General features: G+C 70.5%; 56 protein-coding genes and 2 pseudogenes (1 of these 58 only partly in view). 36 read left to right on the top strand and 22 right to left on the bottom strand.

Annotated elements, in window-relative coordinates; genetic code table 11:
• Positions 1–71, bottom strand: the start of a protein-coding gene (locus tag AQJ67_RS42780; RefSeq protein ID WP_062725344.1) for an MFS transporter. 1,357 nt of this gene lie to the left of the window's left edge; 71 of the gene's 1,428 nt are visible here — the first part of the coding sequence; its start codon is at positions 69–71; its stop codon lies off the left edge, out of view.
• 292 nt (positions 72–363) lie between these two features.
• Between AQJ67_RS42780 and AQJ67_RS42775 the strand changes: the two genes are divergently transcribed.
• On the top strand, positions 364–1,290 hold the full coding sequence (locus AQJ67_RS42775) for a DUF3027 domain-containing protein (protein ID WP_062725342.1): 927 nt from the start codon (positions 364–366) through the stop codon (positions 1,288–1,290).
• 59 nt (positions 1,291–1,349) lie between these two features.
• Here the strand turns inward: AQJ67_RS42775 and AQJ67_RS42770 are convergent, their stop codons facing one another.
• From AQJ67_RS42770 to AQJ67_RS42760, 5 genes and pseudogenes are all read right to left on the bottom strand, one after another.
• On the bottom strand, positions 1,350–1,922 hold the full coding sequence (locus AQJ67_RS42770; RefSeq protein WP_062725339.1) for a Uma2 family endonuclease: 573 nt from the start codon (positions 1,920–1,922) through the stop codon (positions 1,350–1,352).
• Between the two features lie 173 nt (positions 1,923–2,095).
• Positions 2,096–2,281 (bottom strand): annotated as a pseudogene (locus AQJ67_RS46415) (Uma2 family endonuclease); the annotation flags it as partial.
• Positions 2,282–2,332: 51 nt separating this feature from the next.
• Positions 2,333–2,455 carry a hypothetical protein gene (locus AQJ67_RS50320; RefSeq protein ID WP_279616926.1) on the bottom strand — a complete coding sequence of 41 codons (123 nt, stop codon included), beginning with the start codon at positions 2,453–2,455 and terminating at the stop codon, positions 2,333–2,335.
• 48 nt (positions 2,456–2,503) lie between these two features.
• A complete protein-coding gene (locus AQJ67_RS42765) occupies positions 2,504–3,352 on the bottom strand; it encodes a helix-turn-helix domain-containing protein (protein WP_062725337.1) in 849 nt (282 codons plus the stop codon).
• A 212-nt stretch (positions 3,353–3,564) separates the two neighbouring features.
• Complete coding sequence (locus AQJ67_RS42760; RefSeq protein WP_062725335.1) at positions 3,565–4,038, bottom strand: ATP-binding protein; 474 nt, start codon at positions 4,036–4,038, stop codon at positions 3,565–3,567.
• A 155-nt stretch (positions 4,039–4,193) separates the two neighbouring features.
• On the opposite strand from AQJ67_RS42760, the gene AQJ67_RS42755 reads away from it, so the two are divergent.
• The 6 genes from AQJ67_RS42755 (at position 4,194) to AQJ67_RS42730 (ending at position 12,034) form a co-directional block, all read left to right on the top strand.
• A complete protein-coding gene (locus AQJ67_RS42755; RefSeq protein WP_062725333.1) occupies positions 4,194–5,069 on the top strand; it encodes a helix-turn-helix domain-containing protein in 876 nt (291 codons plus the stop codon).
• Entirely contained in the window at positions 5,066–5,275 is a 210-nt protein-coding gene (locus tag AQJ67_RS42750) for a DUF397 domain-containing protein (protein WP_062725330.1), read from the top strand. The genes AQJ67_RS42755 and AQJ67_RS42750 overlap by 4 nt, the downstream gene beginning before the upstream one ends.
• 116 nt (positions 5,276–5,391) lie before the next feature.
• Complete coding sequence (locus tag AQJ67_RS42745) at positions 5,392–6,630, top strand: PP2C family protein-serine/threonine phosphatase (RefSeq protein WP_062725328.1); 1,239 nt, start codon at positions 5,392–5,394, stop codon at positions 6,628–6,630.
• 104 nt (positions 6,631–6,734) lie between these two features.
• Positions 6,735–9,923 carry a sacsin N-terminal ATP-binding-like domain-containing protein gene (locus AQJ67_RS42740; RefSeq protein ID WP_062725326.1) on the top strand — a complete coding sequence of 1,063 codons (3,189 nt, stop codon included), beginning with the start codon at positions 6,735–6,737 and terminating at the stop codon, positions 9,921–9,923.
• A gap of 185 nt (positions 9,924–10,108) precedes the next feature.
• Positions 10,109–10,888, top strand: coding sequence for a hypothetical protein (locus AQJ67_RS42735; RefSeq protein ID WP_062725324.1), 780 nt, complete (start codon positions 10,109–10,111; stop codon positions 10,886–10,888).
• A 234-nt stretch (positions 10,889–11,122) separates the two neighbouring features.
• On the top strand, positions 11,123–12,034 hold the full coding sequence (locus AQJ67_RS42730) for a hypothetical protein (protein WP_062725321.1): 912 nt from the start codon (positions 11,123–11,125) through the stop codon (positions 12,032–12,034).
• 27 nt (positions 12,035–12,061) lie between these two features.
• Here AQJ67_RS42730 and AQJ67_RS42725 read toward each other — a convergent pair whose 3' ends face one another.
• Complete coding sequence (locus AQJ67_RS42725; protein ID WP_062725319.1) at positions 12,062–14,458, bottom strand: HAD-IC family P-type ATPase; 2,397 nt, start codon at positions 14,456–14,458, stop codon at positions 12,062–12,064.
• Positions 14,459–14,613: 155 nt separating this feature from the next.
• Complete coding sequence (locus tag AQJ67_RS42720) at positions 14,614–14,916, bottom strand: DUF2530 domain-containing protein (protein ID WP_062725317.1); 303 nt, start codon at positions 14,914–14,916, stop codon at positions 14,614–14,616.
• 148 nt (positions 14,917–15,064) lie between these two features.
• On the opposite strand from AQJ67_RS42720, the gene AQJ67_RS42715 reads away from it, so the two are divergent.
• Positions 15,065–16,465, top strand: coding sequence for an NCS2 family permease (locus AQJ67_RS42715; protein ID WP_062725315.1), 1,401 nt, complete (start codon positions 15,065–15,067; stop codon positions 16,463–16,465).
• Between the two features lie 10 nt (positions 16,466–16,475).
• Here the strand turns inward: AQJ67_RS42715 and AQJ67_RS42710 are convergent, their stop codons facing one another.
• Positions 16,476–16,658, bottom strand: coding sequence for a ribbon-helix-helix protein, CopG family (locus AQJ67_RS42710; protein ID WP_030048376.1), 183 nt, complete (start codon positions 16,656–16,658; stop codon positions 16,476–16,478).
• A gap of 164 nt (positions 16,659–16,822) precedes the next feature.
• Between AQJ67_RS42710 and AQJ67_RS42705 the strand changes: the two genes are divergently transcribed.
• Entirely contained in the window at positions 16,823–17,260 is a 438-nt protein-coding gene (locus AQJ67_RS42705) for a MarR family winged helix-turn-helix transcriptional regulator (protein ID WP_062725313.1), read from the top strand.
• Between the two features lie 24 nt (positions 17,261–17,284).
• Complete coding sequence (locus AQJ67_RS42700) at positions 17,285–18,646, top strand: MFS transporter (RefSeq protein WP_107123139.1); 1,362 nt, start codon at positions 17,285–17,287, stop codon at positions 18,644–18,646.
• Here the strand turns inward: AQJ67_RS42700 and AQJ67_RS42695 are convergent, their stop codons facing one another.
• Together AQJ67_RS42695 and AQJ67_RS42690 are read right to left on the bottom strand one after the other, a co-directional pair.
• Positions 18,647–19,234, bottom strand: coding sequence for a Uma2 family endonuclease (locus tag AQJ67_RS42695; protein ID WP_062725309.1), 588 nt, complete (start codon positions 19,232–19,234; stop codon positions 18,647–18,649).
• Positions 19,235–19,343: 109 nt separating this feature from the next.
• Positions 19,344–19,862: a GNAT family N-acetyltransferase gene (locus AQJ67_RS42690; protein ID WP_062725306.1), complete on the bottom strand. Its 519-nt coding sequence runs from the start codon at positions 19,860–19,862 to the stop codon at positions 19,344–19,346.
• A gap of 25 nt (positions 19,863–19,887) precedes the next feature.
• On the opposite strand from AQJ67_RS42690, the gene thpR reads away from it, so the two are divergent.
• Positions 19,888–20,460 carry an RNA 2',3'-cyclic phosphodiesterase gene (gene thpR / locus AQJ67_RS42685; protein WP_062725305.1) on the top strand — a complete coding sequence of 191 codons (573 nt, stop codon included), beginning with the start codon at positions 19,888–19,890 and terminating at the stop codon, positions 20,458–20,460.
• Positions 20,461–20,779: 319 nt separating this feature from the next.
• Here the strand turns inward: thpR and AQJ67_RS42680 are convergent, their stop codons facing one another.
• Complete coding sequence (locus tag AQJ67_RS42680; RefSeq protein ID WP_062725303.1) at positions 20,780–21,772, bottom strand: aldo/keto reductase; 993 nt, start codon at positions 21,770–21,772, stop codon at positions 20,780–20,782.
• 147 nt (positions 21,773–21,919) lie between these two features.
• Here AQJ67_RS42680 and AQJ67_RS42675 point away from each other — a divergent pair, with 147 nt between their 5' ends.
• Positions 21,920–22,846, top strand: coding sequence for a nuclear transport factor 2 family protein (locus tag AQJ67_RS42675; RefSeq protein ID WP_062725300.1), 927 nt, complete (start codon positions 21,920–21,922; stop codon positions 22,844–22,846).
• 95 nt (positions 22,847–22,941) lie between these two features.
• On the opposite strand, the gene AQJ67_RS42670 is transcribed toward AQJ67_RS42675, so the two are convergent.
• Together AQJ67_RS42670 and AQJ67_RS42665 are read right to left on the bottom strand one after the other, a co-directional pair.
• Positions 22,942–23,592, bottom strand: a complete 651-nt coding sequence (locus AQJ67_RS42670; RefSeq protein ID WP_062725298.1) for a maltokinase N-terminal cap-like domain-containing protein — start codon at positions 23,590–23,592, stop codon at positions 22,942–22,944.
• Between the two features lie 42 nt (positions 23,593–23,634).
• Complete coding sequence (locus AQJ67_RS42665; RefSeq protein WP_062725296.1) at positions 23,635–24,315, bottom strand: SGNH/GDSL hydrolase family protein; 681 nt, start codon at positions 24,313–24,315, stop codon at positions 23,635–23,637.
• Between the two features lie 201 nt (positions 24,316–24,516).
• On the opposite strand from AQJ67_RS42665, the gene AQJ67_RS42660 reads away from it, so the two are divergent.
• The 5 genes and pseudogenes from AQJ67_RS42660 to AQJ67_RS42640 all read left to right on the top strand — a co-directional run bounded on the left by AQJ67_RS42660 (position 24,517) and on the right by AQJ67_RS42640 (position 29,373).
• The gene (locus AQJ67_RS42660) at positions 24,517–25,506 is read left to right on the top strand and encodes a hypothetical protein (RefSeq protein ID WP_062725294.1); all 990 of its coding nucleotides are present in this window, start codon (positions 24,517–24,519) and stop codon (positions 25,504–25,506) included.
• A 164-nt stretch (positions 25,507–25,670) separates the two neighbouring features.
• Entirely contained in the window at positions 25,671–26,297 is a 627-nt protein-coding gene (locus tag AQJ67_RS42655) for a hypothetical protein (protein ID WP_062725292.1), read from the top strand.
• The gene (locus AQJ67_RS42650) at positions 26,294–26,845 is read left to right on the top strand and encodes a hypothetical protein (protein ID WP_062725290.1); all 552 of its coding nucleotides are present in this window, start codon (positions 26,294–26,296) and stop codon (positions 26,843–26,845) included. Before AQJ67_RS42655 ends, AQJ67_RS42650 begins: the two co-directional genes overlap by 4 nt.
• A 16-nt stretch (positions 26,846–26,861) precedes the next feature.
• Positions 26,862–27,558, top strand: a pseudogene (locus AQJ67_RS42645) (ABC transporter permease); the annotation flags it as partial.
• Positions 27,559–27,819: 261 nt separating this feature from the next.
• A complete protein-coding gene (locus tag AQJ67_RS42640) occupies positions 27,820–29,373 on the top strand; it encodes a cellulase family glycosylhydrolase (RefSeq protein WP_062725288.1) in 1,554 nt (517 codons plus the stop codon).
• A 97-nt stretch (positions 29,374–29,470) separates the two neighbouring features.
• On the opposite strand, the gene AQJ67_RS42635 is transcribed toward AQJ67_RS42640, so the two are convergent.
• From AQJ67_RS42635 to AQJ67_RS46405, 4 genes are all read right to left on the bottom strand, one after another.
• On the bottom strand, positions 29,471–29,920 hold the full coding sequence (locus AQJ67_RS42635) for a glutaredoxin domain-containing protein (RefSeq protein ID WP_062725286.1): 450 nt from the start codon (positions 29,918–29,920) through the stop codon (positions 29,471–29,473).
• A gap of 58 nt (positions 29,921–29,978) precedes the next feature.
• Positions 29,979–30,449 (bottom strand): hypothetical protein, encoded by a 471-nt coding sequence (locus tag AQJ67_RS42630; RefSeq protein ID WP_062725284.1) that lies wholly within the window; start codon positions 30,447–30,449, stop codon positions 29,979–29,981.
• A gap of 102 nt (positions 30,450–30,551) precedes the next feature.
• Positions 30,552–30,785: a DUF397 domain-containing protein gene (locus tag AQJ67_RS42625; protein ID WP_062725281.1), complete on the bottom strand. Its 234-nt coding sequence runs from the start codon at positions 30,783–30,785 to the stop codon at positions 30,552–30,554.
• The gene (locus tag AQJ67_RS46405) at positions 30,769–31,050 is read right to left on the bottom strand and encodes a hypothetical protein (RefSeq protein ID WP_244190795.1); all 282 of its coding nucleotides are present in this window, start codon (positions 31,048–31,050) and stop codon (positions 30,769–30,771) included. The genes AQJ67_RS42625 and AQJ67_RS46405 overlap by 17 nt, the downstream gene beginning before the upstream one ends.
• Positions 31,051–31,279: 229 nt before the next feature.
• Between AQJ67_RS46405 and AQJ67_RS42620 the strand changes: the two genes are divergently transcribed.
• From AQJ67_RS42620 to AQJ67_RS42605, 4 genes are read left to right on the top strand one after another with little or no spacing between them, the layout of a single operon-like run.
• The gene (locus tag AQJ67_RS42620) at positions 31,280–31,537 is read left to right on the top strand and encodes a hypothetical protein (protein WP_062725279.1); all 258 of its coding nucleotides are present in this window, start codon (positions 31,280–31,282) and stop codon (positions 31,535–31,537) included.
• Positions 31,512–32,045 (top strand): DUF6879 family protein, encoded by a 534-nt coding sequence (locus tag AQJ67_RS42615; RefSeq protein WP_062725276.1) that lies wholly within the window; start codon positions 31,512–31,514, stop codon positions 32,043–32,045. Before AQJ67_RS42620 ends, AQJ67_RS42615 begins: the two co-directional genes overlap by 26 nt.
• Positions 32,046–32,067: 22 nt before the next feature.
• Positions 32,068–32,919: a helix-turn-helix domain-containing protein gene (locus tag AQJ67_RS42610; RefSeq protein WP_062725274.1), complete on the top strand. Its 852-nt coding sequence runs from the start codon at positions 32,068–32,070 to the stop codon at positions 32,917–32,919.
• Positions 32,920–32,969: 50 nt separating this feature from the next.
• Positions 32,970–33,587: a DUF5753 domain-containing protein gene (locus tag AQJ67_RS42605; protein ID WP_244190794.1), complete on the top strand. Its 618-nt coding sequence runs from the start codon at positions 32,970–32,972 to the stop codon at positions 33,585–33,587.
• On the opposite strand, the gene AQJ67_RS46400 is transcribed toward AQJ67_RS42605, so the two are convergent.
• On the bottom strand, positions 33,564–33,866 hold the full coding sequence (locus AQJ67_RS46400) for a hypothetical protein (RefSeq protein ID WP_079056535.1): 303 nt from the start codon (positions 33,864–33,866) through the stop codon (positions 33,564–33,566). The genes AQJ67_RS42605 and AQJ67_RS46400 overlap by 24 nt on opposite strands.
• Positions 33,847–34,272 carry an ATP-binding protein gene (locus AQJ67_RS42600; RefSeq protein ID WP_062725269.1) on the bottom strand — a complete coding sequence of 142 codons (426 nt, stop codon included), beginning with the start codon at positions 34,270–34,272 and terminating at the stop codon, positions 33,847–33,849. The genes AQJ67_RS46400 and AQJ67_RS42600 overlap by 20 nt, the downstream gene beginning before the upstream one ends.
• Positions 34,273–34,461: 189 nt before the next feature.
• Here AQJ67_RS42600 and AQJ67_RS42595 point away from each other — a divergent pair, with 189 nt between their 5' ends.
• The 3 genes from AQJ67_RS42595 to AQJ67_RS42585 all read left to right on the top strand — a co-directional run bounded on the left by AQJ67_RS42595 (position 34,462) and on the right by AQJ67_RS42585 (position 36,761).
• Positions 34,462–35,331 (top strand): helix-turn-helix domain-containing protein, encoded by an 870-nt coding sequence (locus tag AQJ67_RS42595; protein ID WP_062725267.1) that lies wholly within the window; start codon positions 34,462–34,464, stop codon positions 35,329–35,331.
• Entirely contained in the window at positions 35,250–35,507 is a 258-nt protein-coding gene (locus AQJ67_RS42590; protein WP_341846200.1) for a DUF397 domain-containing protein, read from the top strand. Before AQJ67_RS42595 ends, AQJ67_RS42590 begins: the two co-directional genes overlap by 82 nt.
• 147 nt (positions 35,508–35,654) lie before the next feature.
• On the top strand, positions 35,655–36,761 hold the full coding sequence (locus AQJ67_RS42585) for a serine hydrolase domain-containing protein (RefSeq protein ID WP_062725262.1): 1,107 nt from the start codon (positions 35,655–35,657) through the stop codon (positions 36,759–36,761).
• Between the two features lie 60 nt (positions 36,762–36,821).
• Here AQJ67_RS42585 and serC read toward each other — a convergent pair whose 3' ends face one another.
• Positions 36,822–37,940: a phosphoserine transaminase gene (gene serC / locus AQJ67_RS42580; protein ID WP_062725260.1), complete on the bottom strand. Its 1,119-nt coding sequence runs from the start codon at positions 37,938–37,940 to the stop codon at positions 36,822–36,824.
• A gap of 180 nt (positions 37,941–38,120) precedes the next feature.
• Between serC and AQJ67_RS42575 the strand changes: the two genes are divergently transcribed.
• From AQJ67_RS42575 to AQJ67_RS42560, 4 genes are all read left to right on the top strand, one after another.
• The gene (locus tag AQJ67_RS42575; protein WP_062725258.1) at positions 38,121–41,039 is read left to right on the top strand and encodes an FAD-binding and (Fe-S)-binding domain-containing protein; all 2,919 of its coding nucleotides are present in this window, start codon (positions 38,121–38,123) and stop codon (positions 41,037–41,039) included.
• Positions 41,040–41,159: 120 nt separating this feature from the next.
• A complete protein-coding gene (locus AQJ67_RS42570; protein ID WP_062725256.1) occupies positions 41,160–41,732 on the top strand; it encodes a hypothetical protein in 573 nt (190 codons plus the stop codon).
• Between the two features lie 98 nt (positions 41,733–41,830).
• Complete coding sequence (locus AQJ67_RS42565) at positions 41,831–42,964, top strand: lipid II:glycine glycyltransferase FemX (RefSeq protein WP_062725254.1); 1,134 nt, start codon at positions 41,831–41,833, stop codon at positions 42,962–42,964.
• Between the two features lie 183 nt (positions 42,965–43,147).
• Positions 43,148–44,095, top strand: a complete 948-nt coding sequence (locus AQJ67_RS42560; protein WP_062725252.1) for an EamA family transporter — start codon at positions 43,148–43,150, stop codon at positions 44,093–44,095.
• Positions 44,096–44,157: 62 nt separating this feature from the next.
• Here AQJ67_RS42560 and AQJ67_RS42555 read toward each other — a convergent pair whose 3' ends face one another.
• Entirely contained in the window at positions 44,158–44,928 is a 771-nt protein-coding gene (locus tag AQJ67_RS42555) for a hypothetical protein (RefSeq protein ID WP_244190793.1), read from the bottom strand.
• Positions 44,929–45,321: 393 nt separating this feature from the next.
• Between AQJ67_RS42555 and AQJ67_RS42550 the strand changes: the two genes are divergently transcribed.
• From AQJ67_RS42550 to AQJ67_RS42515, 8 genes are read left to right on the top strand one after another with little or no spacing between them, the layout of a single operon-like run.
• Positions 45,322–46,116, top strand: coding sequence for a TIGR03084 family metal-binding protein (locus AQJ67_RS42550; protein WP_062725250.1), 795 nt, complete (start codon positions 45,322–45,324; stop codon positions 46,114–46,116).
• Positions 46,113–47,858, top strand: a complete 1,746-nt coding sequence (locus tag AQJ67_RS42545; protein ID WP_079056534.1) for an acyclic terpene utilization AtuA family protein — start codon at positions 46,113–46,115, stop codon at positions 47,856–47,858. The genes AQJ67_RS42550 and AQJ67_RS42545 overlap by 4 nt, the downstream gene beginning before the upstream one ends.
• Positions 47,855–49,453 (top strand): acyl-CoA carboxylase subunit beta, encoded by a 1,599-nt coding sequence (locus tag AQJ67_RS42540; protein ID WP_062725248.1) that lies wholly within the window; start codon positions 47,855–47,857, stop codon positions 49,451–49,453. Before AQJ67_RS42545 ends, AQJ67_RS42540 begins: the two co-directional genes overlap by 4 nt.
• Positions 49,454–49,463: 10 nt before the next feature.
• Positions 49,464–51,308 (top strand): acetyl/propionyl/methylcrotonyl-CoA carboxylase subunit alpha, encoded by a 1,845-nt coding sequence (locus AQJ67_RS42535; RefSeq protein ID WP_062725247.1) that lies wholly within the window; start codon positions 49,464–49,466, stop codon positions 51,306–51,308.
• 55 nt (positions 51,309–51,363) lie between these two features.
• Positions 51,364–52,503: an acyl-CoA dehydrogenase family protein gene (locus tag AQJ67_RS42530; RefSeq protein ID WP_062725246.1), complete on the top strand. Its 1,140-nt coding sequence runs from the start codon at positions 51,364–51,366 to the stop codon at positions 52,501–52,503.
• A gap of 37 nt (positions 52,504–52,540) precedes the next feature.
• The gene (locus tag AQJ67_RS42525) at positions 52,541–54,118 is read left to right on the top strand and encodes a 4-coumarate--CoA ligase family protein (protein ID WP_062725244.1); all 1,578 of its coding nucleotides are present in this window, start codon (positions 52,541–52,543) and stop codon (positions 54,116–54,118) included.
• The gene (locus tag AQJ67_RS42520) at positions 54,115–54,849 is read left to right on the top strand and encodes an enoyl-CoA hydratase family protein (protein ID WP_062725242.1); all 735 of its coding nucleotides are present in this window, start codon (positions 54,115–54,117) and stop codon (positions 54,847–54,849) included. The genes AQJ67_RS42525 and AQJ67_RS42520 overlap by 4 nt, the downstream gene beginning before the upstream one ends.
• Entirely contained in the window at positions 54,837–55,460 is a 624-nt protein-coding gene (locus tag AQJ67_RS42515) for a TetR/AcrR family transcriptional regulator (protein ID WP_062725239.1), read from the top strand. Before AQJ67_RS42520 ends, AQJ67_RS42515 begins: the two co-directional genes overlap by 13 nt.
• Positions 55,461–55,464 lie beyond the last annotated feature (4 nt).

The following is a 55,464-nucleotide window of genomic DNA, read 5'->3' as shown; positions in this document are numbered from 1 at the left end:
CCACCTCGACTGCGGCGGCCCTTGGCCCCACCGATACCGGTGGCTCCTTCGGGCCGCCTTGCGGTTGCCACGACGCAATAGTGCCCCGAAGTGGGGGTGGGTAGTGCGGTTACGGCGCGTATGGAGGGCAAGGTCCCGCATCCGCGGAGGGCGCCGCGCGGCGGTGAATGGGCCGTCGGTGTAGGCCCAGCGCCCGGGAGCAGGTAGCGTGCGTATCTCAGCCATCCCGCACAATGGATGACGTAGGTGCGCCCGAGCGCGATTCGGGTGCGGACGTCGACGCGGCCCACAGGTCCGCTCCGTCTGCTCCATCGCCTCACGGCAACCGCACCCGAGAGACGGCGTAGGAGAGAAGCGATACCTGTGAGCGCAGCGACAACGCGAAGCCGCACCCCCGACCGTCTGTGCGCCGAGGCGGTCGACCTCGCCCGCGGTGCCGCCGAGGAGGCCGCCGCGCCAGGCGTGGTGGGTGAGCACGCGGGGCTGCTGTCCGAGGGCGACCGCGTCGTCACGCACTACTTCGAGTGCAAGGAACTCGGCTACCGCGGCTGGCGCTGGGCGGTGACGGTGGCGCGGGCGTCCCGCGCCAAGGTCGTCACGCTGGACGAGGTGGTCCTGCTCCCCGGCCCCGACGCCCTCCTCGCCCCCGAGTGGGTGCCCTGGAGCGAGCGGCTGCGCCCCGGCGACATGGGCCCCGGAGACCTGCTCCCCACGGATGCCGAGGACCTCCGCCTGGAGCCCGGTTTCTCCGGCGAGGACGAGCCGTTGCCGGACTCGGCCGTCTCGCACGAGATGGCGGAGCTGGTGGAGGCGGAGGACGCGGAGGTCACGGCCGGCGTCCCGGCCAACCTCGTCGTCGCGCCCTCCCGCGGCTCGATCGCCTCCGTCGCGGAGGAACTGGGCATGCGCCGCGCCCGCGTCCTGTCCCGCTACGGCCTCCACGTCGCCGCGGACCGCTGGGAGGAGGCGTACGGCGCCAAGACCCCCATGGCCCAGGCCGCCCCCGCCTCCTGCGTCACCTGCGGCTTCCTGGCCCCCATCGGCGGCTCCCTCGGCCAGGCCTTCGGCGTCTGCGCGAACGAGTTCTCCCCGGCCGACGGCCGCGTGGTGTCCCTGACCTACGGCTGCGGAGGCCACTCCGAGGCCGCGGTCATGCCGAAGCCCCCGCGGCCGGCTCCGCCGGTGATCGACGAGACCCGGGTGGACCCGTTCCCGCTGCGTCCCGCTGCGGATTCGGGGTCGGTGTCGGTGGGAGTGGACGGGGACCTCGGGGAGCTGGGCCACTCGTAGGGGGCTCGACCGACGAGAAGCGCCAGAGCGACGGCTTCTCTCCCCCGGCCGGGGTCAGGTCAGGGCACGAGGTTCTTGAGGTCGATGTCGGCCGGGAAGGGGACGGCGGCCCTCAGCCGGCCACGGTGAATTCCGGTGGCCACGTATGCGCTGGTCATGGTGTCGAGTTCGTAGGTGTGGACGGTGGGTGCGCCGGCCTCGTCCTCGACACGCCAGAAATGGGGGATTCCTGCCTGCGCGTACTTGAACGGCTTCAGGGACCGGTCGCGGTCCGCCGACTCCTCCGAGACCACCTCGATGACCAGGGCGACGTCGGCGGGCGCGTACCAGGTGCGGTCGGGGTCGTAGGCGGCGGTGGTGACCAGGATGTCGGGTTCCGGACGGCTCTTCTTGTCGAGCCGGACGGTCATCTCGCGCTCGGTCTCGAATCCGGCCGGGGCCGCTTCCTCCAAGGCGACGGTCAGCCTCTGCACGATCCGGGAGTGCCAGGACCGCTGGGGCGACATCATGAAGATCAGGGCTCCGTCGATGAGTTCGGTGTGCCGCGGTGCTTGCGGGAGGTGGTCGAGGTCGTCCGCTTCCCAGCCGCTCGGCCTGGGCGGGATCATCCAGTCGGGGAGTTCGGCAGTCATGGCTTCCTCCAGGTGCTTCACGGGCGCGGCGGTCAGGGGCCCTGATCCCGGATCACGGACATGGCCCGAACACCTGGCGTCAGCGTAGTTGACGGTGGTTCCGCGAGCGGCGCCTGTTGCGGTCCCCTCGGGGCCGCGTGGATGCCGGTGAGGACGGTGCTGGTTCCCCATCCTCAGCTCTGGCCCTTGGCCTCGGCCTCGGCCGAATAGCGAGGCAGGTTCTCCGTCGAGATCGTCGAGATCGTCGAGTCGCCGATAGCGATGTCCTCTCCGTACACGAAGTCCTTACGGGTCGCGTAGCGCGGGCCGTCGGGGGTGGAGTGGATGTCGGTGAGGACGGCGCCGGTGGCTGTGCGGGGGAAGGGTCCGGGTGGCCTCTTCGGCTCCGAGGGCGTACTCCCATTTCCAGCTCACTCGCGAACTGCCTTCATCGACTCGTCGAGAACGGCGCACAGCTCGCGAAGGGCTTCCCCTGCGATGGCCGGATCCTCGTGCTCCAGGTTGTTCTTCGCCTGGGCGTAGCGAGCGGACATTGCCCCGGCCAGCGTAGCCGGGCGGGTGAGGAACGGGACGGAACGGGCTCAGGAGGTTGTGGCAAGGGAAGCGCGGCAGTCACGGCAGAGTCCTGGGGTGGGTGAGCGGAAGGCGCGTTCGCAGCCTTCGCAGGTCTGCCAGGGGTGGTGGACGGGCGGTGGCGGTGCTGGTGCCCGGAACGGGGGTGGGGGTGGTAGCTGGGTGGTGAGGCGGTGGGCCAGCAGGGCTGCCGGGCGGCACAAGGGCTCGGTTGGCAGGTCCGTGGTGAGGGCTTGGCGTACGGCTGTGGGGGTGACGTCCCGTTCCAGCCAGGCGGCGACGCCGGGGGCCAGGTGGGCCGTGTCGCTGGCGGAGAGGAGCAGGCGGGGGTCGTGGCGGCGGAGGTCTGCGAGGAGGTCTGTGGCCGTCTGGAGGAGGGCGGGGGCGGGGTAGGCGGGCTTCGGGACGGCGGGGAGGGGCTTGCGGGGTGTGCGCTTCCTCGGGGGTGGCGGCCTGTGCTCGGCCTCGCGGCGATGACCCGGCTGGTTGCAGGAGATCGTGCGGGTGACGATGCGGCCGGTGGGGGTGCGTTGACGCTCGCGGCGCAGGTAGCCGTGGGTTTCAAGTTCGCGCAGGGCGGCGGCGATACGGGTCGTGCCCTCGGGGAAGCGGGCGGCGAGGGTCTTGATGTCGACGCGGGCCCCTGCCGGGAGGGACTGGATGTAGACGCCCAGGCCGATCGCGAGGCCCGAGAGGGAAGGGTGCTGGGCCAGGTGGTTGCCGACCACCGTGAAGCGGGTGGTGTGGCGGGTGTGGTCGTGGACCAGGCCACCCGCGTGGGCCTGACCGTGAGGGTGGTTTTTGCCCGCGATTCGGGACTGGGGGCGTGTGGGGGCGCTAGGGTTTTGAGTGTCCATCGGGAAGGTCGGCTTCCTAGGTGGTCAGGCCCTCGCAATGGGATGCCAGTCCCTGCGAGGGCCGTCGTATGTCTGGGGCATATCTGCGGTGGTGCTGCGGCGAGCGTAAGCCCGGCAACCTGTCCCGAATCCAGCCGAGTTGGTGATGTTCACCCGAGTGGGTGAGTTTGCGCTGCGTGCGGGAGGGAGGGGGTGGGTTTGGTCGGGTTCTTTCACCCTCGTGTTTCTTTGAGGGGACCGCTCGACCCACCGCAGCACGGATTTCTGGCGATCGGTGGAAGGGCGATTTCGGCCCACACGGTCTTGCGCGGCGCCGGGCCCTCGGAGAGTCCCCACCGGTCCGCGAACGCCTCCACCAGCAGCAGCCCACGGCCCGACTCGGCCTCGGGGGTCACGTGTTGGGGGTGCGGGAAGCGGTCACCGCACGTGTCCGTGACCTCGATACGGAGGGTGTCGCCGACGACGTAGAGCAGCAGGAGGAAGTCCCGGCCGGGGACGCGGGCGTGGGTGACGGCGTTGGCTGCCAGTTCGGCGACCACGTTTGCCGCCGGGTCCAAGGGCAGGCCCCAGCTGCGGAGTTGTTCGGTGGTGAGGAGGCGGGCGAGGCGGGCGCCGCGTGGGGTTGAGGACAGTTGCTGGCTGAAGTTGCGGACGCGGGTGACGAGTTCGGGGGATTTCTGGTTCACGTCACTCAGCGTGGTGGTGCGTGCTTACTGTGAACAGTGACTCTCCGGGTGCGTCGAGTGACTGTCCGGAGCTTGTCCGGTCGTGTCCAGGCTGTCGGGACCGGCTCGCGGGTAGGGCGCTGCTGCATCGCGGTGGCACGGACGGAGGGGTGCGGATGTCGGTCGAGGTGGACACGGGTCGGCTCAAGACGGAGGCGGACGAGCCGGGTTGGGAGGTGGATCCCGACGACGAGTGGGGTGTGGCGGTGATCGCGACCGTGGGGCGGCAGTTGAAGCTGCGGCGGGAGGCGGTGGGGATGCGGGCCGCCGACTTCGCGCAGGCGGTCGGGTACGGGGAGGACCTGGTCTACAAGGTCGAGGGTGGGAAGCGGATTCCCCGGGAGGAGTACCTGGACAAGGCGGATGAGGTGTTGGGGGCCGGGGGGTTGATCTCGGCGACGTGGGAGGACGTGAAGAGGGTTCGGTACCCGAAGAAGGTGCGGGCGTTGGGGGAGATGGAGGCCAAGGCGGTCGAGATGCAGCTCTACGACCCCTTGAACATCCACGGCCTTCTGCAGACGCCGGAGTACGCGCGCGGGCTGCTCCTCATGCGGCGCCCCGCGTACACCGAGGACGAGGTGGAGCGGTTCATCTCGGCGCGCGTGGCGCGTAAGGCCGTGTTCGAGCGGGATCCGGCGCCTGAACTCTCCTTTGTCCTGGAGGAGTGGACGCTTCGGCGTCCCCTCGGGGGGAGGGCGGCGCTGCGGGGCCAGCTCGAACATTTGCTGGCGGCAGGGCAGTTGCGGAACGTCGAGCTTCAGGTGATGCCGATGGATCGCGAGGAGCACGCTGGACTGGCCGGTGGTATCGAGGTACTGAAGTTCGAGGACGGCTCTGCCGTTGGGCGTTCACCAGCCGTGGCCAACGGCCGCCCGGTGACCGATCCCAAGCAGCTCCGTATCCTGGAACTGCGGTATGGCATCATCCGGGCGCAGGCGCTCACACCACGTGAGTCGACGGCCTTCATCGAACAACTGCTGGGGGAAACATGATCCGCAACGCCTCGGCCGGGCGCGCCTCCGAGCTGCTGTGGTTCAAGAGCAGCTACAGCAGCAGCAGCGAGGGTGACTCCTGCGTCGAGATCGCGGCAGCGCCCCGCACCGTCCACGTCCGTGACTCCAAGTACCGCGACTCCAGCCCCCGCCTCGCCCTCGCGCCGCAGGCCTGGTCCGCTTTCGTCACGTACGCCGCCAGGTGACCGATCACGTCGGCACCGGGCCCGGAGCCGCGGGCCGGTGAGCCCGTACGCCGGGTTGCTCGTAGATTGGTAGTGGACGGCAGTCGTGCTCGCCGGCTGCAGAGGGCGCACACACCATGGCAGCGGACATCAGCTTCACGGCCTTCTTCGAAGCCACGCCCAGCCCACTCCTCGTGATGGACAGGGGCCTGGTGATCCGCTACGCCAACCCGGCATACCTGCAGGCCACCCGGCGGACCAGGGAAGAGCTGATCGGGAAGTACTTCTTCGACGCCCTGCCGGAAAACCCCAGCACCCCCGGCGACGCGGAACGCACCCTCAAGGAGTCACTGCAACGGGTCCTGGACACGGGGGCCCCGGACACCCTGGTGCTGCAGCGGTACGACATCCCCGACTCCGACCAGCCGAGCGGCTTCGACGAGCGGTGGTGGTCCGACATCCACACCCCGATCCCCGGGCCGGACGGCACGGTGGCATGGATCGTCCAGCGGTCCGAGGACGTCACCGCATTCGTCCGCTCACGCTGGGCGAGCCAGCTCACCGAAGAGCTCACCGACCGGGAAAAGGGCATGGCGGCCGAGCTCTACGGGCGGGCCCGCGAACTGCAACGGCTCAACCAGGAACTGCGCCAGGCCCACGCCCGGGAACGCCAGGTGGCCGTCGCCCTGCAGGAAGCCATGCTCCAGGCCCCCGACCTGCACCAGCACTACGACAACATCGCCGTGCGGTACCTGCCCGCGGCCACCTCGCTCAACGTGTGCGGCGACTGGTACGACGTCGTCGACCTGCCCCCCGACCGCTACGCCGCGGCGGTCGGAGACGTCGTCGGCCACGGCCTCCAGGCGGCGGCCGTCATGGGCATGCTCCGCAGCGCCCTGAGCGCGGCCATTCGCGCCATCCCCAGCCCCGCCCAGGCCCTGGAGGTCCTCGGCCTCTACGCCCGCTCCATCGAAGGCGCGACAGCCGCGACCGCGGTCAAGGTACTCATCGACACCCGCAGCAGGCTGATCGTCTACAGCAACGCGGGCCACCTGCCGCCCGTCCTGGTTCACCCCAGCGGGGCCTGCGAGCTGCTGGACCAGGCCACGGATCCGCCTCTCGGCGCCCGCCCCTACCACGTCCCCCGCCCCCAGGCCGGCCTGCCCTACACGCCCGGCGACACCCTCGTCCTGTACACCGACGGTCTCATCGAACGCCACGACGAGGACATCGACGCCAGCCTGGCCCGCCTGCTCTCAGCCCTGTCCCGGGACAGCACCCTCGCGCCCGGCCAGCTCGCTGACGACTTGCTGGCCCGCCTCAGCGTCGCCAGCGGGGCCCGTGACGACATAGCCCTGGTCGTCATCCGCCTGTGACGGACCGCGCCCACCTCCGGGCGCCGCGTACCCGCGACGGTCGGCATGCCCGTGTCGCTTCAGCAAGCGGTACCTTCAACATCACGCCGATGAGGAGAGTCAACGTGAGCAAGTTCGTGCGGCCCGCGGCCGAAGGCGCCGACCCCTTCGGTACGGCCCGGCTGCGGCGCGGAGTCCTGGACGCCTGGGCCACCAGTCCCGCCCGTTTCCGGGAGGACGCCAACGCCGAGGAGGACCTCGTCCTCGGCGGGTACCGGGACCGGCTCGTCGTCGAGCTCGCTCAGAACGCCGCCGACGCCGCGGCGCGGGCCGGGGTGGCCGGGCGGCTGCGGCTCACCCTCCGTGAGGGTGTTCTCGTCGCCGCCAACACGGGTGCTCCGCTGGACGCGGGCGGCGTCGAGTCACTGTCCACCCTGCGGGCCTCGGCCAAGCGGGACACGGTTTCCACCGCTTCCACGGCTAACACCGCTTCCACGGCTAACACCGCTTCGACTGCTTCCGTGGGGCGCTTCGGTGTCGGGTTCGCCGCCGTCGTCTCCGTCACCGACGAGCCCGCCGTCGTCGGGCGGCACGGCGGAGTGCGGTGGTCCCTCGCCGAGGCCCGGGAGCTGGCCCGGGAGACCGCGCGGCACAGCCCGGGGCTGGGTGACGAGATCCGGCGTCGGGACGGGCAGGTGCCGGTCCTGCGGCTGCCGTTCGCCGCCGAGGGCACCGCCCCCGATCCGTACGACACCGCCGTCATCCTCCCGCTGCGCGACACCGCGGCCGCGGATCTCGCCGAGCGGCTGCTGCACGCCGTCGACGACGCCCTGCTCCTCGCCCTGCCCGGGCTTGAGGAGGTCGTGATCGAGGTGAACGACGACGCCCCGCGCACGCTGCGCCGCCGGACCGACGGCCCCTTCACGGTCGTGGAGGACTCCCGCGACGGCGTCGAGAGCGTCACCCACTGGCGTACGTCCGCCGCCGACGGCCCGCTCACCCCCGAGCTGCTCGCCGACCGGCCGGTGGAGGAGCGGCTGCGCCCGCACTGGTCGCTCACCTGGGCCGTGCCCGTCAACGCCGCCGACAGCGCGCCCGCCCGGCCCCGCACCGCCCCCGTCGTCCACGCGCCCACGCCCAGCGACGAGCCCCTCGGCGTCCCCGCCCTCCTCATCGCCTCGTTCCCCCTGGACACCACCCGCCGCCACGCCGCCCCCGGCCCGCTCACCGACTTCCTGGTGCAGCGGGCGGCGGACGCGTACGCCGAACTGCTCGGGGACTGGCGTCCGGTGGGCGAGGGCATCATCGGCCTCGTGCCCGGGCCGCTGGGGAAGGGGGAGCTGGACGGGGCCCTGCGGCAGGCGATCCTGGAGCGGCTGCCCCGGACTTCCTTCCTGCCGCCCGCCGTCGAGCCGCGTGAACACGACTCCGACGACCTGCCCGAGTCCCTCCGCCCTCGTGACGCCGAGGTCGTCGAGGGCGCCGGTGCCGACACCGTGCGGGTGCTGGCCGAGGTGCTGCCGACGCTGCTGCCCGCCGGGCTGGAACGGCGCGTGGAGCTAAGGACGTTGGGGGTCGCCCGGGTCCCGCTCACCGACGCCGTCGACCGGCTGGCCGGGCTGGAGAAGGAGCCGGGCTGGTGGCGGCGGCTCTACGACAGCCTCGCCGGGGTCGACCCGGACCGCCTGTCCGGGCTGCCGGTGCCGTTGGCCGACGGGCGGACCACCATCGGGCCGCGGCAGATCCTGCTCCCCACCTCCGACGGCGCCCCCGTCGACCCCGAGATCCTCACCCGTCTCGGCCTCAAGGTCGCCCACCCGGACGCCGCGCATCCGCTCCTGGAGAAGCTCGGCGCCCTGCCGGCCACGCCCCGCGCGGTCCTCACCACACCCCAGGTGCGGGCCGCCGTCGCCGCCTCCCTGGACGACGACGGTGGCGTCAGCTGGGAGGAGGACGTGCCGGACGCCGACGAGCTGGCCGACACCGTGCTCGCGCTCGTGCGGGACGCGGGCCTGGAGCCCGGTGACGAGCCGTGGCTGGGCGCGCTCGCGCTGCCCGACGAGGAGGGGGAGCTCGCGCCGGCCGGTGAGCTGGTGCTGCCCGGCAGTCCCTTCGCGCAGGTCATGCGGGAGGACGAACTCGCCACCGTGGACGCCGAACTGGCCGACAAGTGGGGCGAGCAGCCGCTCGCCGCCTGCGGGGTCCTCGCCAACTTCGCGCTCGTCCGGGCCGCCGACGTCGTCCTCGACCCGGATGAACTGGAGCCCCGCGAAGGGGACTTCGCCGAGCCCGACGACGCCGGCCTGCTGGACGCGGTCGACGTCTGGTGCGAGGACATCCTCGACCGCTTCCCGGACACGCCCGTACCGCCCGTCGCCACCGAGCTCATCGCCGTACGCGATCTGGACCTGGTCGACGACGACAAGTGGCCGCAGGCCCTCGCCCTGCTCGCCCAGCCGCCCCTGCGGGACGCGCTGACCCAGCAGGTGCGGATCCTGCTGCCCGACGGCACGCACGAGGTCGTACGGCCGTACACGGCCTGGTGGCTGCGCGGCAACCCGGTGCTGGACGGCCGCCGCCCGGCCGGACTCCTCGCCTCCGGCGGTGACCCGCTCCTGCGCGGCCTGTACGAAGAGGCCGACGCCACCGGCTTCGACGACGAACAGGTGCTGCGGGCCCTCGGCGTGCGCACCTCCGTCGCCGCGCTGCTCGACGAGCCGGGCGGCGCCGCCGAGCTCCTTGACCGCCTCGCCGACCCCGACCGCCCCGTCACCTCCGCTCAACTGCACGCTCTGTACGGTGCCTTGGCCGACCTGGACCCCGACCAGGTGACCCTGCCGGACGAGCTGCGGGCCGTCGTCGACGGGCGGGTCGAGGTCGTGGACGCGGCCGACGCGGTGGTCGTCGACTCGCCGGACCTGCTGCCCTTCACCGAGGGCGTGCCGCTGCTGCCGGTCCGGCCGGCGCGGGCCGCCGAGCTGGCCGAGCTGTTCCAGGTCCGGCGGCTGAGCGAGTCCGTCACCGGCGAGGTGACCAGCGAGGGCACCGAGCACGACGTACCGGAGTCGGTGCGGGTCCTGCTCGGCGCGCGGACCCCGGAGTCGTACGTCGAGCACGAGGAACTCGTCGTCGACGGCGTGGAGATCGACTGGCGCCTCACCCACGACGGCGCCCTGCACGCCGCCACCCTGGAGGGCGTCGCCGCGGGTCTCGCGTGGGCGGCGGGCCAGTGGCCCCGGCGGTTCGAGGTGGCGGCCCTGCTGGAGGACCCGTCACGGACGGGGGAGCTGGCTCGGGACCGGTGGTTCGACTGAGGCGGCCGCTTCGCCGGATCTTGAAATTTCCCGCACAAATTTCTCACGAGCCGTACAACCATTCGTATGTCTCGCGAATCTGATCACGTGGGTCAACAGACCCTCTGATCACTTGGGTCCCGTTCCGCCCCACGAGCCACAGGCGCGGCGGGCGGCGGGACCCTCTCCACGTGGGGAACACATACATGCGCATGCGTGCCACCCTCGGCGTCGTGACCGGCGCCCTGGCCCTTTCCGCTCTTGCCGTGCCGGCCGCGCAGGCCGACGAGGTCGAGGGCGACACGACGATCTCGAACGTCGTGGTGAACGGTGGCAAGGCGGCGGTCGTCGGCTCGACCGCGAAGAAGACCATCACCGTGTCCTTCACCGTCAAGGACAGCTCGGGCGTCGACTGGGCCCAGGCGATCCTGTACCACGGTGCGAACATCGACAGCTCCGACTCCGGCGCCGTCGCCAACAGCAGCGACGGCCGCGCCAGCTGCACGCGGGTCAGCGCCACGACGTCGAACTGCAAGTCCAGCTTCGACCTCCGCCCCGGCTACAACCTGATCAACAGCGTGGCCGGCGGCTGGAAGGTCTGGGCCATCGCGGCGGGCAAGGACGCCGACTACGTCCAGAAGGACAACGCCAAGAGCTTCAACGTGCAGCGCCTGTCGAAGCTCACGGTCAACGCCTCCCCGGAGCCCGTGAAGAAGGGCAAGACCATCACGGTCACCGGCAAGCTGACCCGCGCCAACTGGGACCGCGGCACGTACAACGGCTACTCGACCCAGCCGGTGAAGCTCCAGTTCCGCAAGAAGAGCAGCAGCACCTACACCACGGTCAAGACCATCAAGACGTCCACGACGGGCGACCTGAAGACCACGGTCAAGGCCACCCAGGACGGCTACTTCCGCTACTCCTTCGCGGGCACCTCGACCACCCCGGCGGTCAGCGCCGCGGGTGACTTCGTCGACGTGAAGTAGTCCCCGGAGCGGTAAGGCCGTAAGACGGGCCGGGCTCGCGTCACGAACTCCCTGTGACACAAGGGAGTTCGTGACGAAGCTCACGAAGATTCCGACCGCGCCGCACAACCGGCGACGCCCGGCGCCTATCTGATCACATGGACCAACAGGTCCCACGATCACCCGGGCCCCGATGTGACCAGCAGTGCAGGGAACGACGACCAGCGGGGCCCCCTTTCCGTAGCAGGGGAACGCATGCGCATCAGAGCCACCGTGGCCGCCGTCTCCGGCGCCCTGGCCCTCTCCGCCCTCGCTGTGCCGGCCGCCCAGGCCGACGACACCGCCGCCTCCTACCGCGCGGACGTCGCGAAGGTCCGCCAGGCCGCGCTCGCCGCGTCCGACAGGGCCCCGGCCGCCGAGGGCAAGCCGTACGCCCTGAACGTCTCCTTCTCCAACTTCAAGATCGCCAAGGCGGTCAAGGTCGGCACGACCAACCACGTCTCCACCACGGTGACGTACACGCTGACCCACGGCGAGGACGTCAAGATCACCGCCGCGGACTTCATCACCGACCCCGTCATCTACCGGGGTTCCGCCACCGCGCCGGACAACATGCTCTACGGCAACAAGCCGGCCAAGTGCACCGCGACCTCCGCGACCACCGCCAACTGCAAGGGCACCATCGACGTCTACCCGGGTGACCACGAGCTGGTCAACACGGACGCCGGGACGTGGCGGGCGGCCGCCGAGGCCACCGCCTTCAACGGCCAGAATCCGGGCGGCGAGACCTTCGACATCACCAAGGTCGGCTACAAGAGCCAGAGCGGCCTCGGCACCACGCTGATGCAGCGCTCATCCAAGCTGACGGTCAACGCCGCGCCGGAGCCGGTGAAGAAGGGCAAGACCATCACGGTCACCGGCAAGCTCTCCCGCGCCAACTGGGACCGCGGCACGTACAACGGCTATGTCGGGCAGCCGGTGAAGCTCCAGTTCCGCAAGAAGAACAGCAACACCTACACGACGGTCAAGACCATCAAGACCGACGCCACGGGCAACCTCAAGACCACGGTCAAGGCCACCCAGGACGGCTACTTCCGCTACACCTTCGCGGGCACGACGACGACCCCGGCGGCCACGGCTGCGGGCGACTTCGTCGACGTGCAGTAACTGCTGCAGTAACTGCTGCCGTAACTGCTACGCCGGGAAGCGGCGGTCGACCCACCTCCAGGTGAACTCCAGGGCGGCCGCCGCCACCCCCGCGATCCCCACCGCGATCCACGGCATCGTCACCCCGACGAGCCGCAGCGCGAAGAACTCCTGCAGCCACGGCACCACCAGCACCAGCAGGAACCCGAACCCCATCGCGGCCACCAGGGCGATCCGCCACCAGGTGTAGGGGCGGGCGATGATGGCCAGCACCCACATCGAGATCAGGAAGAGCGTCAGCGTGGCGACGCTGGTCTCCGCGTCCAACGAGCCTTCCCCGGTGTAGTGGTGACGGGCAATCAGATACGTCGTGAACGTCGCCACCGAGGCCACCACCCCGCCCGGGATCGCGTACCGCATGACCCGCCGCACGAAGTGGGGTTTCGCGCGCTCCCTGTTGGGCGCGAGGGCCAGGAAGAAGGCCGGGACGCCGATCGTGAGGGTGGAGAGCAGGGTCAGATGGCGCGGCAGGAAGGGGTACTCCACCTGCGTGCACACCACCATCAGCGCCAGCAGCACCGAGTAGACGGTCTTGACGAGGAACAGCGTCGCGACCCGCGTGATGTTGCCGATCACCCGCCGCCCCTCCGCGACCACCGACGGCAGCGTCGCGAAGCTGTTGTTCAGCAGCACGATCTGGGCGACGGCCCGGGTCGCCTCCGACCCCGAGCCCATCGCCACGCCGATGTCGGCGTTCTTCAGGGCGAGGACGTCGTTCACGCCGTCGCCGGTCATGGCGACGGTGTGCCCGTGGGACTGGAGCGCGCCGACCATGTCCCGCTTCTGCTGCGGGGTGACCCGCCCGAACACCGTGCCGTCGTCGAGGGCCGTCGCCATCCCGTCCCTGTCCTGCGGGATCCGGCGCGCGTCGACCGTCGTCCCGGTCAGCCCGAGCTTGGTCGCGACCGCGCCCACGGACACCGCGTTGTCCCCGGAGATCACCTTGGCGCGGACGTTCTGCTCGGCGAAGTAGCGCAGGGTGTCGGCGGCGTCGGGCCGCAGCCGCTGTTCCAGTACGACGAGGGCGGCGGGCTTGGCGCCGTCCGCCACGTCGGGATCGTCGAGGTCGCGGCCGGCGCGGGCGAGCAGCAGGACGCGCAGTCCCTGTTCGTTCAGCCGATCGGTTTCGGCCAGTGCCGGGTCGTCGGCGGGCAGGAGTACGTCGGGGGCGCCCAGCAGCCAGGTGCCGGCCTCGCCGTTGCCCTCGCTGAAGGTGGCGCCGCTGTACTTGCGGGCGGAGGAAAAGGGCAGGGACTCGGTGCAGCGCCAGTCCTCGGCGTCGGGGTAGGCGTCGATGACGGCCTGGAGGGAGGCGTTCGGGCGGGGGTCGGACTCGCCGAGGGCGCCCAGCACCTTGCGTATGTAGTCCTCGTCGTTGCCGCTCAGGGGCCGCAGCTCGGTGACGTCCATGCCGCCCTCGGTGAGGGTGCCGGTCTTGTCGAGGCAGACGGTGTCGACGCGGGCGAGGCCCTCGATGGCGGGGAGTTCCTGGACCAGGCACTGCTGGCGGCCGAGCCGGATGACGCCGATGGCGAAGGCGACGGAGGTGAGGAGCACGAGCCCCTCGGGGACCATGGGCACGATGCCGCCGACGGTCCGGGCGATCGAGTCGTCGAGCTCGTTGTCCTTGACGACGAGCTGGGTGATGATCAGGCCCGTCGCGGCCGGGATCATCATCCACGTCACGTACTTGAGGATCGTGGAGATGCCGGAGCGCAGCTCGGAGTGGACGAGTGTGAAGCGGGAGGCCTCCTCGGCGAGCTGGGCGGCGTAGGCCTCGCGGCCGACCTTGGTGGCCTGGAAGGCACCGCCCCCGGCGACGACGAAACTGCCGGACAGCACCTGGTCCCCGGGCCGCTTGACGACCGGGTCGGCCTCCCCGGTGAGCAGCGACTCGTCGATCTCCAGCCCGTCGGCCTCGACGCACACCCCGTCCACGACGGCCTTGTCCCCCGGCCCGATCTCTATCAGGTCGTCCAGCACGATCTCGGACGTGCTGACCTCGGCGGCGACCCCGTCGCGCCGCACCGTGGGCCGGGCCTCGCCGATCACCGCGAGCGAGTCGAGGGTCTTCTTCGCCCGCCACTCCTGGATGATCCCGATGCCGGTGTTGGCGAGGATCACGAACCCGAACAGGCTGTCCTGGATCGGCGCGACGAACAGCATGATCACCCAGAGCACGCCGATGATCGCGTTGAACCGGGTGAAGACGTTGGCGCGGACGATGTCCGCCATCGACCGGCTGCTGCGCACCGGCACGTCGTTGACCTGCCCCCGCGCGACCCGCTCGGCCACCTCGGCGGCGGTCAGCCCGCCCGTCGCCACCGGGGCGGTGGCGGGGTGCACGGCGTTGTCCACTTCGGTGCCCGCGTCGGCATGCGTCATGCATTCGACGGTACGTGCGGATTTACGGCTTCACCCGCCGAGTGCGCGGAAGTTCCGACCGGGGGAGGACGGGGGTCGTACCGAGGTCGTACGGCGGGTCGGTCAGTGGGTCGGTCAGTGGGTCGGCCGGTGGGTGGCCGGTGGGTGGCCGGTGGTCAGTCCGCGGACGGTGCCGGTGACTGCTCGGTCTCGGACCCGGTCTCCGCGGCCTCCTGAGCGGCCGCCCGCTTGAGCGCGGCATCGCGCTTGCGGACGTACCAGATGCCGATGAGTCCGAGCCCGCCGCCGGCCAGGCAGGTCCACACCCACCAGGTGAGGTCGCGGTCGTCGAACCAGCCGTAGAAGGGGAGCTGGACGACGAAGAGGACGAACCACAGGATCGTGCCGCCGGTGATGGTGGCGACCACGGGGCCCTCCAGGGGCTCCGGCGCCTCGTGCTTGGGGGTCCACTTCGCCATGGGGGACAGCTTACGAGGCGATCGGATCCAGGTACGAAGCGATCGGATCCACGCGGGTCTACGCGCGGAGATCGCCGTTTCCGGCTTTATATGTTCATACTGAAACGGTTTATGCCTGACCACTTCTCTTCGTAGGAACAGCCAAAGCATGCCCGCATACGGCGCACTCGACCGCTACTTCAAGATCTCGGAGCGGGGCAGCACCCTGTCCCGGGAAATCCGCGGCGGTTTCGCCACCTTCTTCGCGATGGCCTACATCATCGTGCTGAACCCGATCATCCTCGGCAGCGCGAAGGACATGTACGGCCACCAGCTGGACAACGGACAGCTGGTGACGGCGACGGCCGTGACAGCGGCGTTCACCACGCTCCTCATGGGCGTCATCGGCAACGTACCGATCGCGCTCGCCGCCGGACTCGGCGTGAACTCGGTCGTCGCGCTCCAGCTGGCGCCGCGCATGTCCTGGCCGGACGCCATGGGCATGGTGGTCCTGGCCGGCTTCGTGGTCATGCTGCTCGTCGCCACGGGGCTGCGCGAGCGCGTCATGAACGCCGTGCCCTACAGCCTGCGCAAGGCCATCTCCATCGGTATCGGTCTGTTCATCATGCTGATCGGCCTCGTCGACTCCGGCTTCGTCTCCCGGATCCCGGACGTCGCCCAGACGACCGTGCCCCTCCAGCTCGGCGGCGACGGTCACCTCAACGGCTGGCCGGTCCTGGTCTTCGTCCTGGGCGCGCTGCTCACCCTCGCGCTCATCGTCCGCAAGGTCTCCGGCGCGATCCTGATCTCGATCGTCGCGATGACGGTGCTCGCCGTGATCATCGAGGGCGTCGCGAACGTGCCGTCCTGGGGCCTGACGACCCCGAAGTGGCCCGGCAACCCGGTCGCCAGCCCGGACTTCGGCCTGATCGGAGAGTTCAGCCTGTTCGGCGGCTTCGACAAGGTCGGCGCGCTGACCGGCACCCTTTTCGTCTTCACCGTCCTGCTGTCCTGCTTCTTCGACGCCATGGGCACGATCATGGGCGTCAGCGACGAGGCGAAGCTGACCGACGCCCAGGGCCAGATGCCGGGCATCAACAAGGTGCTGTTCGTGGACGGCCTCGCCGTCGCCACGGGCGGCGCCAGCTCCTCCTCGGCCACCACCGCCTTCGTGGAGTCCACGGCCGGCGTCGGCGAGGGCGCCCGTACCGGTTTCGCGAACGTGATCACCGGCGCCCTGTTCGCCGTGGCGCTGTTCCTGACACCGGTCGCCACGATGGTCCCGTCCCAGGCGGCCACCCCCGCCCTGCTCGCGGTCGGCTTCCTGATCATGGCGAACTCCGTCAAGGAGATCGACTGGGCCGACTACACGGTCGCGATCCCGGCCTTCGTGACGATGCTGATGATGCCGTTCACCTACTCGATCACCAACGGCATCGGCATGGGCTTCATCACCTTCGCGGTGCTGCGCCTGGCCGCCGGGCGGGGGCGTGAGGTGCCGGTGGCGATGTACGTCGTGGCGGCGGTCTTCGCCTTCTACTACCTGATGCCGGCACTGGGGCTGACCTAGGGGGCGCGGCTCATGTGAGGCCGTAGAACTTCTCGGTCTCCTCGACCGCGGACTGGAACCGCTCGTCGAAGTCATCGCGGATGAGCGTCCGGACGACATAGTCCTGGACGCTCATTCCTCTTTTCGCCGCATGCTCCTTGAGTCGTTCGAGCAGCTCGTGGTCTATCCGCAGGCTGAGCACGCTGGTCCCCATGGCACGAGGGTCGCGGCACTCTTCGGTGCGGTGTGTCACGTTCCGCTGCCGGATCACCCATATGAGTGACGCCGCGCTTCAGTGGCGAGCATCACGGGCATCGTTGCGTGCCCTCTGTATTTCCGGGTGGTCTTTAGCGAGAGTAATGAGTTACTCTAAAGAACATGTCGGACCTTACCCATGGCGACAACGTAGCCGCCGTGAACTCCCTGCGCTCCGCAGTGATGCGACTGTCGCGTCGGCTCAAGCACCAGCGGGTCGACGAGTCGCTGAGCCCCACCGAGATGTCGGTGCTGGGCACCCTCTCCCTCTGCGGCAAGGCCACCCCCGGTGAGCTCGCCCGCAAGGAGCACGTCCAGCCGCCGTCGATGACCCGCATCGTCGCCCTGCTGGAGGCGAAGGGCCTGGTCCGCCTGGAGCCGCACCCCGAGGACCGGCGCCAGAAGGTCGTCACGAAGACGGAGCAGGCCGAGGCGATGCTCGAGGAGAGCCGCCGCAAGCGCAACGCCTTCCTGGCCACCCTGGTCGAGGGCCTGGACGAGGACGAGTGGGCGAAACTGCGCGCCGCCGCCCCCGTGCTGGAGAAGCTCGCACATCTGTAAGCAGTCACGAGGAGGCGAACCCTTTTGAGTACGGGACCCGGAGCAGACTCCGCCCCCGCACCGACCACCCACGACTCCCCGCCCGCCCCCGAGCCCCGCAAGTCCTCGATGTTCAGCTCGCTGAAGGTCAGGAACTACCGCCTCTACTTCCTCGGCCAGGTCGTCTCCAACACCGGCACCTGGATGCAGCGCATCGCCCAGGACTGGCTGGTGCTCAGCCTCACCGGCTCCGCCACGGCCGTCGGCATCACGACGGCCCTGCAGTTCCTGCCGATGCTGCTCTTCGGTCTCTACGGCGGTGTCCTCGTCGACCGGCTGCCCAAGCGGCGCACGCTCCTGGTCACCCAGTCCTCGATGGCCCTCACCGGCATCGCGCTGGCCGTCCTGACCCTCACCGGTCATGTCGCGGTCTGGCACGTCTATCTGGCCGCCTTCGCGGTCGGCCTCGCCACGGTCGTCGACAACCCGGCCCGTCAGTCCTTCGTCAGCGAGATGGTCAATCCGGACCAGCTGCAGAACGCGGTCAGCCTGAACTCCGCGAACTTCCAGTCGGCCCGGCTGATCGGTCCCGCCGTGGCCGGCCTGATGATCACCGGCGTCGGCACGGGCTGGGCGTTCCTCGCCAACGGCCTGTCCTTCGTCGCGCCCATCGCCGGTCTGCTGCTGATGCGGACGCGTGAGCTGTACGACGTCCAGCGGGCGCCGCGCGGCAAGGGCCAGCTGCGGGAGGGCCTGCGCTATGTCGCCGGGCGCCCCGAGCTGATCTGGACGATCGTCCTCGCCGGGTTCGTCAGCACCTTCGGCTTCAACTTCCCCGTCTACCTTTCCGCCTTCGCCGACGACGTCTTCGATGCCGGCGCCGGCTCCTACAGCCTCTTCAACACCCTGATGGCGGTCGGCTCCCTGGCGGGCGCGCTGCTCGCGGCCCGGCGCGGTACGGCCCGGATGCGGGTGCTGGTCGTGGGGGCGGTGGCCTTCGGCGTGATGGAGATCGTCGCCGCGTTCGTCCCTTCCCTGTGGCTGTTCGCCCTGCTCATGGCCCCGATCGGCATGTTCGGCATGACGGTCAACGTCACCGCCAACAGCAGCATCCAGATGTCCACCGACCCGAGCATGCGGGGCCGGGTGATGGCCCTGTACATGATGGTCTTCATGGGCGGCGCCCCGCTCGGCGCCCCGATCGCCGGCTGGATCACGGACGCGTACGGCGTCCGGGCGGGCCTGGCGGTGGGCGGCGCGATCACGGCGACCGCGGCCGTCGTCATCGCCCTGGTGCTGGCCCGCGTGGGCGGACTGCGGCTGTCGGTGGGATGGGATCAGGGGCGTCCGCGCGCCCGGTTCGTTCCTCGTGAGGAGCGGGAGGAGCAGTTGGCCACGGCTGCGTAGTCAGTCGCGCGGGAACTCGTCGGTCTTGAGGGCGAGGCCGACGACGGTCCCGGTCAGGTCGATCTCTTCACCGAATCCGAAGCTGACCTCGGAGTGGTACTGGCCGTCCTTCGGCAGGGTGTGCAGGTGCCACTGCGCGGTGTACGGGTTCACGATGAGGTACACCGGCACTTCGGCGAGGGCGTAGGTTTCCTTTTTCGGGCCGTAGTCGTTGCCCGCCGTGTCCTTGGAGATGACCTCGGCCACGAATTCGACGTCCTGATAGCGCCAGCGGCCCTTGCTGTCCTTCACCGACCGCTCGGCCATGGCCGCCAGATCGCAGGCGAAGCCGTTCAGATGGCCGGGAAAATCGATCCGCACGTCCGATGCCAAGCGCTTTTGCGAGTACTTGGCGTCCAACTGCTTCGCGATGCCGAAGATGATCTCCCAGTGGTTCTGCCGCTGCGGTGACATGAAGATGTTCCCCCCGACGATCTCTACCTTCGTACCCTCGGGGATGGGCATCTTCTGAACGCACTCGAACAAGACGTCCAGAGTCAGCTCGCCGTGCTCCTCGGCCATCTCGATCCTGTCGTCAAGGACGGTCATCGTGGCGCTCCTCCCCGGCTGCTCCTCGGACGAGTGCAGCCGCGCAGTACAACGATACGCACGGTGACCGGGGCACGTGTGGTCATGGTCACGTCGCGGCCGGAGGTGGCTAGACCCTCCGTGCCAGTACCTGCCCCGGCCAGTCGTCCCTGCCCGTGTACGTCTCGGTGCGGACGAAGCCGTTGTTCTCGTAGTAGCGGACCAGCTTGCCGTCGGCGCCCGCGTAGCAGTCCACGCGGAGCAGGGAGACGCCCGCTCGGCGGGTTTGCTCGGCGGCGTGGTTGAGCAGGGCGCTGCCCACGCCGTGGCCCTTGAAGCGGCGGTCGGAGGCGAGCCAGTGGATGTAGCGCTCGGGTTCGCCGGGTGGCGGGAGGTGGGCGAGGTAGGCGCCGGGGGCGTCGGTGAGGGTGAGGGTGGCGGCCGGGACGCCGCCGGCCTCAGCGATGAAGACGCTGCCCTCTTGCATGTGCCGGGTCACCGACTCCACCGTCCTGGAGTTCTGCGACAGCGGCTCCGTACCCCACTGTCCGGTGCGTCCCTGCCCGACGAGCCACTCCACGCAGCTGTCGAGCATGCCGAGTATCGCGGGGATGTCGTCGCGTCCGCCGTCCCTGATGGTGATCTCCATCCCGTCATGGTGCCAGGCTGGATGCATGAGACTCTTCGCCGCCGTACTGCCGCCCGAGGACGTGGCCGATGAACTGGCCGTCGAGGTCGCCGAGTTGCGGAACCTGCCCGGCGCGGACGGGCTGCGATGGACCGGCCGCCCCGGATGGCACTTCACGCTGGCCTTCTACGGCGAGGTCGACGACGACCTCGTACCGGATCTGTCGGCGCGGCTGGAGCGGGCCGCGCGGCGCACCGCCTCCTTCGCGCTGGCGCTGCGCGGCGGCGGCCAGTTCGGGCACGGCAGGGCGCTGTGGGCCGGGGCGGAGGGGGACCTGGCGGCGTTGCGGCTGCTGGCGGACCGGAGTGAGGCGGCGGCGCGGAAGGCAGGGGTGCCGATGGGGGAGCATCGGCGGTACAAGGCTCACCTCACGGTGGCGCGGAGCCGGTCGGCGGTGGACGTGCGGCCGTACGTCGAGGCCCTCGGGGAGTTCACCAGCCGGACCTGGACCGTGGGCGAGCTGGCGCTGGTGCGCAGCAATCTGCCGAAGTCCGGGGTGGCGGGCGAGCAGCCCCGGTACGAGGTGGTCGCCCGCTGGCCGCTGGAAGGGGCCGGTTAGGCTCGGTCCCGTGGACCCGAAAACCCGGAACCGGATCATGGCCGGTGCGCTTGTGCTGATGTTCGTGCTGGTCGCGGTGGCGGCGGTGCTGGGCAGGTAGGTGGCTGGGCGGCTAGGTAGCTAGGCAGGTAGGCACGCCGGGGGACTGCGGGGCCCGTCGTTCGGCTGCGGGCCGGTGGGGGCTTGTCGCGCAGTTCCCCGCGCCCCTTGGGGGTTGGGGGCGCCGGTCTTTAGCAGGCGACGTGCGCTCCTTGGGGCGTTGGGGCGCCGGCCCCTAGTAGGCCACGCGCCCCCCGGAGCGTCGCAAGTCAGCGGCCCATTACCAGGCGAAGGCCTCCGGAGACGGGCCCGGGCCGGGGAAGATCTCGTCCAGGCCTGCCAGGAGCTCGTCGCTCAGTTCCAGTTCCACCGCGCGCAGGGCGGAGTCGAGTTGTTCGGCCGTGCGGGGGCCGACGATGGGGCCGGTCACGCCGGGGCGGGTGAGCAGCCAGGCCAGGGCGGCCTCGCCGGGCTCCAGGCCGTGCTTGTCGAGCAGGTCCTCGTAGGCCTGGATCTTCGCGTGCACCTCGGGGCCGGACATGGCGCCCGCGGCCCGCCCCTCGCTGCGCCGGCCGCCCTTGATCTCCTTCTTCAGCACGCCGCCGAGCGCACCGCCGTGCAGCGGCGACCACGGGATGATGCCGAGGCCGTACTCCTGCGCGGCCGGGATGACCTCCATCTCGGCGCGGCGCTCGTAGAGGTTGTAGAGGCACTGCTCGCTGACCAGGCCGATGGTGCCGCCGCGGCGGGCCGCGACCTCGTTGGCCTGGGCGATCTTGTAGCCGGGGAAGTTGGACGAGCCGACGTAGAGGATCTTGCCCTGCTGGACCAGGACGTCGATGGCCTGCCAGATCTCCTCGAAGGGAGTGGCGCGGTCGACGTGGTGGAACTGGTAGAGGTCGATGTGGTCGGTCTGCAGCCGCTTGAGCGACGCGTCGACGGCCCGCCGGATGTTCACGGCCGACAGCTTGTCGTGGTTGGGCCACGCCTCGCCGTCGGCGCCCATGTTGCCGTAGACCTTGGTGGCGAGGACGACCTTCTCGCGGCGTTCGCCGCCCTTGGCGAGCCAGTTGCCGATGATCTCCTCGGTACGGCCCTTGTTGTCGCCCCAGCCGTAGACGTTCGCCGTGTCGAAGAAGTTGATGCCTGCGTCCAGCGCCGTGTCCATGATCGCGTGGCTGTCGGCCTCGTCGGTGTGCGGACCGAAGTTCATGGTGCCGAGGACGAGCCGGCTGACCTTGAGTCCCGTGCGTCCGAGCTGCGTGTACTTCATGGCACTCCACGCTAGTCGCGTGGAGTGCGCTCTAGGCAAGCGCTTCCCCCGTTCCGGGCACCTTGATCCTTGACGCTAACCATTGGTTAGTGCTTTCCTCTGGTGAGTACTAGCTTGAAGTTTCAATATGCTCGGAAAGAGGGCACCGTGACCCCCACCTCTCCTGCCCGCAGGGCCCTTGTCGCCGCGCTCGCGGCAGTAGCCCTCGCCGTCCCCGCCGCGCCCGCGGTAGCTGCCCCGCCGAGCGTCGCGGCGCACCAGATCGGCTACGGCGACCAGGCGCGCCTCGCGTATCAGAAGTACGTCGCCGCCCGCGTCCTGAAGGGCGTGTTCGAGCAGGGGGACACCGAGGTCGTCGACCGTTATGTCCGGCCGGACTACATCCAGCACAACCCGCTGGCGCCGGACGGCTCGGAGACGCTGAAGAACCTGGGCAAGTTGATTCACGAGCAGTTCCCGGACGCGGAGTACGACATCAAGCGGGTCGTCTCCGAAGGGGACCTGGTGCTGGTGCACTCGAACGTCGTCATGACCCCCGGCACGCGCGGCCAGGCCGTCTTCGACATCTTCCGCTTCCAGGGCGGGAAGATCGCCGAGCACTGGGACGTGGGGCAGAACGTGCCGGAGGGCTCCGCCAACGGCAACGACATGTTCTCGACGGTGAGCTGGCCGCGGACGGAGCAGCCGGGGGCACCGTGGTCAACCGCCTACAACGAGCGGCTCGTGACCAAGGCGTTCGACCAGCTGCTCGTGCGCAAGGACCTCTCGGCCATTGACCGGTACTGGGGTTCCGAGTACCACCAGCACAACCCGACCATCGCGGACGGGGTGGCGGGCGTGAAGGCGGGGCTCGGGGCGTACTTCGAGGCGTTTCCGCAGCTCAAGGTCGTGCCGAAGCGAGTGATCGCCGAGGGCGACCTGGTCGCCGTCCACAGCCACTACGTGAACGCGCCGGGAGAGCGCGGGCAGGCCGTCCTGGATCTGTTCCGGGTGCGGAACGGGAAGATCGTGGAGCACTGGGACGTGATCCAGGACGTCCCGGCGACGTCCGCGAACGACAACACCATGTTCTAACCGACAACACCATGTTCTAACCGACAACACCATGTTCTAGCGGTACGGGAGCCGAGGAAGGCCAGGCGACCTGGCCGTGTGTGAGGCGGCCTCCTTCAGCCCCGAGGGGCCGGGTGCAGGACGGCGAACAGGGCTCGCGCCCGGGTGTAGTCCGGCGTCTGCCAGACACCGGTGAGGTGGCCGACCGCCCCCTGGGGCACCGCCAAGTCGGTTCGCAGGACCCGGTGCAGGCGCAGGGCCGCCCCGTCGGAGGCGCGCAGCTCGGTGCCGTGCTGGTCGTCCGTGGCCGTCATGAGCCGGTCGCCGGCGGGCAGGCCGTCGCCGGTGTAGGCGGGGGCGACCTCGTGGTCGGGGGTGTCGCTGATGCTCTGGGCCATCGCCTGGGCGCGGCCCTCGATCAGGGCCAGCAACTGGGCGACCAGCACCGGGTCGTGGACGCCGTCGTAGGCCCAGCGCGGGCCCAGCACGCCGTGCTCCATCGTGCCGACGAGGGCGTGCTCGGCGCCGGGGAGGGGAGCGCCTCGGTAGGTGAGCGGTACGAGGTAGGGGACCGGGGCGGCGCCGGAGGTGTCCGTGGCCACCATGAACTCGATGCCGACCTCGCCCTCGGGGTCGTCCAGCCGGAAGCCACCGGCCTTGGTCAACTCCGGTTCGCCCGTGCCGACATACCAGGGGCGGGTGGGCAGCCAGGAGGTGAGCAGTTCGAGCTTGGTGGGCTTGAGGGTGGTGCGGTGGATGATCGCCATGCCGCACAGGCTCTCATCGGACCAGGGTCGGGGCGAGGAGGGTCAGGGCGCGTAGGGCTCGCCCAGGTCCCACGCCTGGTACATCGCCCCCGCGAACGCCTCCGCGATCTTGTGCTCGCCGCTCGCGTTCGGGTGCGTACCGTCGTAGGTGTCGAGGTGGATGTCGTACGACGGGGGTGGGGACGTCAGCAGGAGGGGGGAGCGCGGCTCGTCGAGGTCCGCGAGGGCCTTCGCGAGGAGTTCGTTGAAGCGGGCGACCTCGGTGGCGAAGGGTTCCTCCGCCTCGGCGCGGATGTTCGGGATCACCGGCAGGACGACGATGCGCACCCGGGGGTTCGCCGAGCGGGCCTCGGCCACGAAGGACCGTACGTTCTGCGCGGTCTGCTCGGCGTTCGTGTAGAAGCCGAGGTCGATCAATCCCAGGGACACCAGCAGCACGTCCGCACGGCACGACCGCACCGCCCCGCCGATCAGCGGCGCCATGTGCAGCCAGCCCTCGCCCCAGCCGGCCAGGTGGGCGCGGGGGAAGGCCGGGTCGGGGTCGGCGTACTCGTACGAGGTGGGCGCGTCCGTCGCCTTGTCGTAGAGCGTCTCGCGCGGGCCGACGAGGGCGAAGGGGCCGCCGTACGTCTTACGCAGGTGCTGCCACATGCGGTAGCGCCACGTGTGTTCGCCGGCGCTGCCGATGGTCTGGGAGTCGCCGACGGGCATGAACCTGAGCATCCGCTCATGATGGACGATCGCTACCGGAGGGTAGGAGCGGGCGGGGGTGTGAAGCCTGCCACGCCTGCCACGCGCCTGCCACGCCGGGTGGGGCGGTGCGCGGAGGTGGCGGACGGGCGCCGCCCCCCGCCCCGCCACCGTCCGCCGACCCGTCCGCCGACCCGTCCGCCGAATCGCCGGGCCGGATGGCAGGCTTGGCTCATGCGTCGACCGATCGCCCTACTCGCCGGACTCCTGCTCGCGGGGGCCTGCGCCCTGCCTGCCTCCGCCTCCGCGGCCGACGGAGACGGCAAGGGCAACGAGGACTTCACGATCAAGGACCCGCGCATCACCGAGTCCAGCGGTCTCGCCGCCTCGCGTCAGCACCCCGGTATCTACTGGACGCACAACGACCAGGACGAGGGCGCCTACCTCTACGCCGTGGACAGCGGCACCGGCGAGACGGTCGCGAGGATCACCATGACCGGCGTGGGCACCCCGCGTGACGTCGAGGCGATCTCCATCGGGCCGGACAACGAGATCTGGGTCGGCGACATCGGCGACAACGACGGCGTGCAGTGGCCGTACGTCTGGATCTACCGCCTCCCCGAGCCCAAGACGCTGAAGGACCAGACGATCCGGGCCACGCAGTACGTCGTGAAGTACTCCGACGGCACCCGTGACGCCGAGTCGCTCGCCGTGCACCCCAAGACCGGGCGCGTCTACATCATCGACAAGCAGGAGGACGGCGGGCACCTGTACGAGGGCCCGGCCAAGCTCTCCGCCTCCGGCACGAACGTCTTCAAGCCCACTGTCCCCGTCGACCTCTGGGCCACCGACGCCGCCCTCTCCCCGGACGGCCGGACCCTCGCCGTACGCGGCTACTTCGGCGGCATCGCCTACGACTGGAACGGCGGCAAGCTCAAGCGGCTGGAGCGCATCAGCGTCCCCCTCGGCCAGGGCGAGTCCGCCAGCTACTCGACCGACGGCACCAAGCTGATGCTCGGCAGCGAGGGCGTCGGCAGCGCGGTGGTCGCGGAACCCGCGCCCGGGGACGCCGGGTCCTCCGACTCGTCGTCCGGAAGCGGCAGTTCGGCTTCGTCGGACGACGGGGGCCACGGCCCTGACGGCAAGCTCAAGGTGGGTGCCTTCGCGGTGATCGCCGCGTGTGTGGTCCTGTTCGGGATGCGGCGGCTGTTGCGGAGGGGATGAGGGGGGATCGCGCAGGATCGCGAGCGGGCGGCGGGGCCTGACGGGGCCCCTGATAGCGTCACCCGGGCCCAGCCCGCCGATCTTGCGACCTTGCGACCTTGCGACCTTGCGACGTTGCGATCGTGCGCCCCAGCGATCTCGTGCGAAGGACCATCCCGCTCCGCATGGACAACCCACCCGTGGCACCCGACATCGCCCAGGTGCTCAAGCACAACCGCACACTGCTGTACCGGCACACGGCCGCGCGCCTCGCGCTCGCCGCGGGCCTGTTCGCGGTGCCGTTCGCGGCGCACACGGTCGGGTACGACGCCGCCCTGCCCGCGTACGGCATCCCGGCCGCCTTCTTCGTGCTGATCTTCCTCGCGCTCCGGCTGCGCCACGGCTCCCGGCTCAAGGTGTGCGGGCAGGTGCTGCGCACCTATCCGCTGGAGTACCGCACCCGGGTGTCCAAGAAGGGCTCCGAGTGGAAGTACCTCGGCACGGTGCACACCGTCCGGCTTTCGTTGCGCGGGCAGCACGGTGCCCCTTCGCTGCGTGCGGTCAACGCCTCGACGGTGCGCGGCTGGCCGGAGGAGGCCGAGGAGGGCGGCGCCTGGTTCGCCGGTGACCCGGCCTTCGGCGGCGTCATGATCGTGCCGGGGAGCAACGCCATGCTCTTCGTGCAGCCCGCCCCCTGGGAGAAGTACGAGGAGGAACGCGCGCAGGCCGGGCCGCAGCGCACCTTCCTCGCCGAACAGGCGGGCATCTCCCGGCTGTTGGAGAAGGAACCGAATGTCATGGTGGCCGGATGAAGCGCGTCCTCGGCTGGGTCTCCGGCGTCCTCCTGGCCCTCGTCACCGCCTTCTGGTGCGTCACCTCGACCGCCGACCTGGCCCTTTCCGCCGGCCTCTACGGCACCCGGGGCACATACAAGGTCGAGCGCTGCTACGACACCGATCCCCGGGGCAAGAACTCCGACTACGACTGCTACGGCGACTTCACGCCGGACGACGGCACCGCCGACGACGCGGTCTCCGTGGACCTCGAGGACACCGGGCGCGACTACCCGGACGGCAGCGAGTTCGAGGCGCGGCAGGGCATCGAGGCGCAGACCGTTCAACGGGTCGGGTTCTGGGGCGTCGTGGGCGAACTCTGGCAGGTCTCCCTCTGCGTGGCCGTCCTCGCGGTCCTCGCCTACCAGGCGATCAAGCCGCGTGGGACGGACCGACGCCGCGAGGACCCTCGCCGGGAGCCGTCGAGGCGCCAGAAGGTGGCCGACCGGGTGGGGTACGCCGTCCTGGTCGCCGTACCCGTGGGGCTGCTGAGCTGGATCGCCATGGTGGCGGAGCCGACGTCCTAGGTCGACGACAACGCGGCTGGGGCCCCATGCCCCGGTCCTCCTCTACGGCTATGTCTTCGGCAGCGCCATGAAGGTGCCCGGCGGCGGGGACTACAAGGACTTCCTGATGCCGGGCATGTTCGTGATGACGATGGCCTTCGGCTTCATCAACACCGCGACGCTGGTCGTCTTCGACTCGACCAAGGGCGTCATCGACCGCTTCCGCTCCATGCCGATGGCCTCGTCCGCCGTGGTCGCCGGGGCGCGGGATCACCGATCTGCTGGCCGCCTGCGCCGAGTTGGCGATCATGATGCTGACGGCCTTCGCGATGGGCTGGCGGCCGGACGGCGGCCTCGGCTTCCTCGGCGCCTTCGGTCTGCTGCTGTGGCTGCGGTTCGCGCTGATCTGGATCGGCGTGTGGCTGGGGCTGCTGGTGCCCAACCCGGAGGCCGCCGGTGGCCTGTTCGCCGTCGCCTTCCCGCTCACGATGATTTCCAGCATCTTCGTCGCGCCCCAGCTGATGCCCGACTGGCTCGGCTGGTTGGCGGCCTGGAACCCGATCTCCTCCACGGCGGCGGCCAGCCGCGAGCTGTTCGGGGTGCCGGGCGAGGCGGTGGCCGGGGACTCGTGGGTCGAGCAGCATGCGCTGCTGATGGCGGGGGTGTGGCCGGTGATCCTCACGGCGATCTTCCTGCCGCTGGCGGTGCGCCGGTTCCAGAAGCTGAGCCGGTGACGGGGTCTGGTCGGGTCCGATTGCGGTCCGGTCGGGTCCGATCGTGGTCGGTCGGGTCCGATTGCGGTCCGGCGGGTCCGATCGTGGTCCGGTCGGGTCCGATCGTGGTCCGGTCGAGCCCGACCGTGCCCGGGCTGAACCGGAGAATGCCCGCGCACCTCCTTGACGTGCCCATGGCGCGTCAGTTTCCTGGGAGGTGCGCGGTGCATGGGAGCGCTCCCATCGTTCCGGGGCCGCGCTACCCCGAGAGGAACAAGGGACATGTTCCGCAGCTTGCGAAGAGCGTTGTGCGTGGCCGCGGCGGCGCTGCTGTTACCGCTGGGGGCCGGGGCGCAGGCCGCCGACGCGGCGAGGCCCGGCGAGGTACGGGCCGCCGCCGAGGCCGGCGCCGGCTACTGGCACACCAGCGGCCGGCAGATCCTGGACGTGGCCGGGCAGCCGGTCCGTATCGCCGGCATCAACTGGTTCGGCTTCGAGACCGGCAACCACGTCGTCCACGGCCTGTGGGCCCGCGACTACAAGAGCATGCTCGACCAGATGACCTCGCTGGGCTACAACACCCTCCGCCTGCCCTTCAGCGACGACATCCTCAAGTCAGGCACGATGCCGGACAGCATCAACTACGCCGACGGCAAGAACGCGGACCTGCAAGGGCTGACGTCCTTGCAGGTCATGGACAGGATCGTGGCGTACGCCGGTCAGATCGGCCTCAAGATCGTCCTCGACCGGCACCGTCCCGACGCGGGCGGCCAGTCGGCGCTCTGGTACACCTCGGCGGTCCCCGAGTCGACCTGGATCGCCAACCTCAGGTCGCTGGCCACGCGTTACGCCGGCAACCCGACCGTCGTCGGCATCGACCTGCACAACGAGCCGCACGACCCGGCCTGCTGGGGCTGCGGCGACACGACCCGCGACTGGCGCCTCGCCGCCCAGCGGGCCGGCAACGCGGTCCTGGCCGCCAACCCGAACCTCCTCGTCATGGTCGAGGGTGTCCAGTCGTACAACGGCGTCAACGGCTGGTGGGGCGGCAACCTCATGGGCGTCGCCCAGTACCCGGTCCAACTGGACGTCCCCAACCGGCTCGTCTACTCGGCCCACGACTACGCCACCAGCGTCGCCCAGCAGCCCTGGTTCAGCGACCCGTCGTTCCCCGACAACCTGCCGGGCGTCTGGGACAAGTACTGGGGCTACGTCTTCAAGCAGAACATCGCCCCGGTCTGGCTCGGCGAGTTCGGTACGACACTCCAGCCCGCGGCGGACCAGAAGTGGCTGGCCACGCTCGTTACCTACCTGCGCTCGACCTCGACGTACGGCGCCGACTCCTTCCACTGGACCTTCTGGTCCTGGAACCCCAACTCCGGCGACACGGGCGGCATCCTCAAGGACGACTGGCAGACCGTCGACACGGTGAAGGACGGCTACCTGGCGAGCATCAAGGCACCGGGCTTCCCGGCCGGCGGCGGAGGTGACCCCGACCCGGACCCCGACCCGGACCCTGACCCGGGTGGCGGTTCGGCCGCATGCACCGCCGCCTACAGCGTCAGCAGTGACTGGGGTGGCGGGTTCAATGCGGAGGTGAAGGTGGCCAACACGGGGACGACTCCGCTCAAGTCCTGGAAGGTGACCTGGACCTGGAGCGGCACCCAGAAGGTCACCAGCATGTGGAACGCCTCCTACACCCAGAGCGGCGGCACCGTCAGCGCGTCGAACGCGGACCACAACGGGGCGATCGGGGTCGGTGGTTCGGCGAGCTTCGGCTTCTCGGGGGCGCCTGGTGGTGGGGGCATGCCTGGTGTGAGCTGCACGGCGACCTGAGGACGAGGTGCGCGGCTACGTGAGTGTGAGGGGCGCCCGGGTTGGTGCCGGGTGTCCCTCCGCCCCCTGGGGGCCGGCCATGCGTTCATGTTCTTGTTCATGTTCTTTCCGCACCCGTGCGGGACAGTTGTGCGCGCACCCATGCATGACCGGGGTTGACGTGCGGCCGACCTGCCACGACCACGGTCGGCACGGTCTCGTCGCCGTCGTTGGCCGCCCTGACGGATGCCGCTCCAGCGGGGTCCTGCCAGATGTCGACCCAGTGCAACCGGTGGGCATCACGGCCCAGCCGGATGCGCAGTCGCAGGCAGTACTTGCACCCCGGCCGCCAGAACACGATCGGCCGGCCGTCGACCGCACTGCGGCGCTGAGCCTCCAGCGCCCCGATCGACCTCGGGAAGAACAGAGGCGAGTTCACGCCCGCGAGCAGCACGAACAGCATCAGGAGTGCGGCGGCCGCGCCCGGGGCCCCGCTGAGGACCAGCCCGGCGGCCACGACTGATCCGCAGAGCACGAACAGCGTCGGCAGGAACCAGGCGCGCGTCATGGGGATGAAGGTTATCCGCGGTTGTGCAAGGTGCGCGGCGCACGCGGATGTCGCCCCCTCATCCTTGCAGCGGACACGGGAGTTCGCGGGACTGGTGGCTCGGGTCGCACATCACCAAGGCCAGGGAAAGGTACGAGGGTCGTTCGAGGTAAAAGCCGAGGGACACGTCGCTGCCTGCTGCCAGCCGCTCGGCGGTGGAGGTGACGAGACGGGTGAGGTGACGGGCATCGCGCTGGGCCGGGGAGGCGAACCGGGGCGTGTACTCGGCCAACCGGTCGCTGAGCCAGGCGGCCCCTGCCCTCGGGTCTTGCCAGGTGCCACGGACCAGCGAGCGTGGTTTGACGAGCCAGTACGCCGTTTCCAGCGGTGGCAGATCCGATGCGGGGAACTCCGCGGCGACCTCACGGTAACGCTGGATCAGTTCGGGCCTGCTACCGGCCGGGGGCGGTTCGGGGTGGGGCGGGCGGCGCAGTGCCTCCTGATCGAAGCGGGTCTTCGGGCCGATCCAGAGGTAGCCGTGGTGGTGCACGGGGTGTCCCGTTCCGTTTCGGTGCCGTCTTGCTGGAGTCGGCGGTCCTGGCCGCGGTTGCCCTGAGCCAGGACCGGCCCTGGGAGTGGAGGCTGAGGAGGCTCAGCTGGACAGGCCGAAGCGCGCCGGATCGATGCCGGCCACGGTCAGTTCCTGCGTGGTGAAGCGGAGGGGCTGCGCGTCCGGCCGTTTGCTGTCACCGAGCGCCCAGGCGTCGTCGCCGATCCGGGCGAGGGTTACGCAGGACTCGCCGTCGGGGTGGGTGTTGCCGCCGCAGGCCCTCGCGAAAGCGGCGTCGGATAGGTCCAGCGCGTACAGGTCACTTCGGTTCGGCATTGCTGCCCCTTCCTGTTCGGTGTGCGGTGGGCGTGTGCACGCCAGAGGAGTGGTCCCGGATCTCGGTGGCGTGGCGCGCGGCCTGCGTGATGTCGCCGGACTGCTTACAGGCCACGAGCTGCCGCCAGTTGGCGGCGCAGACGTCGCAGTCGGAGATGGGCATGCAGTCCAGCAGCCATGCGTCGAAGCCGTCAGGTAGCTGTGCTGAAGGCCGGGAGGGGGCTCGTGTGGCGATGGCCGAGGGATGGCTTGTGCCCTGCCTCATGGTGGCGCTCCTCAGCGGCGTCGGCCAAGCCTCGGGAGGCTCAGCTGCCTCGCCGGGGATGGTGGTGCGTCACCAAGCTAGGAGGGAGACGGGCACCGGATCCAGTGATGTGCACCAATGTGCGCATGGCGTTTTAACAGGGTGATTACTGCACTGCCCTCTTGCCCGGACCGCCATTGAAAGCCACATTGGTGCACATCAATGCACGGCAACGAAAGTGGAGGGAACCATGCGCTTACAGTTCATCGGGATCGACCCGGACACGGGGAAGATCGGGTCCCCAACCGCGTGGGTGGACGTGGAGAACGCGGACATCGTTCTCCAGAGCTACACCGCCGACGAGGAGACGCGATCGGAGTGCGTGAAGAACACCGCACCCGGGCATGCGCAAGGCATTCCTGACCACGAGACGGTGATCCGCATTCCCGCCCGCCTGGTGCCGATGCTGAGGGAGGCTTGTGATGCCGCAGAGCGTGCCCAGCTTTGACGAACTCATGGCGGCCGCACAGCGCTCCGCCGTACACCTCGAAATGCGCGACCAGTACGCCGTCGGTGACGAGGCAGACGACTTCGACAACTGGCTGAGTACAGGCCGGAGGGACACCGATCCTGCCTCGGAGTACTGGGCGCCCTGGGTCGACCTGATCTCTCGTACGGTCGCCCGTGGCGTCGTCGTTCGCCGTGCTCGTATCGTCTCCGAACCGGCCACCGACTACATCCGCTACGAGCACGCGAGCACCGCCGTCAATGTGACGGCGGGCGAACAGGTGCGGTGGCTGCCCCGCTCTCGGGCGGTCGATCTGATGCTGCCGGGCGCGGATCTGTGGATCTTCGACGGGACACAGGTCCTCTTCAACCATTTCACCGGCGTCGGTGAATGGGCCGACCCGGCACATGAGTTGCGCACCGAGCCGAGTATCGTCAAGCAGTGCTCGGACGCCTTCGAGGCAGTCTGGGAACGCGCCGTTCCACACGACACATACGAGATCCACTGACAGAAGCGTTGTTGGCCAGCTCATGTCCCAGTCGCCGTCCTCCTCCGCCCAAGCCGCGCGTGAGAACGTGGCGCGGCGACTGCGCGACTTGAGGAGGAACGCCGGCCTGACAGTCACCGAGCTGGCCAACGAGTGCGGTTGGCACCACGCCAAGACCTCACGCATCGAGAACGCCCGCACCCCTCCGTCACCGACGGACATCCGCCTGTGGTGCCGCGCGGTCGGCGCCATCGATCAGGCCCCAGATCTGATCGCGGCCTCACAGCACGCGGAATCCCTGTACCGCGAGTGGCGACAGCGCGTGCGCACGGGCTTGGCAAAGCTGCAGGACAGCTATGTCGAGCTTTACCGGGCAACCGAGTTGCTGCGCGAATACTCCCCGGTTCTGGTCCCGGGATTGCTCCAGACCGAGGGATACGCGCGGGCCCTGCTGAGTATGAGCGCCCACTTCCTCGGAGTTCCCGACGATGCGGCGCAGGCCGCCGCGGCGCGGGTTCAGCGGTCGCAGGTGATCCATGAGCCCGGCCATCGGTTCGTGCTCCTCATCGAGGAAGCGGTACTTCACTACCAACTCGGCGATGCCGAGGCGATGGCCGCGCAACTGGGATACCTCCTCACGGCCGGGGCGCTCCCGCAGGTGTCATTCGGCATCATCCCGACGGCGACCCGTGACCGAGCTATGTGGCCGCAGGAGACGTTCACCGCACACGACGACACCCTCGTGTCCGTGGAGCTGGCCACAGCTGAGGTGAACATCACCCAGCCCTCCGAGATCGCGCTCTACCTGAGGGCGTTCGAGCAGCTTCGGAGCATGGCCGTGTACGGAGCGGACGCCCGGGCCTTGATCGTGAAGGCCATCGACGCCCTGCGCTGATCAGGACGGCGTGACGCACCTTCAATGTGAATAAAGGGAAGGGCAGAGCCATGACCAAGGCTGAAAGCCGGCAGGTACGCCCCTGGCAGGAACGAGTGGAAGCCGGGCATCGGCCTGTTCAGGAAGAGTGGAAGTCCCTGGTCCACGCTTCGCAGACCTTGCGCTCCTGGGTGCCTGGCATTGTTCCTGGCCTGTTCCAGACGGCCGACTATGCGCGGTGCATCTTCGAAAGTCTGGCGGAGCTGAGGAACACCGCCAGGGACACAGATGACGCGGTACGCGCGCGTATGGAGCGACAGGAGTGGCTGCATCTTCCCGGCAAGGAGTTGCATGAGCTGATCTGGGAAGGGGCGCTGTGCGCCCGGCTCGGTTCACCGGAGGTCATGGCGGTGCAACTGGACAGGATCCTCGCAGCGTTGGACCTCGACAGTGTGCACCTTGGCGTGGTGCCGTTCGACGCCGTGCTCCGGCTGCCGGTCGGCAACGCCTTCACGATCGTGGACGACCGTCTCGTCGTGATCGAGGACTGGTACGCCGAGCACTGGCTCGACGCCCCGGATGCGGTCGCTTTGCACCGACGGGTCTGGGAGACGCACGCCGCGTCTGCCGTGTACGGCTCCGAGGCCAAGCGGATCGTCACCCGGCTACGTCGAGCCCTCGACGGCTGAGTGCAGCACGTACAGGCGTACCGGATCGTCCCCGCCGCGCCAGAGGGGAGGCCCGGGGTGGCGGGGTGGAAGCTGCCAGCAGGCTTCCTCGGGCAGGAAGGCCAGGTAGCGGCCGGCTGCGCGGTTGCGCCTGGCCCAGCGGCGCCAGCGGGCGTCGTGCGGGTTCGGTAGCCGCGGTACGTACGGGTCTGGCGCCCTGACCTCCCGCGCAAGGTCCCGCTCCCGCACCGCCGGGCGGCCGAGCAGTCGGGCGACCGCGTCATAAAGCAGCCGGAACATGAGCCCTCGCCATCGACTCGGTGAGCGTGAACCGGGCCCACACACACTTCGCGTACGGCTCCTGCCGGTGCCCCCAGGTGTCGGCAAGCTCCCCCACGAGAGCGAGTCCGCGTCCGCCCTCCTCGTCCGGGCCGGAGTCTTGGGTTCGGGGCAGCCGGTCCCTGTCCGGGTCGCACACCTCCAGGAGCAGCTCCCGTCCGTCGAGGGTGAGCGTGACCTTGACCTGGGCGTAGGACGTGCGGCAGTGGGTCACGGCGTTGGTGACGAGTTCGTTGGCCGACAGGAGGACGGCGTCGGCGAGTTCATCTGTGATGCCCCAGTCCGCGAGGGCCTTCCGGATGTGCTGGCGGGCGGTGGGGACGTGTCGTCTGCGCTTGGGGATGCGGAAGGTTTCGGTTGCGGGCATGGGCGGGCCTACCTCCTGACGCGACGTCAAGGATGCGCTCTGTCGAAGCGCCTTTCGAAGCTATGGGCTCATCCAGAATCCGCGCAACAAGAATCGGTGTATGCATGCACAGATGTCGCTCGATCGTGGGATGTGCTCCCGGAGTTGGTGGTTGGTGTGGCATCGTTTCCGCCGGAGAGGGGAGGTCCCATGCCGACAGGTGCACGGCCGACGGTGCGCAGCAGGCGCCTGGGCGCGGCGCTCAGGCAGTACCGGCAAGCCGCCAAGCTCGACCAGCCGCAGGCTGCCGAGGTCATTGCATCAAGTCAGGCCAAAATCAGCCGTGTTGAGAGTGGGCACTCCACGCCGCGCGTGATCGAGGTGCGGCTGCTGCTGGACGCGTACGGCGTCACGGACTCGGAAGTGCGCTCCAAGCTGGAGGAGTTGGCCAAGCACTCCAAGAAACAGGGGTGGTGGCGTGAACACAAAGGGCACCTGCGGCCGGACTACCTTGATTACATTGCGTTGGAAGACGATGCTGTTCATATCCGCCAGTGGCAGTCGGTCCTGATCCCGGGACTTCTGCAAACCGCGGCTTACGCGGAGGCGGTTATCTCGGGTGGTCCCACAGCCCTTGCCTCTGACCATGTCGCCCGTTTGGTGGAGGTGAGGAAGCGACGGCAGGAGAGGATCGCGGAAGGTGGGGCAAGATACTCCGCCGTCATCTGGGAAGCGGCCATTGAACATCCCCTGGCGAGCGTCGACATCCACCGAGAGCAGCTGTCGGCGCTCATTGAAGCCGGGGAGAGGGAGAATGTCACCGTGCAGGTTCTGCCGTTCAGTGCAGGAGCACTGGTGGCTGCCACCTCTGCCTTCATCGCCTTCAGCTTCGACACCGAGTCGGCAGTCGAGGTGGTGACCATGGACGACCTGATGAGCACATCGGTCCTTGAGTCCCCTGCCGATTTGGTGGTGTTCGCCAACGCATTCGACCTGCTGTGCTCATCGGCGTTGACGCCGGAGGTGAGCGCGAAACTTATCCAGAGCAAGCTGCGAACCTTCGAGAAAGGTACGTCGTGACCGGTGTCACGGGCTCGTTCCAGAGGTCCTCTTACTCTGCGCAACTCAACGAATGCGTAGAAGTGGCCGTTACCGAGACCGGCGGCCGGGCCGTCCGCGACAGCAAGCAGCACAACGGCCCCCTGCTCATCGTCTCCCGCGACAGCTGGCAGGCGTTCCTGCAGCAGATCGTGTAGTCGTCCCGCACACGACGAAGGGCGCCCCGCGGTGATCCGCCGGGGCGCCCTTCGCTGTTCTGTGCCGAGGAGCACATTCTGTTTACTCGACATTACGTAATAACGTAATGTCGAGTGGGACTGGTGATCTCGACGGGGGAGCAACCCATGAACCGAAGGAAGTTTCTCGGCGCGACGGCGACGGCCACGGCGGCGGCAGGAGTGTCGTTGCTGCCGGGCAACGCCGCGGCCGCCGGCGACGGCCTGCCCGCGCTGGTCAGGCGATACCTGGACCAGGCAGTGGCCGCGGGCAGTCCGAGTGTGATCTGCGGGGTCGTCCGCGGCTTGCGTACGTACGTGGAGGGCGCCGGCGCGGCGGTGGGGCGGGCGGCGCCGGACGGCAGGACGGTGTTCCAGCTCGGGTCCATCACCAAGACGCTCACCGCCACGGCTCTCGCGCGCGCCGTCGGCACGGGCGCGGCCCGCCTGGACGCGCCGCTCGTGCTGCCCGCTGGGTTTCCCGTGCCGCGCAAGAGGGCTCGGCGGATCACCCTGGCCCACCTGGCGACCCACACCTCCGGCCTGCCCTCCCTGCCGCCGAACCTGCTCGCGGAAGCGGATCCGTACGACCCCTACGCGCACTACACGCTCGACGACCTGGCCGCCGGACTGCGCGACACGGAGCTGAGCACCGAACCGGGGGCGGTCTACGCGTACTCGAACCTGGGGTTCGGATTGCTCGGCCAGGCGCTGGCCTTCGGCGACGTCGACGCGATGCTGCGGCACCGGGTGGCGGCGCCGCTCGGCATGGTCGACACGACGACGACCCTGCGGCCGGACATGGTGTCCCGCAAGGCTGTCGGGCATGTCGGCGGAGAGCCGGTTCCTGACTGGCACGACCGGGTGCTCAGCGCGGCCGGGACGTCGATGTACAGCACCGCCGACGACATGGTGCGCTTCCTGCGCTCCCAACTGCGGCCCGAGATCTCGCCGTTGCGGGACGCGATCGAACTGACCCAGCGGCCCCGGTTCACGGTGAACCGGAACCTGCGACTGGGGCTCGGCTGGCACCTGAGCCGGCTGCCCGGCGGTGCCACCATGACCTGGCACAACGGCGGCACCGGCGGGTTCAGCACCTGCGCGGCGTTCAGCCGGGAGAGCGGCGTGGCGGTGGTCATGATGGTGAACACCTTCAGCGAGGAGACCCCGACCGCCGCCCGCCCGGTCGACGCCCTCACCTTCCGGCTGCTCGGCGAGCTCGGCGCGGCGGCCTGAGTACGACGAAGGGCGCCCGGTGTTCGCCGGGCGCCCTTCGCGTGTCGTACGAGAGAACGACTACAGCTTCTCGATGACGTAGTCGATGCACTTCGTCAGCGCCTCGATGTCCGCCGGGTCGATCGCCGGGAACATCGCGACGCGGAGCTGGTTGCGGCCGAGCTTGCGGTAGGGCTCGGTGTCGACGATGCCGTTGGCGCGGAGGGTCTTGGCGACGGCGGCGGCGTCGATCTCGTCCGAGAAGTCGATCGTGCCGATGACCTGGGAGCGCTTGGCCGGGTCCGTGACGAACGGGCTGGCGTACTTGATGTCCTCGGCCCAGCCGTACAGCGTGCGGGCGGAGGTGGCCGTGCGGCGGACCGCCCAGTCCAGGCCGCCCTGGCCGTTGATCCACTCCAGCTGCTGGTTCAGCAGGAAGAGGGTGGAGAGGGCCGGGGTGTTGTACGTCTGGTTCTTGCGGGAGTTGTCGATCGCCGTCGGGAGCGAGAAGAACTCCGGGACGTGGCGGCCGGACGCGTGGACGCGCTCGGCGCGCTCGATCGCGGCCGGGGAGAAGACGCCGATCCACAGGCCGCCGTCGGAGGCGAAGGACTTCTGCGGGGCGAAGTAGTACACGTCGGTCTCGGAGACGTCGACCGGGAGGCCGCCGGCGCCCGACGTCGCGTCGACCAGGACCAGGGAGCCCTCGTCCGCGCCCGCCACACGCTTGATCGGCATCGCGACACCGGTCGAGGTCTCGTTGTGCGTGAAGGCGTAGACGTCGACGCCCGCCTCGGCCTGCGGCTCCGGGTGGGTGCCGGGGTCGCTGGCGATGACGGTGGGCTCGGCCAGCCAGGGGGCCAGCTTGGCGGCCTTCGCGAACTTCGAGCTGAACTCGCCGAAGTTCAGGTGCTGCGACTTGTTCTCGATCAGGCCGTGCGTCGCGACGTCCCAGAACGCCGTCGAGCCGCCGTTGCCGAGGATGACCTCGTAGCCCTCGGGGAGCTGGAACAGCTCGCGGATGCCCTCGCGCACCTGGCCGACCAGGTTCTTGACCGGGGCCTGGCGGTGGGAGGTACCGAGGAGGGAGGCTCCGGTCGCGGCCAGCGCGTCCAGCGCTTCCGTCCGCACCTTGGAGGGGCCCGCGCCGAAACGTCCGTCGGCGGGCTTGATGTCAGCGGGAATCTGGATCTCAGCCACGGGGGGAGCGTAGCTGTTTCGGGAAACCTCGGTGAAACCTCGTCCGTCGGGTGAGACGGCGTTTCGGCTGGCGTCGGAGCTGGGGGCCGCCGCCCCCAGAGCCCCGCTTCGGCCTGAACGGCCTCGTCCTCAAACGCCGGACGGGCTGGAATGGCGGACGTCGGCTGGTTTGCTGGAGGGATGAGGGATCTCGAAGCCGCGCTGCGTACCGCCGTCCAGGGTGAGGTCCGGTTCGACGTCACCGCCCGGGCACTGGTCACCATGGACGCCTCCAACTACCGGCGTGTCCCACTCGGTGTGGTCGCACCACATGACGCCGACGACGTCGCCGCCGTACTGGAGGTGTGTCGCGACCACATGGTGCCGGTCGTGGCCCGTGGCGGCGGCACCTCGATCGCGGGACAGGCCACCGGCACGGGCGTCGTCCTGGACTTCACGCGGCACATGAACAAGCTCGTGTCGCTGGACCCCGCGACCCGTACCGCCGTCGTCCAGCCCGGCCTCGTCCTCGACCGTCTCCAGGACGCCGCCGCCCCGCACGGGCTCCGCTTCGGGCCCGACCCCTCCACCCACAGCCGCTGCACGCTCGGCGGAATGATCGGCAACAACTCGTGCGGCTCGCACTCGGTGGCGTGGGGGACGACCGCGGACAGTGTGCGGGGGCTGGACGTGATCACCGCGCGGGGGGCGCGGCTGCGGCTCGGGCAGGAGTGGGCCGGTGCGCCTCAGGGGCTGCGGGAGCTGGTGGAGGGGGACCTGGCCCGGCTGCGGACCGGCTTCCCCGAGCTGCCCCGCCGTATCTCCGGATACGCGCTCGACGCGCTGCTGCCCGAGAAGGGCGCCGATGTCGCCCGGTCCTTCTGCGGGAGCGAGGGCACCCTCGGAATCCTCACCGAGGCGGTCGTACGGCTGGTGGAGGCGCCACGCGCGCGTGCGCTCGCCGTGCTGGCGTACCCCGACGAGAGCGCGGCGGCGGAGGCGGCCGCCGGGCTGCTGCCGTACGGGCCGCTCACGGTGGAGGGCATGGCGGCCGACCTGGTGCCCGACCCGGCCGCGCTGCCGGCCGGCGGTGCCTGGCTGTTCGTCGAGACGGGCGGGGAGTCGGAGGGGGAGGCACGCGCGCGTGCGGAGGCGATCGTGCGGGGCGCCGATGTCGTCGACGCCCTCGTCGTCACCGATCCCGCCGGGCAGCGGGCCCTGTGGCGCATCAGGGAGGACGCGAGCGGTACGGCGACCCGGATGCCCGACGGGAGCGAGGCCTGGCCCGGCTGGGAGGACTGCGCGGTGCCGCCGGCGCGGCTCGGGGCCTACCTGCGGGACTTCCGCGCGCTGCTGACCGCCCACGGGCTGCGCGGGACGCCGTACGGGCACTTCGGCGACGGCTGCATCCACGTCCGCATCGACTTCGACCTGCTCACGGAGGCGGGCGTCGGCCGCTTCCGGCGGTTCTCGGAGGAGCTCGCCGAGGTCGTCGTGGCACACGGGGGCTCGCTGTCCGGGGAGCACGGGGACGGGCAGGCGCGGGCCGAGCTGCTCCCGAGGATGTACGGGGAGGAGATGGTCGGCCTCTTCGAGCGGGCCAAGGGGGTGTGGGATCCCGACGACCTGCTCAACCCGGGCATGCTGGTGCGCCCGGCGCCCCTCGACTCCAACCTCCGCTTCTCCGTGCTGCCCCGGAAGCCGGTCGACGTCGCCTTCGGGTACCCGGCCGACGGCGGCGACTTCTCGGCGGCCGTACGGCGCTGCGTCGGGGTCGCCAAATGCCGTACGACGTCGGCGACCGGCTCCGCCGTCATGTGCCCGTCCTTCCGGGCCACCGGCGACGAGGAGCACTCCACGCGCGGGCGTGCCCGGCTGTTGCACGAGATGCTCGCCGGGGAACTGGTGACCGACGGGTGGCGTTCGACGGAGGTGCGGGACGCGCTGGATCTGTGCCTGGCCTGCAAGGGCTGCCGGTCCGACTGTCCGGTCGAGGTCGACATGGCCACGTACAAGGCGGAGTTCCTGCACCACCACTACGAGGGGCGGCGCCGCCCGGCCGCGCACCACAGCATGGGGCGGCTGCCGCAGTGGCTGCGCCTGGTGGCACGCACGCGTACCGCGTCGCTGGTCAATGCCTTGGCCGGCGTAGGGCCGTTGGCGTGGGTGGCGAAACGGCTCGGTGGCATCGCGCCGGAGCGGGAGATTCCGCGGCTGGCGACACGGACGTTCAGCCGGTGGTGGGAGCGGCGGCGCGGGACGGCGGCGGCCGCCGGAGAGGGCCTGGGCGGGGGCGGTGAGCTGGTCATTCTGTGGCCGGACACCTTCACCGAGCACCTCTCGCCGTCCGTGGGGCAGGCGGCCGTACGTGTGCTGGAGGCGGCCGGGCTGCGGGTGGCGTTGCCGCCGACGGTGCGTATGAGGACGCCCTCGGGGGAGGGGGGAGCCGACGGGGGCGTGGCGGTGGCGATGGACCCGGTCTCGCTGCTCCGGGGGCGGGGGCGGGTCTGCTGCGGGCTGACGTACGTCTCCACGGGGCAGCTCGACCGCGCCCGCGCGGTGCTGCGCCGCACGCTCGACCTGATGGAGCCGGTGCTGGAGGGCCCCGCGCCGGTCGTCGTCCTGGAGCCCAGCTGCGCGGCGGCTCTCCGCTCGGACCTGCCGGAGCTGCTGCACGACGATCCGCGGGCCCGCCGGCTGGCCGACCGTGTCCTGACCTTCGCGGAGGCCCTGGAGCGGCTCGCTCCCGACTGGACGCCGCCGCGCGTCGAACGGCCTGTGGCCGGCCAGACCCACTGCCATCAGCACGCGGTCCTGGGCGACGCACCCGATCGCCGTCTGCGCGACGCGGCGGGTCTCGCCGGGGAGCTGAGCGGCGGCTGCTGCGGTCTCGCGGGCAACTTCGGCTTCGAGAAGGGGCACTTCGAGGTGTCGGTGCGTTGCGCGGAGGAGCAGTTGCTGCCGGGCGTGCGGGCGGCGCGGGAGGGGGCCGTGGTGCTGGCGGACGGGTTCTCGTGCCGGACACAGCTGGAACAGCTGGCTGGGGTGCGGGGGCGGCATCTCGCGGAGGTCCTGGCGGACGCGCTGGACGGCGGTGGCGATGTGGTGAGCGAAGCGTGAAGGGTTCGGTCCCGCATTGCCTACTGATCAGTCGTGCTCTACGTAATTGATCGATCAAGTACTTCACAGGGGTGCGGCCCATGAGGGGGCGGCCCCTAGAGGAAAGGACGTACCACGTCCATGAAACCCCCCACCTCACGCCTGCTGCGCGGAGCCCTCGCGACCACGGCCGCCGGTCTCGCCGCGCTGCTCCCCCTGGCCGGCACCGCGACCGCCTCGCCGTTCGTCGGGCACGCCCACCGCACCGTCACCACGGCCGACGGTGACACCTTCCGGCTGAAGCTGGCCGCCGCCCCGGCTGTCCTGCCCGCGCAGGGCGGCACGGCGTACGTCAAGGGCACCGGATACAACCGCGCGCAGGGCATCTTCCTGGCCTTCTGCGTGATCCCCGACAGCGTCCGCGTGGGCGACCCCGCCACGTACACCCAGGTGCCCACTCCGTGCCTCGGCGGCCGGGAGGCGACGGACGGCTCGTCCCGCCGCATCACCGACACCGGCACGGGCACCCCCGGGGTCACGATCCCGTACGAGGAGGGCGGCTCGTTCCGTACGACGCTCAACCTCAGGCCCGAGATCGCCGACGGCGTCGTGTGCGATGTGAACGTGCGCTGCGCGATCGTCACCCGGGCCGACTTCACGGCCACCGGAGTGAGGCTCTACGACCAGTACATTCCGGTCCACTTCGGCCGCTGAGTGGCTTCGTAGGCTGGTCTGATCCCGTCCGGTCCAGCTTGGTCCGGCCCGAGTCGGCTTGATCCGGCTCGATCGACCGTCCGCAAGGAGCCCCGCCCGTGACCCGACCGCCCCTCCGCGTCCAGCTCCTCACCCGCGACCAGCACCTTGCCTTCGTCGCGGCCCGTCCGTCCGCCAGCCATATGCAGATGCCCTCCTGGGGCGAGGTGAAGCCGGACTGGACGCCGGAGAGCCTGGGCTGGTTCGACGAGGAGGGGCGGCCGGCCGGGGCCGGGCTCGTGCTCATGCGGCCGCTGCCGAAGCTGAGGAAGTACCTGGCGTATCTGCCGGAGGGGCCGCTGATCGACTGGCACGCGCCCGACCTCGCCGAGCGGTGGCTCGCGCCGATGCTCGCGTATCTCAAGGGCAGGGGCGCCTTCTCGGTGAAGATGGGCCCGCCCGTCGTCGTACGCCGCTGGAGCAGCGAGGCGGTGAAGGCCGCCATCGCCGACCCGGCCGCCCGGCGACTGCGCGACGCCGAGCCGACCTCCCGCGACCAGCGTGCCCTCGACATCGCCGAAGGGCTGCGGCGGGCGGGCTGGCGGCAGGCCGAGCCGGGGAGCGAGGAGGGCTTCGCCGCCGGGCAGCCGCGGTACGTCTGCCAAGTGCCCTTCGCCGGGCGCTCGTTGGACGACGTCCAGCGCGGCCTCAACCAGCAGTGGCGGCGCAACATCAAGAAGGCCGACAAGGCGGGCGTGAAGGTCGTGCGGGGCGGCTACGAGGATCTGCCCGTCTTCTACGACCTCTACGTCGAGACCGCCGAGCGGGACCGTTTCATCCCGCGCCCGCTGCCCTACTTCCAGCGCATGTGGGACGCGCTCACCGCCGAACACCCCGACCGCATGCGGCTCTACCTCGCCCACCACGACGGCGACACCCTCGCCGCCGCCACGATGCTGACCGTCGGCACACATGTGTGGTACTCCTACGGCGCCTCCACCGGCCGCAGGCGCGAGGTCCAGCCCAACAACGCCATGCAGTGGCGCATGATGACCGACGCCCACGAACTCGGCGCTTCCGTCTACGACTTCCGGGGCATCACCGACACGCTGGAGGAGTCCAACCATCTGCTGGGCCTGCTGCGGTTCAAGGTGGGGGCGGGGGGCGAGGCGGTGGAGTACCTGGGGGAGTGGGACTTCCCGTTGAACCGGCTGCTGCACAAGGCGCTGGATCTGTACATGGCGCGGCGGTAGTCCGGCAGTCCGGCTGGGTGGGGCCGTTCGCGTCCGCCCGCCCACACTCCCCGCCCACACTCCCCGTCCACACTCTGGGACAGCGGCGTAATGGGTTCACACACCTGACGTGGTCTACTACCCTGAACTGAGCAGTACAGCACGGTGAACGAACATCCGCCCGAGTCGAGCCCTGGAACGCCCGTGAGTACCCCCGACGCCCCCGCCACCCCCGCACCGACCCGCGCCCGGGCCGTCCCCGAGCCGACGGTCGGCGGCCCGCGCCGCCTGGGCTCCCTCGGGCCGGTGGGGCTCGTGCTCGCCGGAGGGATCTCGGTGCAGTTCGGCGGCGCGCTCGCGGTGAGCCTGATGCCGCGGGCCGGTGCGCTCGGCGTGGTGGCGCTGCGGCTGCTGGTGGCGGCGGTCGTCCTGCTGCTGATCTGCCGTCCCCGGCTGCGTGGCCACTCCCGCACCGACTGGGGCACGGTGATCGTCTTCGGGATCACCATGGCGGCGATGAACGGCCTCTTCTACCAGTCCGTCGCCCGTATCCCGCTGGGCGCCGCGGTCACCCTGGAGGTGCTGGGTCCGCTCGCCCTGTCCGTCCTGTCGTCCCGTCGCGCGGTCAACGTCGTCTGGGCCGGACTCGCCCTCGCCGGTGTCTTCCTCCTCGGCGGCGGAGGCTTCGACAGCCTGGACCCCATAGGTGTCGCCTTTGCCCTGGGTGCCGGCGCCATGTGGGCGGCCTACATAGTCTTCAGCGCCCGCACGGGCCGACGCTTCCCTCAGGCCGACGGGCTGGCACTCGCCATGGCGGTGGGCGCCGTACTGTTCCTGCCCCTGGGCATCGCCGAATCCGGCACGAAGCTGCTCGACCCGGTGACCGTCGGACTGGGCGCGGCCGTCGCCGTCCTCTCCTCGGTCCTCCCCTACACCCTCGAACTCCTCGCCCTGCGCCGCCTGCCCGCGGCCACCTTCGCCATCCTGATGAGCCTCGAACCGGCCGTCGCCGCGACGGCCGGCTTCCTCATCCTCGACCAGGCCCTCACCGCCCCCCAGGCCCTGGCCATCGCCCTGGTCATCGCGGCGAGCATGGGGGCGGTACGCACGCAGGTGGGGCGCGGGAAGCCGAAGGCCGTCGCCAACGGCTAGCCCCGCGGGCAACGGGCCGTCGCCAACGGCCGGCCCGCGGGCAGCGCTCGTGATCGAGACGCCTAGCGCATCAGCAGCCCCTGCACGGAAAGCCCGTGGTTCACGCGCAGCCGGCGCAGCTCCCACAGACCCACCGCGGTCACCGAGAGCGGGGCGCCGAGCACGAGCAGGATCCGGACCGTTATTTCCACGCCCGCGTAGGCGTCGGTGAACAGGTCGACCAGGGCCATCTCCCACACCAGTGTCATGGCCAGCAACGGCGGCAGCGTCTCGTGGATGTCGGCGGTGCGGAAGACATGGGTGAGCGCCAGACCCACGCCCCAGACGATGAAGGGCAGCACCCACACGAAGACGACCGCGAGGACGACGACCGTGACGACGGTCATCGCCGGGCCGGTCGCGAAACGACCCTCGGCGAAGCCGGTGAGCACGATCACCGGGAACACGAACACCGCGGCCAGGAGCGCCACGATCGCACCGAAACACCTGGCCGAACGGCGCAGCAGCTCGCGCCGGGCCGTGTCCGGCACCAGGGCGAGCAGGATGCCGACCGCGAGCGGGAACGTCACGGACAGCAGCAGGACGCTGGTCCAGGACTGGTCGGTGCGGTTGTCGACGACGTCCCCGATGGAGTCCGCGATCTTGTAGGTGACCGACATCCACACCACGGCGGCCAGGCCCACCAGGGTGCGGATCTTCTGCATACGGGCCACCGCGGCGTCCTCGACGATGCCCGGTCTGGACGGCTTGAAGACCCTGCGCGCGGTGTGGACGGGACCGATCCGCCGCCACAGCCGCATCAGGGGGCCGGGCGGCGCGGGTGCCGGTGGCACCGGGTACGGCGGGTACGGGTACGGGTACGGCGGGTTGGGATGTGGCGCGTACGGGTGCGGGCCGTGGGGCGGTTGGCCGTCGGCCGGTGGGGTGGGCTGAGGTGGGTACGGGCCCGGAGGCGGCGGGAACTGCGGCTGTCGGTGTGGGTCGTAGGGCGGCTGTCCGCCCGGGTTCCAGTTGCTCATCCCTGTGTTTCCCCCGATGTGTGAGAGACGCGTCGCCCATGCGACGGGCCCGGCGGCCGAGTGTATTGATCGCAGGCCCCACCCCCACCCCCGCCCACACCCACAAGCTTCCCTGGGTGAACACTTCCCAATTAATGCAAGCGTGCTTGCTTGTTTCTGATCCCGCTGCCATGCTCCTCACCACGCCGTGCCAGAGGGGAGCGCACCGTGTCCGATCCGACGCCCGTGTTCGACGATCTGCGTGAGGAGAGCGAGGAACTCGACCGGCTGGTCGCCGAGTTGGGAGCCGCTCAGTGGACGCTCACGACTCCGGCGCCCGGCTGGACCGTCGCCCACCAGATCGCGCACCTCGCCTGGACGGACCACTCGGCGCTGCTGGCGGTGACCGATGTGGACGCCTTCCACACGCTGGTGGAGAAGGCGCTGGTGACGCCGGGGTCGTTCGTCGACGAGGGCGCGGAGGAGGGGGCCGCTCTTTTGCCCGCCGAACTGCTGGCGCGGTGGCGGGAGGGGCGGGCCGCGCTCGACACGGCGTTGCGCGAGGCCCCGCATGGGGTCCGTTTCCCCTGGTACGGGCCGCCCATGTCCGCCGCCTCCATGGCCACGGCCCGGCTCATGGAGACCTGGGCCCACGGCCTGGACATCGCCGAGGCGCTGGGTGTGGTGCGCACACCCACCGACCGGCTGAGGCATGTGGTGTGGATCGGGGTGCGGACGCGGGACTTCGCCTTCGGTGTGCACGGACTCCCCGTACCGCTCGACGACTTCCGTGTCGAACTCGTCTCGCCCTCCGGCGAGGTGTGGGCATACGGCCCCGAGGACGCCCCGCAGCGCGTGACCGGCCCGGCGCTGGACTTCTGTCTCCTGGTCACCCAGCGCGCCCACCGCTCCGACCTCGCCCTGCGCGCCGAAGGCCCCGACGCCGACCGCTGGTTCGACATCGCCCAGGTCTTCGCGGGCCCGCCCGGCGCGGGACGCGCACCTAAGGGGACGGCACAGTGACCCCGCCCGGCTCGCCGACCCCGCCGAAGTCCGCGACCTCGCCGCCGGTCCTTCCGCCCTTGCGGATCGGCAACGCCTCCGGCTTCTACGGCGACCGCTTCGACGCCATGCGCGAGATGCTCACCGGCGGCGAACTGGACGTCCTCACCGGCGACTACCTCGCCGAGCTGACCATGCTGATCCTCGGCCGCGACCGGCTGAAGGACCCCGGCGCCGGATACGCCCGCACCTTTCTGCGGCAGCTGGAGGAATGCCTCGGGCTGGCGCACGAGCGGGGGGTCAGGATCGTCGCCAACGCGGGCGGGCTCAATCCGGCCGGGCTCGCCGACGCCGTACGGCAGCTCGCGGACCGGCTCGGCGTCCCCGTCCGCGTCGCCCACGTCGAGGGCGACGACCTCACCGCCTCCCACCCCGGCAGCCTGGCCGCCCACGCCTACCTCGGCGGCTTCGGCATCGCGGCGTGTCTGCGGGAGGGCGCGGACATCGTGGTCACCGGGCGGGTGACGGACGCGGCGCTGGTCACCGGGCCCGCCGCCGCGCACTTCGGGTGGGGTCCTGGGGACCATGACCGGCTCGCGGGGGCTGTGGTCGCCGGACATGTGCTGGAGTGCGGGGCACAGGCGACCGGCGGCAACTACGCCTTCTTCCACGAGAAGGGTTATGACCTCGACGGACTCCGCCGTCCCGGCTTCCCCCTCGCCGAACTCCACGAGGACGGCACCTGCGTCATCACCAAGCACCCCGGCACCGGCGGCTTCGTCGACGTCGGCACGGTGACCGCCCAGCTGCTGTACGAGACGGCCGGTGCCCGATACGCCGGGCCGGACGTCACCGCCCGGCTGGACACCGTACGTCTCACCCAGGACGGCCCGGACCGGGTCCGCGTCGAGGGCGTACGGGGGGAGGCCCCGCCTCCGACCCTCAAGGTGGGCGTCAACCGCCTGGGCGGGTTCCGGAGCGAGGTCGTCTTCGTGCTCACCGGCCTCGACATCGAGGCCAAGGCCGCCCTGGTGCGCGCGCAGATGACGGACGCGCTCACCAAGTCTCCGCCCACCGAGGTCCGTTGGGACCTCGTGCGCACCGACCGGCCGGACGCGACGACCGAGGAGACGGCGAGCGCGCTGCTGCGGCTCGTCGTGCGGGACCGGGACCAGGAGGTCGTCGGGCGGGCGCTGAGCGGGGCCGCGGTGGAGCTGGCGCTCGCCAGTTACCCCGGCTTCCATGTGGCGGCGCCACCGGGAAAGGGCTCGCCCTATGGGGTCTTCGAGGATGTGTACGTCCCCCATGGTGCCGTCGCCCATGTGGCCGTCCTCCACGACGGACGCCGGTTCCCTGTGCCGTCGGCCCACGACACCGCCGTACTCGACGACGTACCGGCCCCGCCCCTCCCCGAGCCGCTGCCACCCTCGCCCACGAGACGCGCCCCCCTCGGTCTCGTCGCGGGCGCCCGCAGCGGTGACAAGGGCGGGAACGCCAACGTCGGTGTCTGGGTGCGGACGGACGACGCCTGGCGTTGGCTCGCGCACGAGCTCACCGCCGACCGGTTCCGGCAGCTGATCCCCGAGAGCCGGGAACTCAAGGTCACCCGGCACGTCCTGCCCGAGCTCCGCGCCCTCAACTTCGTCGTCGAAGGCATCCTCGGCGAGGGCGTCGCCGCCCAGCACCGCTTCGACCCGCAGGCCAAGGCACTCGGCGAATGGCTGCGCAGCCGCCACCTCGACATCCCGGAGATCCTCCTGTGACCGTCCTCGCCTCTTCCCTGGACCCGAAGAGTCCCGAACACGCGGCCAACCGCGAGGCCATGCTCACCAAGCTCGCCGAACTCGACGCCGAGCACGCCAAGGCGCTCGCGGGCGGCGGCGAGAAGTACGTCGCACGGCACCGGGCGCGCGGCAAGCTCCTCGCCCGTGAGCGCATCGAGCTGCTCCTCGACCCCGACACGCCCTTCCTGGAGCTGTCCCCGCTGGCCGCCTGGGGCAGCGACTACACGGTCGGCGCGTCCCTCGTCACCGGCATCGGTGTGGTCGAGGGCGTGGAGTGCCTGATCACCGCCAACGACCCGACCGTGCGCGGCGGAGCGAGCAACCCCTGGTCGCTGAGGAAGGCCCTGCGGGCCAACGACATCGCCCTCGCCAACCGGCTGCCCGTCGTCAACCTCGTCGAGTCCGGCGGGGCCGACCTGCCGTCCCAGAAGGAGATCTTCATCCCCGGAGGTGCCATCTTCCGGGACCTGACACGGCTGTCGGCGGCCGGGATCCCCACCGTCGCGGTCGTCTTCGGCAACTCGACGGCCGGTGGGGCCTACGTCCCCGGCATGTCCGACCACGTGATCATGGTCAAGGAGCGCGCCAAGGTGTTCCTCGGCGGTCCGCCCCTGGTGAAGATGGCCACCGGCGAGGAGAGCGACGACGAGTCCCTGGGCGGTGCGGAGATGCACGCGCGCGTGTCGGGTCTCGCCGACTACTTCGCCGTCGACGAACCGGACGCCCTGCGCCAGGCACGCCGCGTGGTCGCCCGCCTCAACCACCGCAAGGCGTACGGCGACCCGGGCCCGGCGGCCCCGCCCAAGTGCGACGAGGACGAACTCCTCGGCATCGTCCCCGGCGACCTGCGCACCCCCTTCGACCCGCGCGAGGTCATCGCCCGCATCGTCGACGCCTCCGACTTCGACGAGTTCAAGCCGATGTACGGGACGAGCCTGGTGACGGGCTGGGCGGCCCTGCACGGCTATCCGGTCGGCGTGCTGGCGAACGCCCAGGGGGTCCTGTTCAGCGAGGAGTCCCAGAAGGCGGCCCAGTTCATCCAGCTGGCCAACCAGCGCGACATCCCCCTCCTCTTCCTGCACAACACCACCGGCTACATGGTCGGCAGCCAGTACGAGCAGGGTGGCATCATCAAGCACGGCGCGATGATGATCAACGCGGTCGGCAACAGCCGCGTACCCCACCTCTCCGTCCTCGTGGGCGCGTCGTACGGCGCCGGCCACTACGGCATGTGCGGGCGCGCCTACGACCCCCGCTTCCTCTTCGCCTGGCCCAGCGCCAAGTCGGCCGTCATGGGCCCCCAGCAGCTCGCCGGAGTGCTCTCGATCGTCGCCCGGCAGTCGGCGGCCGCCAAGGGCCAGCCGTACGACGAGGAGGGGGACGCGGCCCTGCGCGCCATGGTGGAACAGCAGATCGAGTCGGAGTCGCTGCCCATGTTCCTGTCCGGTCGGCTCTACGACGACGGTGTCATAGATCCCCGCGACACCCGAACGGTCCTCGGTATGTGTCTGTCCGCCATCCACACCGCGCCTTATGAGGGCGCGCGCGGTGGCTTCGGCGTCTTCCGGATGTGAGGGATCACCAGTGATCACTTCTGTGCTCGTGGCCAACCGGGGCGAGATCGCGTGCCGTGTCTTCCGCACCTGCGGTGAGTTGGGAATCCGGACGGTCGCCGTGTACTCGGACGCCGACGCGAACGCCCTCCACACACGCGTGGCCGACGCCGCGGTACGGCTGCCGGGCGCGGCGCCCTCCGACACGTATCTGCGCGGCGACCTGATCGTGAAGGCGGCCCTCGCGTCCGGCGCGAACGCGGTGCACCCCGGCTACGGCTTCCTCTCCGAGAACGCCGACTTCGCCCGCGCGGTCCTCGACGCCGGGCTCGTCTGGATCGGCCCGCCTCCGGAGGCGATCGAGGCCATGGCGTCCAAGACGCGCGCGAAGGAGCTCATGGGCCTGGCACCCCTGGGCGAGGTCGCCGACACCGATCTCCCCGTCCTGGTCAAGGCGGCCGCGGGCGGCGGCGGGCGCGGAATGCGTGTCGTACGGCGACTGGAGGAACTGGCCCCCGCCCTGGAGAGCGCCCGCACCGAGGCCGCGAGCGCCTTCGGCGACGGCGAGGTGTTCGTCGAGCCGTACGTCGAGAACGGCCGCCACGTCGAGGTGCAGATCCTCGCCGACACCCACGGCACGGTCTGGGCCCTCGGCACCCGCGACTGCTCCCTCCAGCGCCGCCACCAGAAGGTGATCGAGGAGGCCCCGGCCCCGGGCCTGGCGCCCGAACTGGCCGACTCCCTGCACGACATGGCCGTACACGCCGCCCGAGCCGTCGACTACGTGGGCGCCGGCACCGTCGAGTTCCTCGTCGCCGGCGACAAGGCGCACTTCTTGGAGATGAACACCCGCCTCCAGGTCGAACACCCCGTGACGGAAGCCGTCTTCGGCCTCGACCTGGTCGCCGAACAGCTGCGCATCGCCGAGGGCCGAGCCCTCCCCGACGAACCGCCACACGCGCGTGGCCACGCGATCGAGGCCCGCCTCTACGCCGAGGACCCCGCCCACGACTGGGCCCCGCAGACCGGCACCCTGCACCGTTTCGCCGTCCCCGACGGCGTCCGCCTGGACACCGGCTTCACCGACGGCGACGACATCGGCGTCCACTACGACCCGATGCTCGCCAAGCTCGTCGCCCACGCCCCCACGCGCGCGGAGGCGATCCGCAAACTCGCGGGCGCCCTGGACCGGGCGACACTCCACGGCCCGCCCACCAACCGCGACCTCCTCGTCCGCTCCCTGCGGCACGAGGAGTTCACGACCGCCCGCATGGACACGGGCTTCTACGACCGCCACCTCCCCACCCTGACCGCCCCGACCCCCGACCCCCACGCCCCCCTGGCCGCCGCCCTCGCCGACACCCACGGCCGCTCCCGCTTCGGCGGCTGGCGCAACGTCCCCTCCCAGCCGCAGACCAAGCGGTACGCGCTGGCGGGCGAGGAGATCGAGGTCCGCTACCGGCACACGCGCGCGGGCGGCCTGGAAGCGGACGGGGTACGGGTCGTACACGCCGACGCGCGTCTCGTCGTCCTCGAAGCCGACGGCGTACGAAGGACCTTCGAGGTCGCGCGATACGGCGACGAGATCCACGTCAACACCACCCGCCTCACCGCCCTGCCCCGCTTCCCGGACCCGACAGCCCAGCACGCGCAGGGCTCGCTGCTCGCCCCGATGCCGGGGACGGTCGTACGAGTCGCCGACGGCCTGACCGAGGGGGCCGCCGTACAGGCCGGCCAGCCCCTGCTGTGGCTGGAGGCGATGAAGATGGAGCACAAGGTCCTAGCGCCGTCCACAGGCACGCTGAGCGCTCTGCATGTTGTACCTGGCCAGCAGGTGACGGTCGGCTCGTTGCTGGCGGTCGTGCGAGAAACCTAGGGGCGCGGGGAACTGCGCGACCAGCCACACACAACCCGCACTCGGAAGGAGTCCCATGCCCACCACTCTCGAATCCGAAGAACACAAGGCCCTACGAGCCGCGGTATCCGCCCTCGGCACCCGCCACGGCCGCACCTACGACCGCGAGACCCTCTGGTCCGAGGCAGCCAAACTCGGCTACCTCGGCGTCAACCTCCCCGAGGCGTACGGAGGCGGAGGCGGCGGCATAGCCGAACTCTCCATCGTCCTCGAAGAACTCGGCGCCGCAGGCTGCCCCCTGCTCATGATGGTCGTCTCCCCGGCGATCTGCGGCACAGTGATCGCCCGCTTCGGCACGGACGCGCAGAAACAGGACTGGCTCCCCGCCCTCGCCGACGGCACCCGCACCATGGCCTTCGGCATCACCGAACCCGACGCCGGCTCCAACAGCCACCGCATCACCACCACGGCCCGCCGCGACCCGGACACCGGAGACTGGATCCTCACCGGCCGCAAGGTCTTCATCTCCGGCGTGGACATAGCCGACGCCACTCTCATAGTCGGCCGCACCGCGGACGCCCGCACCGGCAACCTCAAGCCCTGCCTCTTCATCGTCCCGCCCGACGCCGAAGGCTTCACACGCCGCCGGATCGACATGGAACTCGACGCCGCCGAGAAGCAGTTCGAGCTGACCCTCGACGACGTACGGCTCCCCGCGGACGCGCTCGTCGGAGACGAGGACGCGGGCCTCCTCCAGCTCTTCGCCGGCCTCAACCCAGAGCGCATCATGACGGCCGCCTTCGCGATCGGCATGGGCCGGTACGCGCTCGCCCGCGCCGTCGAGTACGCCCGCGACCGCACCGTCTGGAAGGCCCCCATCGGCGCCCACCAGGCCATCGCGCACCCCCTCGCCCAGGCGCACATCGACCTCGAACTGGCCCGTCTGATGATGCAGAAGGCGGCCTGCCTGTACGACGCGGGAGACGACGTCGGCGCGGGAGAGGCCGCCAACATGGCCAAGTACGCGGCCGGGGAGGCCTGCGTGAAGGCGGTCGACCAGGCGGTGCACACCCTCGGCGGCAACGGCCTCACGCGCGAGTTCGGGCTCGCCTCGCTGATAACCGCCGCGCGCGTGTCTCGTATTGCTCCGGTGAGCCGGGAGATGATTCTCAACTACGTCTCCCACCAGACCCTGGGCCTGCCCAAGTCGTACTGACCGGCACCCGCCCGGCACCGTGTCGCGAGGAGGAACCGTGTTCCGCAGCGAGTACGCAGACGTCCCGGCCGTAGAACTGCCCATCCACGAGGCCGTACTGGGCCGGGCCGCAGAGTTCGGGGACACGCCCGCGCTCGTCGACGGCACGGACGGCACCACCCTCACCTACGAGCAGCTCGACCGCTTCCACCGGCGCGTCGCCGCCGCCCTCGCCGAGGCGGGCGTCCGCAAGGGCGACGTACTCGCGCTGCACAGCCCGAACACGGTGGCCTTCCCGACGGCGTTCTACGCCGCCACGCGCGCGGGTGCCTCCGTCACGACCGTGCACCCGCTCGCCACGCCCGAGGAGTTCGCCAAGCAGCTGAAGGACTCGGCGGCCCGCTGGATCGTCACCGTGTCACCGCTGCTGGAGGCGGCACGCCGGGCCGCCGAACTCGCGGGCGGCGTCCGGGAGATCTTCGTGTGCGACAGCGCGCCGGGGCACCGGTCGCTCATCGACATGCTGGCTTCCGCCGCGCCCGAACCACAGGTCGACATCGACCCCGTGGCGGACGTCGCCGCCCTGCCGTACTCCTCCGGCACCACCGGCATCCCCAAGGGCGTGATGCTCACCCACCGCCAGATCGCCACCAACCTGGCCCAGCTCGAACCCGCGATATCGGCGTCCCCCGGCGACCGCATCCTCGCCGTGCTGCCCTTCTTCCACATCTACGGCCTCACGGCCCTGATGAACGCGCCCCTGAGGCAGGGCGCGACGGTCGTGGTGCTGCCCCGCTTCGACCTGGAGACCTTCCTCGCGGCCATCCAGAACCACCGCATCACCGGCCTGTACGTGGCCCCGCCGATCGTCCTCGCCCTCGCCAAGCACCCGCTGGTCGCGCAGTACGACCTGTCCTCGCTGAAGTACGTCGTCAGCGCCGCCGCGCCCCTGGACGCCAAGCTCGCGGCGGCCTGCTCGCAGCGCCTGGGCCTGCCGCCCGTGGGACAGGCGTACGGCATGACGGAACTGTCCCCCGGCACCCACGTCGTCCCCCTGGCGGCCATGCGGGACGCCCCCGCCGGCACCGTCGGCCGGCTCATCGCCGGCACCGAGATGCGGGTCGTCTCCCTCGACGACCCCGACAAGGACCTCGGCGTCGGCGAGTCCGGCGAGATCCTCATCCGCGGTCCGCAGGTCATGAAGGGCTACCTCGGCCGGCCCGACGCCACTGCCGCGATGATCGACGCCGACGGCTGGCTGCACACGGGGGACGTGGGCCATGTGGACGCCAACGGCTGGCTGTTCGTCGTGGACCGCGTCAAGGAACTGATCAAGTACAAGGGCTTCCAGGTGGCCCCCGCCGAACTGGAGGCCCTCCTGCTCACCCACCCCGGCATAGCCGACGCGGCGGTCATCGGCGTCTGCAACGACGACGGCAACGAGGTGCCGCACGCCCACGTGGTCCGCCAGCCCACCGCCACCGACCTCTCCGAGGGCGAGGTCATGATGTACGTCGCCGAACGCGTCGCCCCGTACAAACGCGTCCGTCAGGTCACCTTCATCGACGCCGTCCCGCGGGCCGCCTCCGGCAAGATCCTGCGCCGCGAGCTGCGGACACCAAGGGAGCACACATGACGCTGATCGGCCGCACGCGCGCGCGTGGCGTCGAGACCCTCACCCTCGACTCGCCGGCCAACCGCAACGCCCTCTCGGCCGCCCTCGTGGGCGAGCTGACCGACGCGCTGACGGACTGCGCCAAGGACGCCGACGTACGCGCGATCGTCCTCACCCACACCGGCAACACGTTCTGCGCGGGCGCCGACCTGCGCGACCCGCCGCCCCCCGAGGCACTGGTGGCGCTGCTCCGGCAGATCGTGGAACTGCCCAGGCCGGTCGTCGCCCGGGTCACCGGCCACGTCCGCGCGGGCGGCCTCGGCCTGCTCGCGGCCTGTGACATCTCCGCCGGGTCGACACAGGCCACCTTCGCCTTCACCGAGGTGCACATAGGCGTCGCCCCCGCGGTCATCTCGCTGCCCCTGCTGCCCCGCACGGACCCCCGCGCCCTGGCCCGCTACTACCTCACCGGCGAACGCTTCAGCGCCCCGGAGGCGGCCCGCATCGGCCTGCTGACGGTGGCGGGCGAGGACGTCGACGCCACCCTGACCCCGGTCCTGGACGGCCTGCGCCGGGCCTCCCCGCAGGCCCTGGCCGAGACGAAGGCGCTGCTCACGGCTAAGGTGCTGGAAACCTTCGACCGGGACGCGGCCGACCTGACCGCGCTTTCGGCCCGGCTGTTCTCCTCCACGCAGGCCCGCGAGGGGATGACGGCCTTCCTAGAAAGACGGGATCCGGAATGGGCGGTGTGAGCACAGTCGGCGACCGCGTGGACCGAGCGGACCGCGTGCCCAAGCAGGACCGCAGCCGCGCCACCCGGCAACGGCTCCTGGAGGCCGCCGTGGCCTGCCTCGCCGAACACGGCTGGGCGGGCTCCACGGTCTCCGTCGTCGCCGAACGCGCCGGCGTCTCCCGAGGCGCGGCCCAGCACCACTTCCCGACCCGCGAGGACCTCTTCACGGCGGCCGTGGAGTACGTCGCCGAGGAGCGCTCGACGGCACTGCGGGCCCTGTTCCCGGAGGGCGCTGCCGGGGACCGCCGGGTGGTGGTGTCGGCGCTGGTGGATCTCTACACCGGCCCGTTGTTCCGCGCGGCGCTGCATCTGTGGGTGGCCGCGTCGAACGAGGAGCAGCTGCGGCCGCGGGTCACGGAGCTGGAGGCCCGCGTGGGCCGCGAGACCCACCGGATCGCAGTCGACCTGCTGGGCGCCGACGAGTCCCGGCCGGGCGCCCGCGAGGCCGTGCAGGGCCTGCTGGACATGGCCCGCGGCCTGGGCCTGGCCAACCTGCTCACGGACGACACGGCACGCCGGGACCGCGTGGTCGCGCAGTGGGCGGCGCTGCTGGACGAGGCGTTGGGCTGAGGGC

It is taken from the genome of Streptomyces caeruleatus (assembly GCF_001514235.1).
GTDB classification, from domain to species: Bacteria; Actinomycetota; Actinomycetes; order Streptomycetales; family Streptomycetaceae; genus Streptomyces; species Streptomyces caeruleatus.
Note: the sequence above shows the minus strand (reverse complement) of the source record. Positions and strands in the feature narration are given on the sequence as shown.

Bases quoted from the DNA above. Each gene is read 5' to 3' on its own strand.
- AQJ67_RS42640 (WP_062725288.1), top strand. From the start codon at position 27,820: ATGTTCCGCAGCTTGCGAAGAGCGTTGTGCGTGGCCGCGGCGGCGCTG.
- AQJ67_RS42595 (WP_062725267.1), top strand. From the start codon at position 34,462: ATGCCGACAGGTGCACGGCCGACGGTGCGCAGCAGGCGCCTGGGCGCG.
- AQJ67_RS42665 (WP_062725296.1), bottom strand. From the start codon at position 24,315: ATGCTCAGGTTCATGCCCGTCGGCGACTCCCAGACCATCGGCAGCGCC.
- AQJ67_RS42745 (WP_062725328.1), top strand. From the start codon at position 5,392: ATGGCAGCGGACATCAGCTTCACGGCCTTCTTCGAAGCCACGCCCAGC.
- AQJ67_RS42625 (WP_062725281.1), bottom strand. From the start codon at position 30,785: ATGCCGAACCGAAGTGACCTGTACGCGCTGGACCTATCCGACGCCGCT.
- AQJ67_RS42770 (WP_062725339.1), bottom strand. From the start codon at position 1,922: ATGACTGCCGAACTCCCCGACTGGATGATCCCGCCCAGGCCGAGCGGC.
- AQJ67_RS46405 (WP_244190795.1), bottom strand. From the start codon at position 31,050: ATGAGGCAGGGCACAAGCCATCCCTCGGCCATCGCCACACGAGCCCCC.
- AQJ67_RS42755 (WP_062725333.1), top strand. From the start codon at position 4,194: ATGTCGGTCGAGGTGGACACGGGTCGGCTCAAGACGGAGGCGGACGAG.
- AQJ67_RS42695 (WP_062725309.1), bottom strand. From the start codon at position 19,234: ATGACCGTCCTTGACGACAGGATCGAGATGGCCGAGGAGCACGGCGAG.
- AQJ67_RS42585 (WP_062725262.1), top strand. From the start codon at position 35,655: ATGAACCGAAGGAAGTTTCTCGGCGCGACGGCGACGGCCACGGCGGCG.
- AQJ67_RS42765 (WP_062725337.1), bottom strand. From the start codon at position 3,352: ATGGACACTCAAAACCCTAGCGCCCCCACACGCCCCCAGTCCCGAATC.
- AQJ67_RS42725 (WP_062725319.1), bottom strand. From the start codon at position 14,458: ATGACGCATGCCGACGCGGGCACCGAAGTGGACAACGCCGTGCACCCC.
- AQJ67_RS42690 (WP_062725306.1), bottom strand. From the start codon at position 19,862: ATGGAGATCACCATCAGGGACGGCGGACGCGACGACATCCCCGCGATA.
- AQJ67_RS42520 (WP_062725242.1), top strand. From the start codon at position 54,115: ATGACGCTGATCGGCCGCACGCGCGCGCGTGGCGTCGAGACCCTCACC.
- AQJ67_RS42730 (WP_062725321.1), top strand. From the start codon at position 11,123: ATGCGCATCAGAGCCACCGTGGCCGCCGTCTCCGGCGCCCTGGCCCTC.
- AQJ67_RS50320 (WP_279616926.1), bottom strand. From the start codon at position 2,455: ATGTCCGCTCGCTACGCCCAGGCGAAGAACAACCTGGAGCACGAGGAT.
- AQJ67_RS42680 (WP_062725303.1), bottom strand. From the start codon at position 21,772: ATGAAGTACACGCAGCTCGGACGCACGGGACTCAAGGTCAGCCGGCTC.
- AQJ67_RS42615 (WP_062725276.1), top strand. From the start codon at position 31,512: ATGCCGCAGAGCGTGCCCAGCTTTGACGAACTCATGGCGGCCGCACAG.
- AQJ67_RS42570 (WP_062725256.1), top strand. From the start codon at position 41,160: ATGAAACCCCCCACCTCACGCCTGCTGCGCGGAGCCCTCGCGACCACG.
- AQJ67_RS42635 (WP_062725286.1), bottom strand. From the start codon at position 29,920: ATGACGCGCGCCTGGTTCCTGCCGACGCTGTTCGTGCTCTGCGGATCA.
- thpR (WP_062725305.1), top strand. From the start codon at position 19,888: ATGAGACTCTTCGCCGCCGTACTGCCGCCCGAGGACGTGGCCGATGAA.
- AQJ67_RS42575 (WP_062725258.1), top strand. From the start codon at position 38,121: ATGAGGGATCTCGAAGCCGCGCTGCGTACCGCCGTCCAGGGTGAGGTC.
- AQJ67_RS42650 (WP_062725290.1), top strand. From the start codon at position 26,294: ATGAAGCGCGTCCTCGGCTGGGTCTCCGGCGTCCTCCTGGCCCTCGTC.
- AQJ67_RS46400 (WP_079056535.1), bottom strand. From the start codon at position 33,866: ATGTTCCGGCTGCTTTATGACGCGGTCGCCCGACTGCTCGGCCGCCCG.
- AQJ67_RS42715 (WP_062725315.1), top strand. From the start codon at position 15,065: ATGCCCGCATACGGCGCACTCGACCGCTACTTCAAGATCTCGGAGCGG.
- AQJ67_RS42620 (WP_062725279.1), top strand. From the start codon at position 31,280: ATGCGCTTACAGTTCATCGGGATCGACCCGGACACGGGGAAGATCGGG.
- AQJ67_RS42750 (WP_062725330.1), top strand. From the start codon at position 5,066: ATGATCCGCAACGCCTCGGCCGGGCGCGCCTCCGAGCTGCTGTGGTTC.
- AQJ67_RS42600 (WP_062725269.1), bottom strand. From the start codon at position 34,272: ATGCCCGCAACCGAAACCTTCCGCATCCCCAAGCGCAGACGACACGTC.
- AQJ67_RS42515 (WP_062725239.1), top strand. From the start codon at position 54,837: ATGGGCGGTGTGAGCACAGTCGGCGACCGCGTGGACCGAGCGGACCGC.
- AQJ67_RS42670 (WP_062725298.1), bottom strand. From the start codon at position 23,592: ATGGCGATCATCCACCGCACCACCCTCAAGCCCACCAAGCTCGAACTG.
- AQJ67_RS42710 (WP_030048376.1), bottom strand. From the start codon at position 16,658: ATGGGGACCAGCGTGCTCAGCCTGCGGATAGACCACGAGCTGCTCGAA.
- AQJ67_RS42720 (WP_062725317.1), bottom strand. From the start codon at position 14,916: ATGGCGAAGTGGACCCCCAAGCACGAGGCGCCGGAGCCCCTGGAGGGC.
- AQJ67_RS42605 (WP_244190794.1), top strand. From the start codon at position 32,970: ATGACCAAGGCTGAAAGCCGGCAGGTACGCCCCTGGCAGGAACGAGTG.
- AQJ67_RS42660 (WP_062725294.1), top strand. From the start codon at position 24,517: ATGCGTCGACCGATCGCCCTACTCGCCGGACTCCTGCTCGCGGGGGCC.
- AQJ67_RS42655 (WP_062725292.1), top strand. From the start codon at position 25,671: ATGGACAACCCACCCGTGGCACCCGACATCGCCCAGGTGCTCAAGCAC.
- AQJ67_RS42610 (WP_062725274.1), top strand. From the start codon at position 32,068: ATGTCCCAGTCGCCGTCCTCCTCCGCCCAAGCCGCGCGTGAGAACGTG.
- AQJ67_RS42530 (WP_062725246.1), top strand. From the start codon at position 51,364: ATGCCCACCACTCTCGAATCCGAAGAACACAAGGCCCTACGAGCCGCG.
- AQJ67_RS42705 (WP_062725313.1), top strand. From the start codon at position 16,823: ATGTCGGACCTTACCCATGGCGACAACGTAGCCGCCGTGAACTCCCTG.
- AQJ67_RS42735 (WP_062725324.1), top strand. From the start codon at position 10,109: ATGCGCATGCGTGCCACCCTCGGCGTCGTGACCGGCGCCCTGGCCCTT.